Origin of the sequence: Streptococcus caledonicus (assembly GCF_042656225.1) — a bacterium.
GTDB lineage: Bacteria > Bacillota > Bacilli > Lactobacillales > Streptococcaceae > Streptococcus > Streptococcus caledonicus.
Genome location: NZ_JBHSOJ010000032.1, coordinates 1 through 57,671, shown reverse-complemented (window position 1 = coordinate 57,671; position 57,671 = coordinate 1). Strand labels below are relative to the sequence as shown.

Below are 57,671 nucleotides of genomic sequence, written 5' to 3'. Positions count from 1 at the left end.
CCTTGTTCGCTTCATTCCAATTTTCAAGAACTTGCGCATAATTTGAACCAGGGATAACCTCTGTTACTTTACCAGATAGGTCATCTAGACTATCGTATTCTGACCCCTTAGCCGAAACAATCGCATAGTTTGATTTTGAAATAGGGTCAGAGAAAAGATACTTTTCAGCTCGTTGCTCATTGTAATTAAAATCATTGGCGGCAATTTGGTAACGATCCGCATCAAGACCTGCTAAAATAGAATCAAAAGCAGTTGTAACAAATGTAACATCGTACTCCTTAGAATTTTTAAAAATAGCCTTCACAACATCAATATCATAACCCTTAAAATCCTCTCCTTTTTTATAAGTAAATGGAGCGGTATCAGAGTCAGTAGCTACCGTAAGAGCTACTTTAGATGAAGTGTCTTCTCCAGACTTCTGAGTACATCCCACCAGAATAACACCTAACACACCAAGCAAACTTAAAAATATCAATAATTTTTTCAATTTCATAACCTCCCCTTTTCAAAAAAATCTCCTGAGATTGAGAGCATTTCCTACTCTCTTAGTTTACTTTAACATAAACAAAGAAACTTGCCTAATAGGTCTTATCTATCCCTGAGATAGATAATTTGCATCCCAAAAATAAAAGACCGGAAAAACATCCGACCTTTACATTATTAGAATGTCTGTTTTCTAGCTTTACGCTCAGCACGGCCCTTAGCGCGCGCCTCTGCACGACGCTCTTTCTTGCGTTTCTCATCAACCTTCCACTGAATTTTCTTCTTGTAGCCTGGCTTAACCTTTTTCTTTTTCTTCTTCACCAGACCAATCATCTCAGTATCAAGTTTTTTATACATTTTTTCACGGTTGGCACGACGGTCTCGATCATAAGTGTCTTGGAACTCGCCATTTTTTAGCATTTTAGGGACAAATGCTACCCCCATCTTCTCAAGTTCTCTGATATCTGAATCATCACTAGGCTGATAGAGTGTAATCGCTGTACCTGACAAACCATTACGACCTGTACGCCCAACACGGTGCACAAAGAATGATAAGTCCTGAGGAATGGCATCATTGATAACATGACTAACCCCCTCAATATCAATACCACGTGCCGCCAAGTCAGTGGCAACAATGTACTCATAATCTAAGTTTTTAACCTGATTCATGATACGCTTACGTTCACGAGATGGAACTCCTCCATGAATTTTAGCAACTTTCAAACCATTAGATACAAGATAGCTATGCAAGTCATCTGCACGTTCCTTTGTATTAACGAAAATCATCGCCAAATACGGATTCAAAATCTTAGCAAATTCTAAAATCTGAGCATTCTTATCACGACCTTTTGTAGATACTAACCAGTTATCAATTGTATCTGCAATAACAGTTGACGTCTTAATTTTTTCCATAACAGGATTTGTCAGATACTTTTTCAAAAACGGCTGAAGCTTCTGAGGAATAGTTGCAGAAAAGACTAAGATTTGCACTTGTTTAGGTAGCGAACTTGCAATCTTATCAACGGTATCCAAAAAGCCCATATCCATCGTCATATCAGCCTCATCAACAACAAATGTATGTGTCTTATGAATCGCCAAATCACCTGACTTAACTAAATCATAAATGCGCCCTGGCGTACCAATAACAATATGTGGCTGCGTAACTTTCAACTTCTCAATTTGGCGAAGCTTGTCAGTCCCACCAACATAATTAACCACGCGAATCTCTTCCTCAGAATGATCTGCAATCTGTTTAGTTGCTTGATAAATCTGAGTGGCAAGTTCACGCGAAGGTGCTGTGATAACCACCTGAACATCTTTTCCATTTTCATCAATTTTTTCAAAAATTGGTAACAAGAATGTATGTGTTTTACCTGATCCTGTTTTAGATTCTCCGACAAGGTCACGACCAGAGCGTACTACAGGAATGAGTTTTTTTTGAACTTCTGTTGGCTCACTGAAATTAATCTCATCTAGAGCCTTTTGAATATAACTTTTAAAATTAAAATCTTTGAATGACATTTTGTAAATATAAAAGGACCGCCTTGAAAAATATTCAATTAAATGAGTTGTTTCATCTAACATCCCTTTAAATAAAATATTGCTTACTAAACTTGTCTCACGACAATTTCATATCAAGACTGCGTCCATGCTCAATACCAAACCCGGCTTGAGCATCCTTTCTCTATGATAACTTCATTATTATATCAAAAATTAAGTAAAAAAGCTCCTGCTTATGCTACTAGATATTTTCCATCAAAAAATCTAGGTCAAAAGTTACCTAGATTTGTTTACTAATTTGAATCATTTTTATAACAGATAAAGAAGCGCCAGTGTTATAAGACTAGCAACCGCTCCTACCGCCCATAGGAAAGCATCAACCTTCCATTCACTCCACTGCTCTGCTTTTCCAGAAAGCCCACCTAACTCCAAATGATGATGAAATGGTGTCATACGGAAAATGCGACGTCCTTCACCATATTTTTTCTTAGTGTATTTGAAGTAAGTGACCTGAAGCATCACGGAACTCGTTTCAAAAACATAAACAATCCCAATAAAGAGCAAGGTCCATTCTTGGTGAAGGGTAATTGAGAGCGTGGCAAGCATAGCTCCAAGAGCTAGTGACCCCACATCACCCATGAACACTTTAGCTGGTTTTTTATTAAACACGAAAAATCCAAGCAGGGCACCAATCATCGTAACGATAACTAAGAAAATATCTGATTGTCCTTGCACCTGAGCAATAATCGCATAAGCAAGTAAACTAATCACTACTGAAATGGAAGCTAGGCCATCAATACCATCTGTTAAGTTGACAGCATTTGAAAAACCTACAATCCAAAACAGAACAAAAGCAAGATAAAAAATCCCCAAATGAAGTTGATAACCAAAAACATTTAAATTCCCATGTCCAGATTGAACATGAAGAAAGTAGAATAACAGACCACCAATTATTTGCGCAAACATTTTCTGCTTAGAGGTTAATCCCTCATTGATTTGTTTAAAAATCTTTAAAAAATCATCAAGAAAACCAATCGATCCATAAATAATCAAGATTGCTATAATACTTGCTATAGCTGTCCATGACATTGAATCAGCATTTACCATATTAGCAATCACAAAAAAGAGCGAACTGACTATAATCGCAACAACAAGAAATACCGTTCCACCCATTGTTGGTGTCCCTGCTTTTTCAAAGTGCTGCTTCACATCCTCATGCATTTGTTGTCCACCAATTTTTTTGATTTGGAAAAAGCGAATAAAATGTGGCATGGCTATAACAGTTAGCCCAAAGGCTACCAAACCAGCTATAATACTTAATAACATATTACTCTCCTAATGTAATTGTAATTTTATCGAGTTTAGAAATATCCTCACCGACATCAACACTTTGCTTAACAACCTTATTTCCTGAACCTTTATAATTAACTGTCCATCCTTGCCACTCTGCAAAAATATCCACATTTTTCTTGGTCCAGCCGTACAAATCAGGTACTTTTTTCAGTGAATCCGTCAATAGGAGAATTTGTGCATTCTCGGGTACTTTATCCCCTTTTTCTACAGATGTTTTGATGATTTTTTCCCCTTCTCCAACAATGACCGGCTGCACAATATTACGACGTAACATATCTGCGGAGTTTCCAGATGATTTTCCAACTATATTGGGCATTTTATATACCATCTTTTTATCACCAATAGGCTGAATAGGCTGAGTTAACTCACGTTCCATAAGCAGTGCTTCCTCTAAAACAGGATTGAAAATATCACGATACTCTAATCCCGTCCATACCTCTGGTTGCTGAATAGTAACATACATCATGAACATAGGATCATCTGATGGAATCATAGCAATGACAGAGTTGATAGTGTCATTTGAGCCTTGAAGGTAACCTCCACCTTCTTCTGCCGAGGCGGCAATCTGCGCTGTACCTGATTTTACAGCAATACTTTCATTGCCAACTTGAATAACTGGACTCCCAAGTGTCTTTGAGTAGAGCGTTCCCCAAATCGGATCAGTACCAACTGTTACCATATATTGACGCGTTTCAGTAGCCGCCTCCGATGAAATAGGATTTCCAATAATTTCTGGACCAACCGTACGACTCGATTCCGTATTTGGGTCATAAATTTGCCCAATAAAATGCGGTTCTAACATGACACCATTATTACTAATTGATGTGAAGGCACGCAACATTTGAATTTGGGTCACATTAATCCCCTGACCGAAAGCAGATTGAGCGATGGTAACAAGGTTATCCTCTGGAAGATTGCCGACTGCTTCGTCACTCATCCCAAAACGCGTACGCGTTCCAAATCGGAATTTTGATAAGTAATTCATCCACTTATCTGTTCCAATTCCTTGTTGTAAATGCAAGATACCAACGTTACTTGAATAGGCAAATCCTTGAGATAAGGTCAGATAATTTCCATCTGATAGTCCCATATTGACATCCCAGTCCTTGATAACGGCATCTGCAAGCTCATACTTATCACTATAGTAAGTTTGATTTGGATTAAATGTTCCATTATCAATTGAAGAAGCTAGTGTGAAAACTTTCATTGTAGAACCAGGTTCATAATTTCCTTGATAAAGCAAACTATTCCAAGTTCCTATTTTTTTTTCATCCAAGCCTTCGAGAGTATCTGCATTATAGGTCGGACGTTGACTAGTTGCTAAAATTTCACCTGTTTTAGCGTTTACCAAGGTTGCACTGATGTGTTTGGCCAAGGTTTTTTCTGCTAGAAGATCCAACTGTGTCTCTAATGTGACCTGCAAAGGCTGCGACAAGGTAGTATAAATGTCTTTACCATTGATTGCTGCTTTAACTGGAGTCGAGGAGCCTAACAAAACATTGCCATTTTTATCCTTTTGGTAGCTGATAATACCATCTGTTCCAGATAGCTCCTCATTTAGAGCGAACTCCATTCCCATTGTTCCTGTAAAGGATTTACTTCCAGTTTTCTCATCTTCAACTAGTTGTGCTAGTCCTATAAAATGCGATGCAAAAGTGCCATTAGGATACATTCGACCCGGATTGGTGTAAAAATCAATCCCCTTGATACCAGCTTTTTTTACTGCTTCTGCTACAGCAGACATGGTACTGTAATTTAAGTTATTACCTTCAATACCAAAAGCGGTCTGAGAGAGTTTCTCTTGTTCTAATTGGTTAATAACATAGTCCTTCTCCATGCCTAAATACTCATGAAAGATATCTGCTACCTTTTTAAATTGAGACTTCTTGACATAAAGCTTATTGCCATAGACATCAACATAGGATGTGTCCATAACAGCATAAACGGAATAGGTTGTTGAATCCTCTGCAATCACGTTCCCATGACGGTCATAAATGGTACCGCGTTTAGCTTGTTGAGTAACTTGCAGTTGATAAACTTGAGCCGCTCCCTCTGATAGATCTATTCCAAACTTACTATCCGTCCCAATAATGATAGCAAAGTTTATCAAGAAGACGAAAAAAACAAATATACTCAAAATCATAAGATTCTGACCTACTCGCTTCCGATTAATCATAGGTGTTTTTCGCTCTTCGACAGCATAACTCAAAAAAAGTTGTATCAATTTTTTCATAAGCTATTCAACCCTTTGAATATTTTCTGACCGAGGTACCAAACCAGCTTCTTCAGCTACCTTTATAATGCGTTCGCGTTGAAGTAATTCATTAACTTCTTGCTTAGCATTATTGTACTCAGTTTGCTTAAGATTTAATTCTCCATTCAGTTCCGAAATCGTTTGTTGGAGTTGGAGGTTACGACTTTGGATGTAAATGAGGCTAATTGCCATTACAATGGCGGTCAAGATAATTGTCCCATAAAACGCCTTTTCTAATCTTGTGAATTGACGAAAACGTCTTTGGACAGCCTGACTAAGTGCCGTCTGTCTCTTATCTTCTGTCATAATACTATCCTTAATTATGTATTTTTCTAGCTACCCGAAGCTTCGCTGAGTGTGCTCGATTATTGGCAGCAAGTTCTTCTTGACTCGGCAAAATAGGTTTACGCGATACCAGTTCAAACTTGGGTCTAAGCTCATCTGGAATAAATGGTAAACCTTTCGGTACATCAACCGTAGATGATTCTTTGAATAATTGCTTTATCAGACGATCCTCCAAAGAATGGAAAGTAATCACTGAAATGCAACCATCAACAGCCAATAAGTCCATCGCTTCTTGAATTGATTCATTCACAGCACCAAGCTCATCATTAACTTCAATACGAATGGCTTGGAAAATCTGTTTGGCAGGATGACCTTTTTTCTTTAATTCTTTAGCTGGCTTAGCTGATTTAATGAGTTCAGCCAATTCAGCCGTTGTTTCAATTTGCTTAACCTGTCTTGCTTGTTCAATTTTTCGAGCAATCTGTTTTGAAAATTTATCCTCTCCATATTTAAAAAAAATACGAACCAAGTCCCGATAATCATAGGTGTTAACAACCTCGTAGGCCGTTAAATTTGCCTCTTGGTTCATTCGCATGTCAAGCGGAGCATCTTTTTTATAAGAGAATCCACGTTCACGCTCATCAAATTGAGGACTGGAGACTCCTAAATCATAAAGAATCCCATCTATAGAATAGACGCCACGCTGGGCTAAGTTCATTTTAAGATTTCTAAAATTATCCTTAATAAAGGTAACCATACCACGTTCAATATAGTTTTTTAATTTAATTTGAGCATTATCAATAGCTTTTTTATCCTGATCAAAACAATAAAGATGCCCATTATCACTCAATTTCGATAATAAATAAGACGAATGTCCCCCTCCTCCAAGGGTAGCGTCAACATAGACACCATCAGGTTTAATATCAAGCATATCAACGGTTTCGCGTAACAGTACGGTTACATGATGAAATTCTTTAGTCATAACTTTTATTATAGCATAAAAAAGAAGCATCTGTCTAAAAATTGAAAAGCATAAAAACCCGCAGATTTCTACGGGTAGGATGTAAGAATGACTTATTTAATACGTTTTTCTGTTTCCACATCAAAGAAGTGACCTTTAGCAACATTAAATGTTAAGTCTACTTTTTCACCAGGATTGTGGAAATCGCGAGCATCTACACGAGATGCGAATTCGCTATTACCAACTTTAACATAAAGCATCGTTTCACTTCCAAGAAGTTCTGATACCATAACTTCAGCTTTAACCGTAGCATTTGGATAAGTATCTTGAACAATTGGGTTTCCAGAAATATCTTCTGGACGGATACCAAAGATAACTTTTTTACCTTTGTAGCCTGCTGCTTCAAGTTTTTTAGCTTGTCCTTCTGGAAGAGCTAATTCAAGCCCTTCTTCACTGCGAAGAATACCACCATCAAATGTTACTGTGAAGAAGTTCATTGCTGGGCTTCCGATAAATCCTGCGACAAATTTGTTAGCTGGTTCGTTGTAAAGTTCTTGTGGTGTACCAATTTGTTCAACACGACCAATTGTTCCAGAACCTTCTGGGTTTTTAGTTGAACTCATGATAACGATACGGTCAGCAAGTGTCATCGCCTCTGTTTGGTCGTGGGTAACGTAGATGGTAGTTGCACCAATACGACGGTGAATTTTGGCAATTTCAGCACGCATTGATACACGAAGTTTCGCATCCAAGTTTGACAAAGGTTCGTCCATCAAGAACACTTTTGCATCACGGACAATAGCACGTCCCATAGCAACACGTTGACGTTGACCACCAGAAAGGTCAGCTGGCTTACGTGTCAAAAATTCAGTCAAACCAAGGATTTCAGCTGCTTCACGAACACGTTTGTCAATGTCTTCCTTCTTGTATTTACGCAATTTAAGACCAAAAGCCATGTTATCGTAAACAGTCATGTGTGGGTAAAGGGCATAGTTTTGGAAAACCATAGCAATGTCACGATCTTTTGGTGCCTCATCATTCATGAGTTTGTCATCAATGTAAAATTCACCTTCTGTGATATCTTCAAGACCAGCAATCATGCGAAGTGTTGTTGATTTACCACAACCTGAAGGACCTACAAAAACGATAAATTCTTTGTCTTTAATATCAAGGTTGAAGTTTTCAACAGAGTAGTGAGTGCTTTTTGGATATTTTTTGTAAATATTGTTAAGTTTAAGAGTTGTCATACATCTTACTTCCTTGTTTTTATTGTTGAAACAAGTATATCAAAAGCGCTTTCATAGTTCTATGGACAGTTTAGCTAGATTTTTGGGCAAGTTGCACAAAACTAAAAACGTTTTCATTTTACAAAAGAAAAAGAGAGATTACCCTCTCACATTTCCAATAATAACCAGTAGCACAGCGCCAAATCATCTAATTTTTTCAAATTCAAACCTGATAGATTTTGAAATTTTTCTAGCTTGTATTGAAGACTGTTGCGATGTAAATAAAGTTTTTGCGCAGCTTGCACCTGATTACCATGCGTCTCCCACAAGGCTGCTACTATATCTGGAACATCATTTTGCAGGGTTAAATAATAGTTAAGAATTTCTTTAAACACTCCAACTTCCTGCCCATTACTCAAAGCCCAGAGTAACATCTTAGCAAAGCTCTGCATTTTTTGGGAAGAATGGTTAGATAAATAAGCCGTAAATAGCTTTGTTTCTGCTTGAAAAAGCTGTTTCAGATGCTCACCATCTATACGCGCCCAGCTATTTCCCAAAAAAAGACTAAGCGATAAACCAAAGTCGCTTTCAATGGTCACCAAAAGCTCCTTTAAAAGCTCAGTGATATCACTTCCTTGTTCTTGAGTCAATAGCAGAGCTGTCCGGTATGATCCAAGTGAAATGGTTGCCACACGCCCTAAAAGAAGCTGATCCAGTAACTCTAGCAACTCGTCGGTAAAATACTGGGAATGTTCGAGATAGAGAAATTGGTAATTTGGATAAGAAGCTGGCAACTGAGAGCTTCTTCCCATTAAAAATTCTAACCAAGGATCGGTTAATACCTGCCTATCCTCAGCCGTTGTTGAGAATAAGGTGATTAAAAATCGCTCTCTATCAGTCAAATCTTCTTTAGGAATTTGTAACCATTCTTTTTCCAATGGAAGATTTTGAATTCCAGTATCGTCTGACATTTGCTGACTTTTCTGAGCATTAGGAAAATAATCTTGCCAGTTCATCCAAGCTCACTTTCTAATTTTGTTATGCTTCATTTGTTATTCTCTAATCTGTCCTTGACCATTGATATAGAATTTTGTAGATGTCAAAGCCTCTAGTCCCATTGGTCCACGCGCATGCATTTTTTGCGTTGAAATGCCGATTTCAGCTCCAAGGCCAAAGACAAAGCCATCGGTAAAACGAGTTGAGGCATTGACATAAACCGCTGCCGCATCCACTTGGTCTTGGAATTTCTCGGCTGCCACAAGGTCACGAGTCACGATGGCTTCTGAGTGCGATGATGTATAGGTATTAACCCAAGCAATCGCTTCTTCCAAGCTCGAAACCACCTTGACAGACATAATATAGTCTAAAAACTCTGTCGCATAGTCTTCTTCTGTTGCTGGAACGGCTGTTTTTAAAAGGGAGCATGCCTTCTCATCCGCACGAAATTCAATCGCCTGAACCTCGTTTGCCGCGTCTTCCAACATTGGCAAAAACTGCTCTGCTATTTTTTCATGAACCACTAAAGATTCTGCCGCGTTACACACACTTGGACGCTGGATTTTGGCATTAAGGACAATCTTCGTCGCCATTTCTAAATCGGCAAACTCGTCTACGTAAATGTGACAATTCCCAACTCCGGTCTCAATCACTGGCACTTTTGATTTTTCTTTAACTGTTTGAATCAATTTGGCACCACCACGTGGAATCAACAGGTCAACGTAATCAACTGCCTGCATCAAGTCTTCCGCAACCACATGTGAGGTATTTTCAACCAGCTGAACAACATCTGGATTGACACCACCATCTTCCAAAGCTTGACGAATGACCATTACTAAGGCTTTATTTGAGTTAATAGCATCACGCCCACCACGCAAGATAATAGCATTATTAGTTTTAAAGGCGAGCGAAAAGGCATCTACTGACACGTTGGGACGACTTTCAAAAATCATGGCAATAACACCCAGAGGCATTCGTTTCTGAACAATCTTTAAACCATCCAAATTCGTATAACCACGCACCACTTGACCGATTGGATCTTCTAAATCAGCTACCTGACGCACACCTTCTGCAATTCCTTTAATCCGTTCAGGTGTCAAACGAAGACGATCTGTCATAATCTCGGAAATCCCATTTTCTTTAGCTTGGGCCAAATCCTTAGCATTTTCCGTCAAAAGTAGCGCTGTTTCACTGACTAAACGCTTGGTTACCAAGGTTAGGAGAGCATTTTTTTCACTGGTTGAAAGGCTGAGCAAGTCACGCGCTGCCTTTTTAGCTTGTTTTCCTAATGTTTCAATATAAGTCATGTGTTACCTCATTTCTGACTAAACAGGGTTCCAAAATGCTCGCCATCTAGAACACGCAAAATATCACGCGGATTGGCACTATTCATCAATACCATCTGCCCATCATTTTCAAAGACAATCTGTGCAGATTGGATTTTAGAAAGCATACCGCCAGTTCCAAACTTAGAACCGGCGCCACCAGCAGAAGCTAAAATCTCTTCTGTGATTTCAGGAACATGGTTACGCAACTTAGCATCGTCATAAATCGTCGGATTTTTATCGAACAACCCATCAATATCTGACAGCATAATCAATAAGTCTGCCTTCGTGATGCTAGCCACAATGGCAGATAATCGATCATTGTCCCCAAACTTAGTCTGATGGTCCATTTCATCAATCGAAACGGCATCATTTTCATTAACAATAGGGACTATTCCCATGCTAAATAGACTTTCAAAGGCATTAGTAACATTGGCTAAACTCTCAGGAAATTCTACCACATCACGTGTTAACAAAATTTGAGACACATTGGTCTGGTAGTGGGCAAAAATCTGAGAATAAAGGCTCATCATCGCCACCTGCCCCACACTTGATACCGCTTGTTGCTCTGCCATTTCGCTAGGACGCTTAGCAAGTCCTAAAACATCTAAGCCAAATCCCATCGCACCAGATGAAACTAGAACAACTTCCATTCCCTTATTCATCAAGCTAGCAATAACAAAAGCCAACTGATCAATTTTTTCAAGGTTAATCTTGCCTGTTGGTAAGACTAAAGAACTTGTTCCAATCTTAATAACAAGTCTTTTTACGGTTTTAAAATCTCTTCTCATAGTCAACATTATACACTAAAAACCGTGCCAACGCACGGTTTTCTGTCATATTAGTCATTAACGTGTTCTTGACTTTGTTCCAAAACATTACCTGAATCAGCATCAATAGAATAGCTGTATTCTATAGTATCTTTAACAAACTCAATTTCATAGCTATATGGCATGTCATCAAAATCTTGCTCAACTGTCAAATTGATAACTTCCTCTTGCTTTAGGCCAGCTGCTTCAAGAGCTCTTTTCACAGCATCTTCTTGAGAAATTGCTGGAGTATAAGTGCCTGCTTGTCCAGTTGTTTCAGAAACACTCTGTGAAGTCTGTTGAGTGGTACTCTGCTGCACAGCTACCTCATCTTTATCATCATCCAAATCACAAGCAACTAAAGTCAAAATAGCTAAAGCTGTTAAACCAAATAAACTCAATTTTTTCAAAGTCATATTAATACTCCAATCTTAAATTAAATTCATCTTATCATATCAAAACTTTCAAAGTCAAAGAATCTGTTCATGACTAATCTTCGTTTAAGTTTATGAATCTCCTAAAAAATCTTTCTATTTCTCACACCCTACAAGTGGCTTCCGCGCTGTTTTCTGCTCTTATTTTTGCTTATTACCTTCAGAATATCTGGCTCATTCTCATTTTCCTTATTCCTATAGGAATCATTTCGGGTGCTATCAATCCTAAACTAAACACTCTAATTTACACTAGAATCTCTGAGAATAAAATTGCTACTGTGTCTGCTGGCATTTATACCTGGTTTGCCATGGGTATTGTAATCACACGATTACTGATGTCAGGACTTATGTTATTTCTTTCGGTAAAATGGCTGACGCTTCTTCTTTTCTTGCTCAGTCTAGGTCTTTTAGGTTATACTATTAATGACTTTATCAGAAAGACAGTAATATAATGGATATTTTTATCAGTAAACATCAAAGTAAAATCATGGATTTTCTTTGATTACCAAGCATCAGCTACTTCGATCCTAGTCAAATTGATCTGACATTTGAAGAACGTCAAACTTTTCAAGAGGTGTTTAACGATTTTGAAACTCTCAAAAAAATATTAGAGCCCTATACAGCACGTCTTCACAAATTTTATCGCGGAGCAAACCATGGCCATATTATAGATAGTATTTACCGCTATCTATTAGAAGAAGGCCATGACCCTAAAACAATGGAAGAACTTTATCCACTTGTTTTAGCGATTTCAGAAGAAAAAATCCGCTCCCTTTTACTAAATCTTATCGCACCTGAAGGCCAAGTCATCGAAACCGAAGAAGATCTTCTTAACCTTTTAGAGGATGATATGATAAAAGAGAGTACCAAATGGCGCGTCTTTTGGTCATATCATCACCCTAAAGAAACCGTCGAAGGCATGGTTGACCTCTACAAAGAGCTTATCCCTCTCTATCAACCGTTTTATGAAAAATACGAAAAAGAGGTGCTAGAGACAATCAATCGGCTTGACATTATGGAACTTTTTAGCGACTCTATTTTTGATATCAAAAAGTACCTCTCAAAAAGCCAAAAATCTACTCTAAAGGCCTTTGTCACTTCACCGCTACACCTCAATCACATCATTACTACAGATGAGTTAGATTTAGAAAAACCTGTCTACGTCTATACTTACGCCAGAGCAGAAGTTATTCTCAAAGGACGCCAACAAAATAATCTCAGCAAAGACACTTTGGATTTGGCAATCAAGTCTCTAGCTGATCCCGTTCGTTATGACATTTTAAATATCGTATCTCACTCAACATTGAAAAATAAGGAAATTGCTGCACAGCTAGGTATCACTCCCGCTAACGTATCTTTCCACATCCAAAAACTGCTCAATGCTGGACTGCTCAGCTTTGCTATTGATAAAGACGAAGCTCGCTATAGACTTAATAAAGCTTTCATGGCGCAATGTCTTGACAAAATTAAATCTGACTTTGATCTATAACAAGCGTTTTCAAAAAATTTAAAAATGCCCTTGAAATTTTTCCAAAAAGTGGTATCATAATGGTACAGAAAAATTGCTGTGGCATACGAATTCACATCAATGTGTTGACCGACTATTTTTTGTATTTTTCGGGAAACAAAAGTCTTTCTCCAGTATGTAGGCCGTTTCACGCGGAAACAACTAAGGGGAAGCGAGTTGCCCACCTGCTTTATTGCGCGGGTTCAATACAAAACGTGGATCACCGGTGCCAATACAGCTTTCTTGCCTCCTTAGCTCAGTTGGTAGAGCAGTGGACTCTTAATCCATGGGTCACAGGTTCGAGCCCTGTAGGGGGTATGCAATACAATCGTCTAAAGCCTTGATTTATAAGGCTTTTTTCTTTGTCTAATGTTATTTTGTTCTAAATTTGTTCTTGTAATTATTTTCTATCAACTAACTTTATCAGTTAAAAGTAATCTTACCTCTTTGATTTCCGATTCATACTTTTCTTGGAAAAGATGACCGTAAGTTTTAGTTAATTGCTCAATATTCTTATGACCCAAAATTTTAGCAACTACCCAAATATCAACACCCTTTGCTAAAAGATAACTAGCGTATGTGTGCCTGGCACCATAAGCAGTCATGTTCTCATTAAGATTTAACTCTTTTAGATAATGCTCCAATCTCTTATTAATAGCATTATGTGTTGGTATCGCCTGTAAACGAGAATAGAACACGAAACCTTCTTTATTAGAAAGTCCTCGACTATCAAAATAAGCTTTCTGTTCCCTATATAGCAATTTTAAAACAGATATAATCTGCTGATTAATAGGAACTTCACGAATCGAATCATCCGTTTTTGCTTCAGTAAAACGCTCATTAATTTTATCATAACGTCTATATGTTCTGATAAATCCATTCTCAAAATCAATATCTTCCCATGTCATCGCCATACACTCTGCAATACGAAGACCTGTTTTAAAAAGTATGTATAGAAAAAAAGAAGTGATGCTCTTTTTATAATTAAGATCCTGTCTTATTAAGAGTAATAACCTATGATAATCTGTGCTATTATCAATATACTTATCTTCAATTTTCTTTGATTTCTTTTGAGAATTTAATATAACTCCATCAGTAAAATCATTGAGAAACAATCCGTCACGTTGTGCTAATTTTATCGCTTTACGAATATCAGCATTCAGTCTGCTTAACGTATTTTTTATAACTCTTTGACCATAAATATTGATAAACTCCTGATATTCACTATGTTTAATATCAGAAACATCTTTATCAGAAAATTCTTTTTTCAGCACACTAGCTCGTCTAAGATATTTATTTTTGGTAGACTCTAACCGATCACTACTTTCTATTGTCAATTGATACCATCTAAGCCACAAATCATATAAACTTAAACGACTTTTGAAATAATAACCTTGGCTAATTGCTCTTTCTTTTTCAGCGGCTTCTAATTGAGCCTCTTTTTTTGTTCTAAAACCAGAGTTAGAAGCTATCAATTTCCCTTTAGAATCATAAATACGATAATCCCATGTTTTCTTTTTTCCTCGTTGTCTAAATGTTGCCATTTGTCTCCTCTCTATTCTAGCAACAAGGACTTATCCTCTTCATTCTACATTAATTTAAAATATCTGCAAAATGATTTTCAAAATACTTCCTTGTGCGACTTGCTAAAAATCGATATGGACTGCCCTTTCCTTTAGGATATGAAACAAATCCACTAGCATTCTGCTCAATATCAAATTCTGCTTTATATCTAGGATTAAGCAATATATCATTAATCAATTTCGATCTACCTATTCTCAGTAGATCAATAACATCATCAATATCCCACCACTGACCTTCTTCTCTTTGATTCACTAAAGATAAATACTCCTCTTTAGAAATAACGACAAGGTTCTCAGGTACAGGTACAGTAACATTAAAAGTTTGTTGCATACAATCTCCTTTAAATAAATTAATAGTTATCCCAATTACTAAATTTACGAATGTTATTTTGGCTTCTTTTCAAATTTATTTTAATTCTGAATTACAAAAAGCCCTTCCAATGAGATGATGGAAGAACTTCTACGTTTAATTATTATTCAGTAATTCTAAGATTTTCGATTTGGAATAAACTTCCCCAGGGGAAAATCTAATACCATGATATTCATACGGTTGATCATTAACTACTTCATAGTATTCTTCATGAATCGAATGAAGAAATTTACTAATTTCCTCCATGCTATCACCCGTTTCCTCAGCTTTAACACGATAGCTATTTACATCATCAGTACAGAGCCGTAGAACAGGATGAGAACCATAAAATAATTCAGAGAGGGATTCTGTTTTGCTTAACACACTACTAGATAATTTATCCACATTTCCTGATACAACAAATAATCTATTTGATAATTCATTCTGATTTTGAGATAGTTCTTTCTGATTTTGTGATAAAACTCCCAACTCTTTTTTAATAGACTTATTATCTCTCAATATAGTCAAAATAGCACTTGCGCCTCCTAAAACAGTGCCTACAGCCGTTAAAACACCACCTAGAGTAACCAAATCCATAATCGTATAATTTCCTAACATCTTATTTCCTCCATTCTAGCATAAACGATTTATTGCAACAACTACTTCCTAACTGCAAATGTTCTATTGGGAGCTGGTGTTAAAACCCTAAAATGAATACGATCACTAGAACCACTAGCGTCCCAATTACATTCAGATACTACAAATGAGCCATCTTCATTAACATGCTCCACAAACGAAACATGCCCCCACGGATTACTAAAATCTTCTGACATCACTGCTCCTACCTCTGGTTTTGCAACACGCTTCCAGCCTCTAGCAGTCAAACTATTAACCCAATCTTGACCATTACCCAAATAACCATAGCCATCAGAAACATTGGCTAAGCCAACTTCAAAAAGACGATTATAAACATACCAAGTACATTGATACCGTGGATAACCTGAACCAGCTTGTGTTGTTATAGATTTTTGTGTTGGTAAACCATACTTGAATTTCTTCTCATAACCTTTTGGAAAATCCCAAAAATCGCCTAACGTTTGTCCATCACCTACTGCTGAATTTCCTGTTGCTTCAACACCAGATTGTAAAATATCAAACCACTTCTGTGCATCTTGCTCTAATTCTGTTAGTTTTGTTTGTCCATCTGAAAGACTTACCCCTTCATATTTTTCAGACCAAATTCTGGCAGCTTTTTTAGGGTCAGATGCTTTTTGCATTTCCTCTTTAACGTGAGACCAGGAGCCATTCAATTCCTTAGACATCAACTCTAACTCTACATCTGATTCTAACGCACGTCTAGGCGCCAATGCCCAACGATCACCATTAACTTTGTTATCCCAACCAGACCATTGAAAATAACCTGCTACTCCTCCAGATGGATTGACAGCCTTTGGGTCAAATCCTGATTCACGTTCACCATTGGCTAATGAACCTGAAACTCCTGCTACAGTAAATTGCTCCTTACTTAGTTGCCAATTGACAATTTTAATAACATCTTCTGCACGTTCTACACTAATCCCTGCTTTTTCAGCAACCTCTTCTGCAGTTAAGATAAGTTGTCTACCACCTATGGCTTCAGAACTAGATGAATCACTACTACTTCCTCCTAATGCAGAAAGTAGTATCATAAAAATAAAAAAAAGAGGAAGTATCGGCACTAACAGTAATACTATCCCTCGTCTAAAACGTTTCATACTCCCTCCTTTGCTAATTGATTAGGTTTCACCTTTTTCGTAAACGTAAAAACAAACCAGCAAATACTGACATAAAGCCTAATGCGCTAACTGCCATTGTTTCTGAATCACCAGTTTTAGGTAATACGACTAAATCATTTTCTTTTGTCTTCAAGGCTACCGTACCATCTGACTGAACTTCACCACCAACAACATCCGCTGATACAGTAACAACAGTACCATCAGATTCTTGAATCAACACTTGACTATCTTGTGTACCAACAACTTGGTGTCCACCTGCAGTTACAATTGGTTCCGTCACAACTTCTTGTGTAACTGGTTTTGGTGTTTCCGTTTGTTTCGGTAATTCTACATCCTTTTTAGGCTCTGTCGCCTCTTTGACAGGTACTTCCTCAATCGGTTTTACTTCTTCTGTGATAGCTGGTTCGACAGGTTTTGGTACTTCCTCAGTTGCAACAGGAGGCAATTCCTCAATCGGTTTTTCAACTGGCTCTGTCGTATCAATAGGAGCTACTGGAACAGTTTCTTCTACTTCTGTTACAGGAGCAGATGTTTCAGTTTCAACTGGTACCTCAATCGGCGCATCTACTGTTGTCACTGTTTCAGTAGGAATATCAATCGGTGCTTCTACTGTTTCGTCTGCGCTTGCCACCATTGTTGACAAAGTTGTCGCGCTTAGTAAGAGTGTTGCTAGTAACGTTTTTTTGTAAGTTTTTGTTTTCATTTGTTTTTTCCTTTCGTTTTAACGTCAAAGTACGTTGCGGTAATTGTTTCTGAGGATTTTCCAAAGAACGTTGATTTTTCATCTGGTTCATCGAAGTACCCCTCTTATCTTTAGGGAAATACATCGGTTTTCCTGGCACGAATTTACGCTTATTTTTAGGTGCAAGTTGCTTCACACGTTTCAAGTTAAATCCACTTGCTTTTTGTCTGCTCCTAATCTTGCGATTGAGATTGCTAAGCGATTGACGTCGCTGTTCTGTTGGTATTTTAACTGACGGCTTACGTCCAAACTGTTTCATTTTACTTATGTAGTCTTTGGGCTTGTTAAGCAACATCTTCCTCTTATCGTTTTTTTCTTGACGTTTGAGCTTAACTTTCTCAACATCTCTATCTGCTTTCATATTTGCTAGTTCAAAATCATCTCCCCTTCCAGTGTATTTTTTAATTGCTTTTTGTTTCATCCGTTTATCTTTAGCTACCCTAGCTCTTTCAGACGCTAGCCTACGTGTCAAATTTGCGAGAGCCAAACCTCCTAAAACGCCTGTCGCCCCCCACTTAAGAGCTGTTCGCCTTGTTTTGTCGCCATAAGAATTTGCTTTGTTAAGCATGCGACCGACCGTTGACGTGCTATTGGGTTTTAGTGCATTCAGCCACCATTTTCTTGTCAAAAATGCAATTAAGTAGCTGAACCACTTTCCAAAAAATGCTAATAGAAAATTATCATTAGTCAAAGTCATAAAAACATTACTGACGCTAGTGTCAAAGGTCATCACAAAAACGCCACCAACATTGATAAACTGTGACAGTAAGAGGTTATTTCCGATACCTTTCATAGCCCCTACCAGGAAACCGTTAAACATCGGTATAACACCTGCAATGAGTAATACTGGTAAGACATAGAAGATGGCTAATACGATTAGACGTAGTGCCAACGACATTAGACCTACTCCAGCAAGCAACATACCTGTTAAACCCGATTCAAGGATTGCTAAAATAGCATACATGAACTTGTTTCCAAGTCCACCACGAAGTTGCTTGACTTTAGGTTCGTCTTGTTTGCCAATAAAATTATAAATTTTTTCTCCACCAATATTAAACTTATTATCTCCAGATTTATAGCCCAGCAAATCAATGAGTTGTTTTGTGCTAAGATTGCTTTTTAACTTGCCTGACTCATCTTTAACCATATCAGAATTCATCCCAACATAGTTTTGCCAAAGTGCCTTGTCAAAGTAGACAGCCAATGTTTTATCAATGTAAGCAGTGTCACCCTTATCCTTGACGTCCGCAATACCAGCAATGCCACTAGAAGCCTCAGAACTGACTTTAGCAGTGAAAGTAGAGAGCTTACCATAGATAACAGACACTCCTGACTCACCTCCGTAAATAGGACTATAAACACTTCCTACAAAGGCAACTAAAGCCGTCCACTTAAAAAAGGTTATAAAGAAATTCTTATGATGTTTACCTTGAACATATAGCGCATAGCCTACGATAAAAACAATAATTAAAGGAACAAAATTCTGATAGACCGTTGAGAAAATCTTTGAGCTTTCCGTAACAGTTGTTTTAATTAAGTCATCAATCGCACCAGCCCCTCCAGCTGTTATCTTGTAGAGGCTACTGTAGATGTTGTAATTAAACTTCGCAAACCAAAACAACATGTTGACAAAATCGTTATAAATATATTCCAAGGAAAATCCTATCCCTAAAAAATTATTATTTTCAACTAGAATCTTTGATTCTAACTTCTCAAGATTTAAGTCTTTGTTTTCTTTGACTAGCTTAATTGCCTCAGTTGTCACGTTAATCAGCCCATCAAATAGGACTGTTGCTTTTGCCATTAGCTCACCTCCTCCCACGAATAAGTATCTTTCTCTTCTTTAACCTTAACTGTCGCAAAGAGTTTAGACAATTCTGGGAAGAAACCACCGTCAATAGTAATACGTTCTTTACGACCAAAGGTGTCATAGTAGATACACTGTGCCATTGTCATGTTATCAACCCACTTGTACGTTTCCTCCGTGTTTGGCACTTTGATATAGTCTAAAATTTCTGCCACGTGGTTTTCTTCTCTAAAGGCAAACACTGTTCCAAAGCCAGTATTATCACCCTCTGCATTAACATCCACAACAGACTGAGTGATGACAATTAAGAAGTTGTTCTGACTACGACCTAAACGTTTAATATCGTTTAGAATCTTTTTACCAGTGCTTGACGTTTCAAAGAGCCACCCCTCGTCCATAACGGTAATCGTTTCTTCTGCAATATCTGCAGAACCGAACCTTTTACAAAAGTAGCCAATCGCATTGAGTACAACCAAACCGTTACGTTCGCTATCGGTCATTTCAATCTGAGAACTTTCCGAAGGCAGTTCTACGTTTTTGATACCAATAACAGTAACTTTATCTCTCATAGAGATACCTTTATGTTCACCGCGAGAAAAGACAACAGATAGCGTAGAATCATGAGCGTTCCCAAGCAAGGCACTTCCGAAGTGCTGAATACGCTCTTTATCAGAATTTGCTAGTTCTTCAAAAACATCTAGCATGCCACGTTGCTCTCCTGCCTCTTTCTCGTCATAGACCTTATCCAAAGCCGATGATAGAGCTGTGTCTTTTTCATCGTCTTTTTCACTGAGTGTCCATACCAGACTTTTAGCCAGTGCCTTACCTTCTGATTTTGGCAGGAAAACAATAGGGTCAAGCATACCAACGTTTTCCTTTTTTGTTGGATCGAGCGACACAAAGTTAATCGAACGAATATAAGCAACTAGTTCTGGATAGAGTCCTTGCTCTTCGAGTTCTTGAGCTACTGCCAAAAACTGACCTTTAAGCTCATCTTTAGGGTCAATATAAAGCAGTTTACACTTAAGCAACGTGTGTAAGACAACAATCAGTTTAGCAGCAAACGACTTCCCATTTCCTGTATCACCTGTAATAAGGACGTGAGGATTGTTAGTTACTTTACCATTGACTTCTAACTTATTAGCTTGTAACAAATCTGACAACACAAGATTATTAGAGGACTGTAAAGCCGTCCTAAAATCACCAAACCAAGAAGTAACCTCATTATCAACCTTACCAATATACCAACCAACATCCGTACCAACCTTATGAGATACAAAAAAGAGATTCTCGCAGAACCCCTCAACTGTTACTTTTTGGATAAAGTTCTTATCCCAAAATTCAAGCGTTTCACCAAACATATTCTTATAAAAGAGATAAATTTGATCTGCACTTGCTTTAAGAACACCGACATCTTCCAACGTAGCCGTCAACATATCCAATTTTAGTTTAAGCACTTCTATACTTTCTCCAGTTACAATCAATGTGTGCATGTAATGCAACATTTTTTCTTTTGCATTGATTTTATCCTTAAGGTCATTAAGCAAGTAAAAGTCATCTAATTGCTCCTGATTAGCAGAATCACCCGCCTCCATATCTTCCGATACTGCATTTTTAATTTTATCCTGCGCACGTGTCGTTTGCCCTGCAATAGACCAAAAACCTTTAGTACCAACAAACTTTGCTTTAATTTTACTTTCCACTGGAAAATTAAGGTTTTTTAGTCGTTCTACAATATGAATATGACTAATATTTCTTGGTAACGTGCCAATTGGATAATGAGCAATATAAGTCTCATCATCACCATTGGATAATTTCATCACATTGACATTTTCTATTGTGATATTGACATCATCAATATTTTCTATTGATGATTGTACTTGTTTAATTTCTGAATCAACATCAAGTGATAACCCCCTACGATATTGCAGTAGATTTAAAAAAATGGTTTCTTGAATGGTCAACGGTTTATAATGCAATAAACTTAATCGACTTTCCAAGACTTGCCTTTGAGGTAAGTATTTTTCATACCAATTTTCATCAATATCTTCATAGATTCCGAACCCCTCCATAAACGTTTGTTTCGTATCACGATAGGCTTGTTTAACCACACTTTTCAAGTCAACTGAAATATGCAAGGATTTTAAAGGAACAACTAAATAATGTTTGTAACTAAATGGTACTCCTGAAGTTTCATAAATCTCATTCAATGTTTTTTTAAAGATCGTTTCCGCTAAATTTCTATAAACATCTTTAGGATCCAAGCGATCTGACAACTCCTCAAAAATAGCAATCAAATCTCTAGTCATTGGTACATCATTAATTTCAAAATCACCAAACGGATGCAAATCATTAATTACAGAAGCTACGCTTACTTTCAGTTTTTCCTTTTCTAAAAGTGACATTGTGTTCGCCACCATTGACTTAATTTCATAAAAGGCAAATACACTGCTATTTTTCAAGAGAATCATATTCTCATAAAATGCCCAAATCTGATTTTCTTTTAACTTTGTGACTCTCATTTTTCCCCTTTCTTATCGTATCGTCGGTAAATTTTACCTTTATTTATATAAATTTCATTAACCCTATAACCATAAATAAAATAATAGATGAGATAATCCTTAAAAAAGAAAATAAAAGGACGACCATCTATCTTTAAATCTTCTATCGCATAAGCAATAGAAAGACCTATCACAAAACTTAATATCAAACTATAATTCCAGCTTATAAAAGGCAAAAACATTAATAAAATAAAAGTCGGTACAAATACTAAAACAGTATAGACAATCCGTGAAAATTTAAAGGCAGAAGTAAATGTATACAAGCTACCAAAACTTCTTACCCAATTTGGTTGATCTAGTGCTTCTCTGTAACTATACAGCTTCTTATCCTTATCATCTGCCATAGAATATACTCCTAAAAAAGACTAACAATAAAATCAATAATAGCCTTAGCTAATGTTCCAAATGATGACAATACTGTACTGATGTTATGCATAATATAATACGCAACACCACCACCTGCTAAAACACCTAACGCATAAATTGGTTTTTTCTCTTTAAAAAAATAACGCCCTCCAATAAAAATTACTGCTGCTGCCAAAATTGGATTCCCCAAACTTGTTGCTAATTTATTAAACAAATCCATTTATATTATTCCTTCTTTCCATTTTTACTTAATACCATGAATCATTTTTGAAACTAAAATAGATGTACCATCTATTTCTAATTCTAATGTAAAATTTTCACTTCTCGTATTACCTGCAGTCGCAAATGTAACCTGTACATAAGCAATTGTTTTGCCTTTTTTCTTATTGTAAGATGTAAAATCTACTGTTTTCAGTTCGCTATTTGATAACACTTTTATGTTTTCAGATACTAAATCCAAATTTTCTTGACTGGTCGTATAGTTTGTAAAAAATAGTTTCATAAACTCATCAAACCTTTTTGTGTCTTCATCGCTCAATTCATTTACTTTCTCTAGTTTACGACGACTATTATCTGGCAAATCTTTTGCCTGACTATCAACTGCAGGCGTAAAATACGGCAAATCGGAAACTAAATATGCTCCTTTAATCCTTTGATAAGGAATATTAAATTCTGTTACGACAGATTCACCTCCAATTACTACATAACTAACCAAATAGGTAATAACTTTATCAGTTACATTCACTAATTTACTTGTTTTCAACTCTGTCGGTTGTCTCAATTGACCTTGCGACCTAATTTCCATAGGTTCAACATAAAAACTATTTAACTTTTCAATCTGTTTAGACTGTTCTTGTCCATCACTTGAAAAATTAAAATAATAATAAACAAAATTACTTGACCAATTTTGTAACCTATAATCAATCATAGTAACTTCCTGTTTTTTCTGATTAACACTCTCTATCTGTGGCTTAGCATTCAATCTAATAATATTAGTCGCCATTGCACCAGCACTTAATAATACAAATGTTAATGCCCCACCTAAAAAAATTCTATTATAAAGCCTTTGATTATAACGCTTCGGTATAATCTCTTTTTTCTCTTTTTTTGTGGGTCTACGTTTTTTCTTATCCATAACCTTCCTCTCTAAATAAAGAGTGCTAAAAGAAACACATTTAGCACTCTGATACATTTTTATATATTCCTTTTTGAGTCAATAAAACATAGCCGATATCTTCATAGTACCTTAACATATTGGCAGGAGTTTTTTGACTGTACCAAAAATCTACAATTCTTGCAGGTTCTTCATGTTGCAATAAGTCCTTTAAAACTTCTTTTTCATCTTCCATCTTGCCAACAAATGAATAAGCCGAGAAGACAATATCCTTAATCGTTTTATTTTTTCGCAACATTTCAGAAACTACATACTCATCACCATCATAAAGCGCATGAATAACCGTCACTAACTGATAGGCTTCTTTTAACTCTAAAATCCTATCAACTTCCCAATCAGAAATACCACAAATAAAAAAGGATTCATCCCTGAATCCTCTTTCTGCCATCCGATCTCTTACTTGTTCCTCGGAAAATCGCATTAAATCTAGCTTACATAATTCATAGGATGAACCATTTTCACGAACTCGAATAGTTGCTAGCATAACTCTTACCTCAAAATTCAGAAAAGCGTTCTGCCTAATAATTCTTTTGTCATAAATTTCCTCTAGTAAAATTCATTTAACCAAAGTTTTAAAATCTCATTTTTCTCGAAATCATAGTCAACTTCATTTGTTGTTTTAAGATTGTTGTAGCCATCAAAACGTACATATTCATCATTCCAATTAACATTACCAAAAAATGTTGCCCTGGCACTTTCATATGGATCTGTAAAATTCTGACGGAAGAAATCCTCATTAAACTCCAACCATTCAGAACATTCCAAGTCACCTTTTTCACTTAAAGCATCATAAAGTTGTTTTGCAGTTGAGTATTCAAATAAATCTTGTATAACTTGAACAAAAATTTCAACGTCTTCTGAATGTTTCATTAAACAAGAAACATCAAAAGTGTCACAAAAAGTATCAATAACTACTAAACCATCAACATCCAAGTTATTTTCTTCAACCCAACGTTCAAAAATATGATTAATATCTGGAGTACTCCAAAAATTTTTTGTGATATTTCTCTCTCGACTTAAAACAGTAAATTTTATTTCCATTTTACATAACCTCAATCATTTCTAGACTCTATAATCTTGTTTATAGCTTCCAGCTCATATAAAGTATAGTACCCTGGACCAAATAAGTCAGTCCCCTCTACATCTAAAACATGAACCATTTCGCTATAATCACCACTATGTTCGATTGTGTATAACTGACCAAAAAATAAAGGAAAGCCAAACCATGCTGACCTCCCTTTAGATTCATTTTTTATTTTAGCTAATATCATGATTTAATAAGTGAAGCTAACTCACTAAATGATTCACCAATCCTACCTAGTGCATAGCTTCCTGAATTCATTTTCTTATTCTGATAGTAGTAATTTTTCAGCGTCTTAGTCAACATTTCGGATTGCAATGGTGACAACGATACATCATCATCTTTTTGTAACTTTGATAAAGCTCCTGCTGTTTGCCAAGCTCCTTCATAATCTTTGCTGGATAACTGATCACCCAATGTTCCTACTAATTGTTTTAATTCTTTGTTACGGTTTTCCATGTTTTTTTCCTCTTTACTATCTTTAATCTATCACATTAATTAACCCATCTTAAGGAGGTGCTCTTGTTTCCATCTTATCACCTATTAAACGTTCTAAGATGAGGTAACAATTTATAATATCTAATTAAATTATAAAGACAAGCTACCTTCATCTCATCTGTTTCACCTTTCAAAATGCTCACAAACTCTTCTCTATTCTTTAACGCAGTTAAGTCTAATTCCTCATTATATTGTTTCAGTCGCCGTAAATAATTATTTTTAATATAACCATCTTGACGATAAGCAATAGATTGACTTTTACGTCTCATCTCTTCTAAGTCCTGGCGAAAACTCAAAAAATACTCTTGATTAATATCTGGTTTATAAAAAAAAGACGCAGGAACTAAAAAACAGACTTGATTTACTATCAAGTCTAACTGCTCTATATTTTTGATTAAGTACAATTCAATAGCATCTACTTCTGATATCGCTAAGCCCCCTTTCTCAATTCCTCTTCAATAAATTGAATATCACTAACTGATAGTTGTTTCAAAACGTTTTCTGTTTCTTCTGTCAATTCTCCAGCTTCCATTATCAATCTAAGATAGGTAGTGTTCAATATTCTATCGGCTTCTTCGACAAGTTTTAAAGAATTAGATACCTGATAAACAAGCCACTTAATCGTTCGTTCAATAGAGTATGCCTCTGGTGATGTAGATAATTTTACTTTCATCCCATCACCGAAAAGACGTTGCCATTTACTATCGGGTAAATAAGCTCCCCACTCATTATTGCCATCATAAACTTCTAATTTCTGTCTAATAATGCCTTTCGATAAATCATCAATTGGAACACCTCCAACAAAATCTTCTAACCATTTATGTGCCTTACCTTGACTTAAACGTATTTCATACCGATTCCAAATATCAAAAACCTCTAGCGATTCCGTAACAGTCATTTTCTCTTTCTTGGCTAACTCATATCGCTTCTCATAAAAGTTAAAATACATATCACTTTGCCTACTGCCAAAATAAATTGAAATACCATTACTTTCTCCACTCTCAATATCAAGAGAACCACCACCAATGTAATTCCATTTATCCATCCTATCGTATAGTAATTCGCCTTGATAAACTTTTGTAATCAAATCAGATAATTGAAGTTGCTCCGATTCATTATCATATCCTAAATACATTTCATCAAGTGCGATATCTACACGTGTTGTTTTCATGTCAGTTCGCTCAAAATACATTTTTTGTAACGCTTCTTCCCATGTCAGCCCCTCACGCTCTAATATCAACTCATATTGACGACAACCCGCACCACTAAGTTGCAACGTTATCTGATAGTTACCCGTTTGAGACTTATCTGCATAATCAAATATCCAAATATCACCACGTCGCCACAAGTGCGTATACATCATTAATTTTTTATCTGTACTTACAAACTCTGATAGCGGACAATATAAATACGTTTGACAGAAAAAATCTAAGTCCGTTACATCTTTAAAGGTAATACGTAAATAATCAATCATAACTCTTAAGCTACCACTATCTTCACGATAACCCAAGCAGTCTTTAATTTCACGAAACTTATCTGCAGTCAACAATCGTCGCCCCTGCTCGTAACTCCTCAAAGTATCAACTGGCATACCTACAATCTCTGCAAATGACTTTTGATTGACTCTGATTTTATCTCGTCTCAACGAAAGCAAGTGTTTACGATCAATTATTCTATCTTTACTCATTTTTACCCCCTTTTTAGGCTTTTTGTCGTACGCTTTTTTAGCCAAATTAGTACACTTTTGAAATCGTGAAATCCCTTGTCCCACCTACGATTAGGGGACGTTTCTTCGCTAGTTTTTAGCTTTTCTACCCCCCTATTAGAAATAGGGGGTTTATTGTGTGTTGCGATACTGCGAGAAACACGCGACAAACGCCACAAACGGCACAGCAAAGCTGTGCCTGTGGCTGTCGCTATCTCTGCGTACCGCAACACACAAATTTAAAATAAACCTAATATAATAGGCAAAGACTATACACCCTTTCACAAATGCATAGCCATACTACTATTCCTCAGAAAAGTAGTCTTTCAAAAAAGAATCCCAAGTTTTACCACTATCTTCCTTCTGTTCAAATAACTCTTCTAAAAGCATAACGTCATCTTCAGTCAATTTAAACTTGTTATCCTGTAAAACAAAGGTCTTAAAACCTCCATCTTGAATTTTCTTAAGTAACGTATAAATCTGAGATACAGACTTCCCAATAAGTTCAGTAATATCGGATAAATCATATAATCTCATTTCAGAATCATCTTCTATACCTGGTCCAGATAAATCTTTACTAGGCATTTTTTCATCAGATACTAACTCTTCTTTCAAAAGATGTTTATGCTCTCGACGTTCAATTTTTGTAAATTCATTATAAAATGAGAAACCTTTAGTTAATAATGGAGAATAAAACTCACGTGCAACCTCTCCTTTAACTGCAGCATAACCTCGACCATAGACACGCATACCACCAACATACTTCATAAATTTAAAGTCTTTATTACGATTAGGCTCTTCAAAAGCTAACTCATAGCCCATATCATCCAAACGACCAACCGCAACTCTAAAGTTAATATTAGCCTGTAACTTAGAACCTAAATCTTCACGTGACGGTTTCTGCATAGCCAAAATAACATTAACACCTGCTTGACGACCAAGCAAAACAATTTGACCAAGTGTTTTATTAAATTCTTCCACCTGTTTATACGTAAGCATTGACTTAAAAGCATTCAGTTCATCACACACCCAAAAATATGGCTCTAAACCATATTCATAAAACGATTTTAAATCAGTATGACCTAAACGTTTTTGTTCTGATCTCATATACTCAAAACGCTCTTCCATAACCTTCAAAGCATTTTCACAAGATAATATAATTTCTATAACATCATACGCTATACGACCTTCAAATGCCTTTAAATCAGCCATAGTAACAAAATCTGCTCTTTTAGGATCGCAAATATCAACAACACCAATTTTAGATAAACAAAGAATTAAAAAACGCAAAAGAACTGTTTTACCACCACCAGTACCTCCAACAATAAGCATGTGAGGATCTGACGTAAAATCCCAATAGAAATTTTTCATCAATTCAACGCCTTTTCCTTGAACATACTTCATAGCTCCACCCTTAAGTCTATTCAATAAACTAGAATAAGCTAAACGATAAGTCTTAAAACGTTCATCATCTTCCGTTTCCATAAAATCCATTGCAAAAGTTGTCTCTAAATCGCCACCAATTTTTTTAAACTTCTCTTGGAACTTAGACCCTGCCAGTTCAAAAGCAACCTCTAAATTATATTTCTTTTGTTTCACATAAATTCTAGGAAATTTAATCTTACGACGACCCTGTGTCTGTCCCTTTTTCTCATAAACATAATTATGTTCATATAAAAAGCGAGCAAACCTAACTATCCTATCCCAACTAGCAAAAAGTACAGTACGTTCAAAAAGAAACCCCTGTAAATACCAAGACAATAGTAACGAACTGCTCAACATACCAACCAAAATATAGATAGATTGCCTATCTACGATACGTAACTTATCTTGTATTGTATAAGCATAATATCCAATCGGCAACAAAAACAAAAAAAGGAGAATACAAAAAAGTATCTCCTTTAAAAATCGCATATAAGGACGTATCCTCAATCCTCGATTTTGTGGTAATAACCTAAATCCACTCATAACCTAAACCTTAACCGTTATTGTGTTGATTTGGGTTATCTTTCTTTTGTTCTTGTTTAGGTTGGCTCATTGCTTTTTTACGAATACCAGAGGCAAAAATATTATAGTTATCAACACCATCAATACTTGCAATAGAAACTACTGGGTCAATCAATTCAACTTCTTCACGCCATTTCAAACCAAGCTCTTCAAAAGAAGCCTCACTCATATCCGTCAATAAGATAGTATCCATATCTTCATGATCTTTAAAACGTAATTCAACTAAAATACCTAAAATTTCACCAGTATCAACACCATCTTCAAAACGTGTTTGATGTCCTTCAAATCGACTAAATTGTAATTCACCAATAAATTGATCAACATCAATAACATCATTCAAAATACGATGTTTTTTACCTGCAATTTCCAATTTTTCACCAAGTTTTAGTCCTGCCGCCATACTTATTTACCACCTTTCACTACTTCAAGTTTTTTAGCCAACACATTATTTACACGACTTACATCACGTCCATGTAAAGAACCATCTGGATAAAAAAGTGGTTCAACAATCTTCACTTCAACATCAGGTTCAAAAACAGTTGATGACGCTGGTGTAATAACATGTAATTCACCATGCTTTTCAGTCATCAAAATATGACGTTCATATTTCCCCTGTTTCCCATCTACCTGTCTAGGAGCACGTCCCAAACCTACATAAAAGCAAGTACCAATAACTTCTGGTTTAATAACCAATTTTTCACGTTTCACATTTGTTAAACTCATACTATCTTTCCTTTTCTTTCTAAAAAAAAGAGCCATTTTAAAATATAGCTCTTATCCTTAACATCAATTATTAATCATTTTCCTTTTTACGAATACCCAATACACCAAGCCCAGACATCAATACACCACTTAAAACAGTCATTAAACTGTCCGCTTCACCAGTTGATGGTAATTCATCTTCTTTAGGAATTAAACGTACTTTAACTGGATTTACCGTAGTCGCAACATTAACTTCATGAACTGGAACAACTACTGTAATATCATGTGCAGTTACTTCCACAGTCGCTGGTGTAACAGTAACTTCTGCATTTACTTTATGATAATCTGCAACAACCTGCAAACTCATCATTTCTGCTGTCTTTTCTTTCGGTTTTTCTGGTGTTTCCAATGGTGTTAGCACTGTTGGATCAACCGATTTTGGTGTCACTGGTTCCCAATTTTTAACTGTTGTTTCATCTGGAGCTTTTTCAATACTAATTTCTTTGACAATCACTTTAATTTCTTTTTGAGAAGACTGACCAAACAAACCTCCAACAATGGAAGTTGCATCATTATGTCCTGTTGAGTGTTTGAAACTCAATTTAATCTTAGTTGGTTTATCATACGAAATACCCAAACCGTTAGAATCAAGCACTCCTCTAGAACTTTGAGAAACATCTCCTGCGCCTGCAGAGTAAGAATTCCCTGTACCTGAAATATTCTTACCTTTTGTGACAGTACCACCATTCAAGGTTGTAAAATCAAGTGTTTGTAGGTTATCAATGTCATTAAAGGTTGCTTCATAAAAATCAGATTCAACGGTTTCAATATCAATATCAACTGATTTGATCCAACCAACACGTGCCCCTGCTCCTGCTACATAACCGCCTGCTCCTTCGGCTCCACCTTGTGAATAAGCCCCTGTTCCAGCTCCAGTAAACACGCCATAAGCGATACCACCATCACCACTATCCCAAAGAGCTACAAAGTCAGCCGTATGAGCAGAACCAGGAACAACTTGAATGTTACTAAAGGTCAATAGAACATCTCCATGAGACGTATTAGTCACACGAATTGTCGCCTTACCATTTTCAATTTTAAACACATTGTTAAAATCAGCATCCGTATTCTCAGAACGATAGAGTCCTTGAATAGCGTAAGCAGCCAATGGATGAGTTGCTTTCGTCGCATTAGAAACACCTGTATAACCTGTTGATGGAGTTGCAGTTAAACCAGATTCTGATGAACTAGACACCTTCTCACCTGCATTTTCTTTGTTCCACTGATCTACAGTAGCCTTATCTTTATCATAGTTACCAGTATAAGTTAAACCTTTTTCTGCAAAAATAGCACGATTTTTATCATGAATCGCTTTAATTTGAGCATCTAAATCAGCTTTCTTAGCTAGTGCTTTTTCATACTCAGCTTTACGTCTCGCATTTTCTACTTCCGCATCTTTTTTATTCGCTTCCGTACGTTCTTTAGCGTCTGTAGCACTTACAGAATTAAACGTTTTAATAAATGATTCATACGCTGTTAAAGCTTTATCAGCTTGTTTAGAATCACCTTTTAAGGATTCCATCAATTGGCTTTCTTTAGCTTTTACATCTGCATTCCCACTAACCGTTGATGGAACTTTAGCCAGAGCATCTTTTACTTGCTTAGTAATATCTGATACCCATGATTGATAATCATTTTCATACTCAGCACGTAGTTTCAAAACTTCAGCAACGACTTGCTTAATTGCTTCTGACTGTTTGTTAGCTTCAGCAATGGCTTGACCTGCATTAACTTCTTTAATCCCTTTATGAATAACGTTAACCTTATTATCCGTCGCATATTTCTTAGCTTCAGATAAGATGTTATCAACGTTATGTTGAGTATCAGTTGCTTCAACCAATAGTTTTAGCTGAGTAGCCACATCTGCTTCAATTTCTTTTAAGCTACTTGAAATCTGTTCTGGTGATTCAACCACCTTAACACCTGCTTTTTGTGCTTCTTCTACTGCTTTAGCAAGAGCTTTATTACTGTTAGCTTTGACTTCTTCAGCTTTTGCCAATGATTCAATTTGGTATGCCATCGCATTAAACGCTTCTTGCAAATCTTTATACGTCACTTTTTTATCAGCATAAGTCACTTTGATACCAGCTTTATCAGCTTTATCAACGGCAAGAACCAATGCACTGTCAAGCTCTTGTTGTTTTTGACCTGCTTCATCCAACAGTTTAACCTGTTGTGCTAAGTCGTCAAGTGCCATTTTAAGGTCTTCATACTTCTTACCTTCTTCAACAACAACTTTAACACCTGTCTTAGACGCAATTTCAATGGCTTTTGGCAAAGTCTCATTGATTTCCTCTTGAACCTTACGACCTTCTTCCAACGCTTTTACTTGCGCTTCAGCATCCTTCAGAGCGCCTTCGTTATCATCTTTGTAGGTTTTAGCTTCTTCTTCCTTGAGCTCAACACCTGCTTCTGTAGCCAATTTCTGAGATTCTTCAAGCATCTGATCAATTTCTTTTTTCGTCTCAGTTGCTTCTTTTACACGTTTTTCTTGTCCTTCAAAGTTAGCAGTTGCTTCTGCTTCACTATCAACTAAAACTTCCTCAGTTTTCGTCACCTCAACACCAGCAGCAATAGCTTCCTCAACTGCTTTATCCACTTTAGGATTATCAACCGTAACAACTGGTAACTCTTCTTTAACAATTACCTCAGTCGTACTTTCTGATGCCTTGTTAGCAGTACCAGTTACAGTTTGTTCTGCAGGTGCTTGAGCAACTGTTGTTACCTCTGCCGGTGCAGAAGTTGTTTCGTCTGCAAAAACACTATTTCCTGATGCCATAGCAACAGTCAAAGCAGATAACAACACGACTTTACCAATCATTGCCGAATGAGTTCCTGTTTTGAACTTACGAATTGAAAATTTTTCCTTTTGATTTGAGATCATTTTGATACCTCACCTTTCTTTTTCTAGTTTAACGACATCTCGGTCATAAAACATCAAAATAAAAAAGACTAATTAAGTCTTAAAAAACCTTTTTACTCATAAATCTAACTAACCTTAAAAATCAATTTCCTCCTCTTCTCTAGACATCTTACTTGAAATCTTTAAAACACTACAAATAAAAGATAATAAGATGATTGAAAATAAAATTAAAACACTCTTTAACATATCGTCACACCTCTCTCATGCCAATAATTTTTAAAATACCGCTTCTTTTCTGTCGCAAATCCAAATACATGATGACAAAAATTTATCTCGTTACCAGTCTTATAAAACGATATTAAATCTTCAAAGTTCTCTTCAATAAACTCTTCTAAATGACACTTATCATTCTCGCTTAATGCATAAGGATAAATTGGATGAAACGTCCCATTATTATTTGTAACTTTTATTCCATAGAAATCACCTTCAACTACTACATCACCAAACGACGTTAACCGACGTTTTTTTATAATCTCTATTTTTGACACATATTATTCCCTCGTTCTAAATATATTTGAGTTATCAACTCTAATAAGTCCATTTTTTACACATAAAATAGACTAATTAGAATAGATAATATCTATTCTTCTAAACTAATTCTGTCAATAGCTCACTTAAAAGTTCCTTAACGTCTTCTTTATAAACAAACTTAATTTTCTTATCATGACTAACTACTGGTACATTTTCATAAGTACTACGTGATAATACTTCTTTAATTAAACCATGAGCTAAAGAGCCATTGTAGCCTTTATCCGCAAGATCACGATAAGACAAAACTAAATCACGACTAACTAAATTATCATCCGAGTGATCTAATACTAGATCTTCCAATGTACAACCAAAATACTCAGATAATCTCACTAAATTAAATAAGTCAGGAACACGTGTCCCATTTTCCCAGCGACTGTAAGTTCCTTCCGTTATATTAAAAAAAGTGGCTAACTGTTTCTTTTCAGTACCACTATCAATTCTCATACGTTTTAAATTTTCTGCTACATTCAACATAACACTATTCCTCCTCATTGAAGAATTTAATTCTCCACCAATTAACCAAAAAATATATCCCAAAAATTGATAACATAAAAAAATAAGACGCTATCAAACAGACAAAAAAGAAAACAATACACATTATAATCACAAGAATTTTATCCATATAACTAACCTCCTATCTCTTATGATTTTTTTAGTTTAAAGATAGCTACAACTATCCTGTAAATTAATTATAGCCATCTCTAAACTAGCAATGATTAAACAAGGACGAAACCTCTTTCGTTAACCTATTGCTAATTCAATTTTTACAAAATAAAAAAGTCGTCTCATAGAAACGACTTAAAAGAATACATAACATTTTCTTGTGCTTTTAGACGCACTAAAAACACCTATATTTTGCGTGCTCATATCATCGCACACTAACCCTTTATATCATCACGACATTAAAGGTTTCCCTTTCAGTACACTTGTACCTAGCGCCAACTCTCACGAGCTCCGAGCCACCAGCCCAGCGCTTTTCCTTTTTTCGCTCTACACAGGCAAAAGGATATTTTCCCAAACCCTAGCTTGTTATTAAAAACTCTACTTGATTTGTTTTTCAAAGATTATTTTGATACAATCAAATGGATAACTTTATATCGCAACCCCTTAAAGACATATATTTGATTTTTCAAATTAATGCTTATAGCATGAAATTTGACCAACTTTTTATTTAATTTCAAATATATATTAAAAGGAGGTCCTTCTATGCTTTATGAAGCTATTGGTTGGATTCTTTACAGAAGTTTCCAGTTGATGTTCACTATCATTGACATCTACTTGAACCTTTTAAACAAGTATCCAGTCGCTAAAATCATTATTACTGTAACTATTTACAAAAAATGGTTTTAGCAACTAGGCTACTTTGAGTAAACACGGTTTCGTCCGTACTCAAAGTGGCTTTTTCTTGTTTCGAAAAACAAACCAAATGGAGTTTTTAACAACTTATCTCTAAGAAACTTTAATCTACCTATCCCAGATGACGTTGAGGTATCAGCTTAATGCTAATATTCTACTCTTTAGGTGGATAGGCACGTTGAAGTTCCTTAAAGACACAAACTTACTTGCTTTTTCAATCAAAATAACTTACAATAAAATTACCACATTTTATTGGCTGTGTTAAATGGATTGCTTCTGGCATGAAGTTTGACCAGCTTTTTATTTAATTATCAATGTTCACTTAAAACTAATAAACACTATCCGTAAAACTTTGTCCTTTTTCATTATCATTCAATGATCTTTTAACAAAGTATTACTTAATAATATTGGTTTAATAGTTAAAGTCGTAAAGCTAACTGTTACCATCAGCTTTACCAATTTAACCATTAATTTTAGGAGATTTTTATGAATGAATTACAATTTGAAGAAACCATTCTTAAATTAAACGAAGTGGTTTATCAATTAGAACAACACTACAAACGCAAACAAAGTGGTGTTGATGACTTAATCACAGATTTCTACAACCAAGTCAATCCATTTCTAAATAACTTTAATCACCTAGAAATCGTTAAAGAATATACTACTTTTCAAAACAAATCTGTTGAGCAAATCACCGAAGCTATTGAACTCTCAGATTATGAATTTTTCTCATATATCATTAAAAAGATGGTTGGATTGACTCATGAGGTTTTAGAACTGGTCACTAATTAGTCACAATCATAAATAATTTTATGACATAATGATTCAATCTTCTTATTGTAATCACGATAGATTTCTGTTAATTCTTCGTGATACTCTCTAGGAACAACAAAATCAAAATTGACATCCTGTGTATGCTCATTTAAAACAACTAGCCCTGTCAGTTTATCAAACTGACTATATTTAGGTGTCATTTTCTTGATTACAGTAATAAGTTCTGTGGCATCTAACCTTGTTAATTTCTTATTTTCTTCCGTCATCTGTTACCTCTCTTTTTGTTGTAGCAATCGAATGATTGCTTATGTATATAATTATAGCAGTCAATTGATTGCCTGTCAACACTTTTTACAAAAAATAATTAGAAAGTTTTTACAATGTTTACACAACGTCTAAAAGACCTACGAAAACAAGCTGGTTTAACACAACAAGAAATAGCACAAAGCCTCCAAACTAGCAGACAAAACTATGCGCAGTGGGAAAATGGCAAACGAAAACCTAGTCAAGAAACACTTGAAAAATTCGCAAACTATTATAATGTTTCCATTGACTACTTAACAGGTAAAAGCGATATTAAAGACGCTACTGCTATTGACGAGGACAAGTTAGACCAAGCTATTGAGAAATCACTGGGATTTAATGGTAAGCCTGCTACTGAAGCCGAGAAAGCTAGCATGAAGGAAGCCCTCATGATTTACTTAGAAAGCCTCAAAAATAGTGATTGACCTCAATAAGCTCATTAAGGAAACTGAAAAGCTAGGTGTCGTTGTGCTTTGGGCTGATCTACCAGAAAGCAAAGGCAGGCATCTTATTCAAGGGAATGGGAATCACAAGATTATCTTTCTTGATAAGCAACTAGATGACATCGAAGCCTATAACGTCCTTCTACATGAGCGCAGCCACTTTATTAACAATGACTATGACAACGTACTATCTAGTATAGAAACATATCAGCATAGAATCGAGACAGTAGCTGAAAAAGATCGCATTGTAGATTTCTTAAACCTCATCAATAACGAATTTCCTATAGATGAAGAGTTCAATTATCTCAAATATATGGAACTATCTAGTATTGACCCAAAATATGAAAGCTTTGTCATTAAGACAGCTAAATCTTTATTTTTAGAAAACAAGGAGAACTTTTATGATTAACGATATTTTGTCAAAATTCGTACAAACCAATGACAACAAACTTAAAACTGATGACCTTACGATTGACGGTCATGCTATCATTACCCAGAATCATTCTATCCAAATCAAGAACATCTCAATGATTGAAAGAAATGAATTCAAGTCTCCAGTCACTCTACTAGATATTATTGTTTTAATAATCCTATTTAGCTTGATTTTTATATTCCCGCCAATTGGATTTATCGGAACTCCTCTTTATGGTCTCTATGTTTTCGGAAAATACCAGGAACACCTCAAAACAAAATTCTTTATTGTATTCAACCTTGGTTCTAGTAAAAATTACTATATTGCCTTTGATAAAGCAGAATTCAGAGATAAGGTATTTAACATTATCACCAAATCTTATAACCAAAACGCCCTGCCAGTTTATATTGACATTAAAAATCAGACAATTACTAACCAACATAACTATGAAAAAGAAGTTACTCAGCACAATATTGACAAACAGACTAACATTGCTGGTAATGATAATATTATTGCTGGTAACTTTGGTAATAACGCCATTGTTGGTGGAAAAAACGTTGCAACAGGTAATTCTATTCTTGTTCAAGATTCTAGTCTTGATAACTCTAATATTAACACTTCCGCAACCTCAGACGATATTAATTGGGCAGAGATCGTCAAAGAATTAGAAAACTATATTTCAAGCAATCAATTAGTTCTAAACGAGACTACTATCAGTGTATTAAAAGATCTTCTTGAACATGCGAAGGCAGAAAATACCCAAAGCTTTAACAACACTGTTACAAACAACTCAGCTATTCTGGAGATGATTCAAGGTACAATCACCGGTACACTTGCAGGTGTTATTTCTGGATTACTAATCAAATAAAAAATAAGGACTAGATTTCACTCTAGCCCTTTTATTTATTCTCACGTTTCACTCTAATACTTTAGCTTCTTTCAACAATTCCTTATATTTTGGAGAGTCCTTCTTAACAAAAGTCATATCTTCCGCATTACCAAAGTAAATAGAACCTGTTCCTTTTATTGTTAATACGCCATCCTCATATGAGTAGGGTACTTCAAAACGACCTGAATCAATCATTTCCTTCTCAGTATCAATCTTGTAACTTTCATCATCAACAGAAATATCTTTCCCTTGAATAACAATTTTTTCTTCTTTATCTAAATATAACTCACCAGTATTACTGAATTTCCCAAATTCGTAATACGTTCCATCTAAACTTTCAGATGAGCAACCAATCAGCAAGAATAAACTTGCTACTAATGTTAAAATTCCTAAAATTTTCTTTTTCATTTATATTCCCTTCTTGCATAATCAATTTTTGTTAACCATAAGATACCATCTACTCTTAAGACCTCTAATCAGGAACCGTATAATAAAAAATACTATACCTAAACAGAATCCCATAATCAAGCAAATAATAAATAACATCAACTTTAAAATTAGTCTAGAAATATCAAAAATAACTTCCATAATAAATTTTTTCCTAAAAATCAATATTAGATAAAAACTCTCTTAGTCTTTCCGCATCCCTGGCTGTCAAGCTACCAATTAGCTTTATTTTAGCCATGTTTTCTGAAATATCATAATAACTGATAGTATCTATCCATGACTGCTTTTTTAAGCCTGATTGATACCAATCAATAATCTCAAAATACCTAGCCTTAATCTCATCTGATTTATTCTCGTATTTTGAGGTAATTCTAAAAGTTCTAATCGTTTCTCCATCTAGCTTAACAATAACTACTGGTCTAACCTTAGAACCTGCTCCATCTGAATAGACCACTTTAGTGATTAAGATATCATGCTCTTCATACTTAGTCATTAAACATGTCCTCGTACTCTGAAAAATCTTCATCTTCAAAAAATTGTTTCACACTTTCAGGATTCTTTGGATCAACTGTAACAGTTGGGATAATTCCTTTATCCGCAAAGTCAGAAATCCATTTCTTCGTGTCTAACTGTCTTTCTCTAGTAATCAGTACCCCGTTTTCGTCAAACATGGTTTCATCCACCTCTGGAACTTTAATCTCAAAAGGGATACGACGCAAATTAACCGATTGAGTCATAAAAAGGCGTAACGCACTTGACATATCAAGCCCCATACGACTATATAATTCAGATGCTTCTTGTTTTAACTTTTCATCTACATTAAATGTAATTGTAGCCATAATATATCCTCATTTCATTTTAGATACTAATATTATAACATTATATTAGTATCTAGTCAAAAATATACATGATAAAAACCATCTATATTGATAACCTTTATTCTATATATTTTTCTCTAATTGTTCTAAATTTGTTCTTGAAATAAAAATTAATAAAATTATTGTTAAAAACAAAAAAATGATAAACCCTTGTTGTAGTAAAGTTTTTAACGTTTAATAATTTTCTTTGAACCCCTCAAAAAGGTTGTAGGGGGTAGATAAAACGAAAAAGCTTACTATCTTGTAAGGCTTTTTTCGTATTATGAGGGAAATATTAGCATGAAAATCATTGAATACCAAGAATCTTATCGAGACGACCTTATCTTTATGATATTAGAAGCTAAAGATGCTTTAGATAGAATTCCAAGTATCAACCCTGATTTGCTAACGATTCAAAGCTATTATTTAGATAAGGGAGATAACTTTTGGTTGGGGATTGACGCACAAAACAGGGTCATCGGATCCATAGCCTATTCATCTGTTTCGAATTCTTCAGAAGTTTTTCTGCACCGTCTTTTTGTTAAACCTCGTTTGAAAAATCAAGGCTTAGGGAGTCAATTACTTTGCTTCGCAGAAAAATACTTAATTGCAAAAGGTAAAACAGCTATTCATGTCCACCTTGGTCAACCTAAAGAAGACTGGATAGCCTCTTATTCCTTTTACCCCAAGCATGGCTATATCTTTTACGATGATACTCATCTGATTAAAATTCTGTAAATAGAAACTCCTAGAATCTTGTTCATTAAAACGAGTAATCTAGGAGTTTTTATATTAAAACAGCAAGTTTTACACCCTTTAGTCCAAATGTAATTTTGGTTTCAGATATTGTCCTGTATAGCTTTCACGGACTTGTGCAACTTCTTCTGGTGTTCCAGTTGCAACAATTGTTCCGCCACCGATACCCCCCTCTGGACCAAGGTCAATGATATGATCTGCCGTCTTAATCACATCAAGGTTATGTTCAATGACAAGAACGGTATTTCCCTCATCAACAAAACGTTCTAACACTTTAATTAGACGGGCAATGTCATCCGTATGAAGTCCTGTCGTTGGCTCATCCAAAATATAGAAGGATTTCCCTGTTGAGCGCTTGTGAAGCTCACTAGCCAATTTCATGCGCTGTGCTTCTCCCCCTGAAAGAGTGGTAGCTGGTTGTCCCAAAGTAACATACCCCAGTCCGACATCCTTAATGGTTTGGACCTTACGAGCAATTTTAGGAATAGCCGCAAAGAATTCCACCGCATCATCAACAGTCATATCAAGAATTTCCGCAATATTTTTATCCTTGTAACGTACTTCTAAAGTTTCTGAATTATAACGTGTGCCATGGCAAACCTCACAAGGGACGTAAACATCTGGAAGAAAGTGCATTTCTATCTTGATAATCCCGTCACCTGAACAAGCTTCACAGCGTCCACCTTTGACATTGAAAGAAAAACGTCCTTTTTTATAACCACGAATTTTGGCTTCATTAGTTTGAGCAAAAAGGTCACGAATATCATCAAAGACACCTGTATAAGTCGCAGGGTTTGAACGTGGTGTCCGTCCAATTGGGCTTTGGTCAATATCAATCAAGCGCTCAATATGCTCAATTCCTTCAACAGACTTATATTTACCTGGTTTTTCAGAATTACGATTGATTTTCTGAGCAATCACCTTTTTCAAAATACCATTGACTAGTGTTGATTTTCCTGAACCAGAAACACCTGTAACAGCAACGAATTTCCCAAGTGGAAACTTGACATCAACATTTTTTAAGTTGTTCTCAGAAGCACCTTTGAGCTGAATAAATCGTCCATTCCCAGCACGGCGTTCTAACGGTACTGGAATTTCTTTAGCTCCAGATAGGTACTGACCTGTGATGGATTTTTTATTTTTAGCCACTTGTTCTGGCGTACCAGAAGCAATGACCTCACCTCCAAATTGTCCTGCTCCTGGCCCAATATCAATCAACCAGTCAGCCTGCATCATAGTATCTTCGTCATGCTCAACGACAATCAAGGTATTACCTAAATCACGCATTTTTTTGAGGCTTGAAATGAGACGGTCATTGTCTCTTTGATGAAGTCCGATAGATGGCTCATCTAAGACATAAAGAACTCCACTAAGATTTGACCCAATCTGCGTTGCCAAGCGAATCCGTTGACTTTCGCCACCAGATAAGGTTCCAGCAGTTCGTGATAGGGTCAAATAGTTCAAACCGACATTATTAAGGAAAGTTAATCGATCAGTCACTTCTTTTAAAATAGGCGCTGCGATTTGCTTGTCGTTACCCGTTAATTCTAATTTTCTAACCAAGGCCAAATGATCCTCAATAGATAAATCTGAAATTTCAGAGATATTTAATCCAGCTTCACCCCCAACACGGACTGAGAGCGCCGCTTCGTTGAGGCGATAACCGTTGCAAGTCTGACACTTGAGCTCATTCATGTAGGCGCGCATGACATTACGCGTATAATCACTATTGGTCTCGTGGTAACGACGGTTGATATTTGGGACAACCCCCTCAAAAACAAGATCAATATCTCTGACACCACCAAAATCATTTTCATAATGGAAATGAAACTCACGCTCACCTGAACCGTAAAGGACAAGATTCTTATCATCCTCTGATAAACTTTCCCATGGTACATCCATATCCACACCAAATTGAGTCATAGCCTGCTCTAACATTGCTGGGTAGTAATTTGAGGAAATAGGATTCCAGGGCTCAATAACACCTTCGCGAAGCGTTTTTTCAGGATAAGGTATCACCAAATCAAGGTCAACTTCTAGCTTCATCCCAAGACCATCACAGGTAGGACAAGAACCAAAAGGCGCATTGAACGAAAAGAGACGAGGCTCTAGTTCTGGTACAGTAAAACCACAGACTGGGCAAGAATAGTGCTCTGAGTAGAGAAGTTCATTGCCATCCATCGTGTCAATAATCAGATAGCCGTCTGCGAGACGAAGTGCTGCCTCCACAGAATCAAAGAGACGTGAGCGAATGCCATCCTTATTGACCAAGCGGTCCACCACAACCTCGATATTATGCATCTGACTCTTAGACAGTTCGGGCACTTCTGTCACATCGTAAATCTCACCATCAACACGGACACGGACATAGCCATCCTTTTGAACTTTTTCAAAAATGGTCTTATGTTGCCCTTTTTTACGTCTTACAATCGGAGCTAAAATTTGCATACGCGTACGCTCTGGCAACCCCAACACTTCATCAACAATTTGCTCCACAGAAGATGCTGCAATTGCCCCGTGGCCGTTAACACAGTACGGTACACCTACACGCGCATAAAGCAAGCGAAGATAGTCATTAATTTCTGTTGCCGTTCCTACCGTCGAACGGGGATTTTTACTGGTTGTTTTTTGATCAATAGAAATGGCAGGGCTGAGACCATCAATTGAATCCACATCTGGTTTTTCCATATTTCCCAAAAACTGACGAGCATAAGCTGACAAGCTCTCAACATAACGACGTTGTCCCTCAGCGTATATCGTATCAAAAGCCAGTGACGATTTCCCAGAACCTGACAAACCAGTCACCACAACCAATTTATCACGCGGAATCTCAACATCAATGTTTTTCAAATTATGGGCTCTAGCCCCATGAATTACTAATTTCTCTTGCATTCTAAAACCTAAAAAGAGATAACCAATAACGATTTTTTCATCATCTTAAACTAGCTAATAAGTATTTCAGTTAATTGTTGCCCTAAAAAAGCATCCGTCTCCTACAAATTCTGCTGACTTTAAAACCAATGCTAATGCGACCGTATTTTGTTTCTCTTATTTGATTCCTTTCCTTTATTGAGTTTGTCACTCAACTTTATACCCTTCATTATAACAAAAATTTCCAAAAGACTTCCCACAAAAGATTCATTTTATAGTATAATAGACTGTATGCCTATAAGGCAAATTCAATCTGAGGGAGGGCTTGATGAAACAAATATTTTTATCAACTGCTAAAGAATTCAAAGAAATTGACACATTCGAGCCAGGGGCTTGGATCAATTTGGTAAACCCTTCCCAGGAAGATTCCGTTCGAATTGCTGAGCAATTTAATATTGATATTACCGATTTACGGGCACCGCTTGATGCGGAAGAAAGTTCACGTATTTCCGTCGAAGAAGAATACACTCTCATTATCGTAGACGTTCCCATGCAAGAGGAGCGTAATAACAAGAGCTATTATGTGACAATTCCCTTAGGTATTATTGTTGCACCAAACACTGTTATTACCACTTGCTTGGAAGAAGTTCCACTTTTTGATTATTTTAAAAATGGCAGAGTCAGAAACTTCTATACTTTTATGAAAACTCGTTTTGTCTTTCAGCTTCTCTATCGAAATGCTGAGCTTTTCCTAACAGCCCTTCGTTCCATCGACAGACAGTCTGATAAAATCGAAGCAGAACTTGAAAAAGCCACTAAAAACGAAGAACTTATCGATATGATGGAATTGGAGAAGTCCATCATTTACTTGAAAGCTTCTCTTAAAATCAATGAACGTATCGTTAAAAAATTAACAGGAAATGCGTCCAGCTTGAAAAAATACGCTGAAGATGAAGATTTGCTTGAAGACACCTTGATTGAAACCCAACAGGCGATTGAGATGGCAAGCATTTATGAAAATGTCTTAAATGTCATGACAGAAACCTCTGCTTCTATCATCAATAATAATCAGAATACTATTATGAAAACCTTAGCTCTTATGACTATGGCTCTGGATATCCCAACCGTTATCTTCTCAGCTTACGGGATGAACTTTCAAGATAACTGGTTACCCCTAAACGATATCCCAGGAGGTTTTTGGATTATTACCCTAATGGCAGCTTTAGGCTCACTCAGTGTGGTTATCTATTTCTTCACGAAGAAATGGTTTTAATAACCCAATCGTCAGTTTGGTCATTGCTCTTGACATCATCCATTATAGCTGCAGGAATAACCGACTTATATTAAAGAATTATGCATTATATTAGAAAGACGTTATTATGAAATTGGAAAATTTGACTAAAAAAAATCAAGAATTTATTAAAATCGCAACTCATCAACTGATTCAAGATGGAAAATCTGATGCAGAGATAAAAACTATCTTAGAAGATGTGTTACCCCAAATTGAAGAAAATCAAAAAAAAGGGATCCCTGCACGTACCTTCTTAGGAGCTCCAACTGTTTGGGCGGGTTCATTCACCCCAAAAGCAGGCTCAAGCTCTGCTGTAAAAGTTGAAAAAAATACCAATCCTTGGCTCATGTGGTTAGACACAACTCTTCTTTTCCTTGGTGCTTTCTCGCTCCTTAATGCAGTTCTACAATCGTTCAATAAAGAAGCAACTAGTTATGGTATTTTAACTCTCCTTATTTTGACAATGACTGGTGGTGCTGCTATGTATGCTATTTACTACTTTGTTTATCGTCATATTAATAGTGGCAATCGCCCCCACTGGGCAAAAAGCACGGGGATCCTCTTTGCTGTCACATCACTATGGTTAATCATTTTTACCCTTGCAAGTGTCTTTATCCCAGCAAGTATCAATCCCATCTTGCCACCACTTGCACTCGCTATCATCGGAACCCTTGCCTTCGGTGCCCGTTATTTCCTCCAAAAGAAATACAATGTTGCTAACGCCCTTAGCGTTGAAAGATAAGCATTGTAACATAAACAAAAATCCTCTGAAAATCATTTCAAAGGATTTTTAATATTCTCTAATCAAAAAGTTTATAAATCTGTCAGTTAACAGATAACAGTGGCGTAAAACTCTCTTAATATTTCCTCTAACTTGCCCTACTAGACTTTTGTAATGTTACCCCTATTTCACTAAAGCACAAAATCAAAGCCCTCTAACCCCTTGATTTCAAAGGGTTTTTAGATTACACAAAAAAGAGCACACAACTGACATCGCTTAGGGCTGCTGGATTCCTCCCCTGACCCGCTTCACGCACAGCTGTTGCTCCACAGATAATTATAGCATAATTTAAAAGTTTTGCAAACTAAATTCTCAAACCGCTCCACGCCAAACGCATGAGGAAAATTTTGTTTTCAGAAAGCTAGATTCATAATGACAACATCACTCAAAGTAGTACACTATAGATGAGGTACCTACGATGATTGATTTTATTATTTCTATTGATGATTGCGCAGGTGAATTGGAGAGTCGCCAGCCTTGGAAAATTCGCTATCCCTTGTCAACCATTCTATTTCTTGTCTCTGTTTGTCAGTTAGCCGGCGTTGAAACCTGGAATTTTATTGAAATGAATGAACCATTGTTTGCGACCTACGTTGATTTGAGTAATGGTTGTCCATCTCATGATATCTTAGAGCGTGTGGTTAGTCTTGTAAATCCAGATTGTTTACAAGAGCTTAAAGTTCAATTTGAACAATCATTGACAAGTTTAGATGCGGTTTATCAACTGATATCAGTGGATAGCAAAACGATTCGAGGTCATCGTGGTCGAGACCAGAATCCAGTTTATATTGTCACGGCTTATGATGGAGGTCATCATCTTAGTTTGGGACAGGTGGCAGTTGAGGAGAAAAGTAATGAAATTGTTGCCATTCCTCAATTATTGCGGACGATTGATATCCGTAAAAGCATAGTAACGATAGACGCAATGGGTACGCAGACGGATATCGTTGATACGATTATTAAAGGTAAAGCAGACTATTGCTTAGCCGTCAAAGGAAATCAAGAGACACTTTATGATGATATTTCTCTTTATTTTAGTGATGTCAATTTGTTGGAAGAGCTACAAGAAAAGGGAGAGTATTATCAGACTGTTGAAAAAAGCTAGGGGACAGATTGAGGTTAGAGAATACTGGGTATCTTTCGATATCAAATGGTTGTGTCAAAATCACCCTAAATGGCATAAATTACGTGGTATTGGGATGACTCGTAATACGATTGATAAGGATGGTCAGCTGAGTCAAGAGAATCGTTATTTTATCTTTAACTTTAAGCCAGATGTCACTACATTTGCCAATAGTGTACGGGGTCATTGGTCTGTAGAAAGTATGCACTGGTTATTGGACGTTGTTTATCGTGAAGATCATCATCAGACATTGGATAAAAGAACAGCATTTAACCTAAATCTTATCCGAAAAAATGTGCTTATATTTTTTAAAAGTGATGGTATTTCCTAAAAAAGACCTCAGCTATCGTCGCAAACAACGGTATATTTCTGTCCATTTGGAAGATTATTTAGTCCAATTATTTGGAGAAAGAGGCTAAGCAGATGATTGATTTAAAAAGCTATCTTTTCAAAATTGATATCAGGGCACAAATAGATGTAGAGAAAATTTTCATGCGTACGGCGTGCAAACCGCTCTACATACACACATGTTATTCACGAATATTAAATCTAAATCATGCTCGTAGTTAGACCAAGGTTGGACATTGTAAAAACAACTTCCTAGCCTTCACTATACCATCCGTCTATGACTTATCAGACGAAGACTTCCTAGAATATGAGGATAGCCATGAATCCATTTAGCCCTTTTTCTGTTGCTCTTGCAACAGTTGTTTTCATGATAAAAGTGGAGCTAAACGGAGACTGTTCTATTACTGAAATCCCAAGATAACTTTATCTTTGCTTTTAAAATTACAAGCCAATACGCTAACAAATCAAAGTATATCAGAGCAAGATATTTTGAGATTATTGATTGGCTAGAAGTTGATCTGAAAAAACATCGCGGATTGATACCATTACACGTATCAGCCTAAATTATCAGTTTGAAAATGTTGGTGTAAATACAATAATTGTCAACGAAAAATATTCTGTAACCAATACCGAGGGACCTGAAGTTCATATATATGGATATCCCTATTCTACTCCAAATTATTTTTTTGATAAAAGAGGACACTTCCTAAAAATACAAATTTTTGATGAGAAAATAGATAATTTTAAGTATGTTATTTCATCTAAAAGTAAAAAAGAAGCTGAAAATTATATTGTACGTGCTATTAGGCCTATTCTAGATATCCAACCCGACCCCAAACTTAATCTCCAATGGCTTTTTAATCTAATTTATCAAGGGAAGTTTGATTAAAAAGATAAGATAGATGCTGGCAAAAAAATTTCTAAGGACAAAAATTGTGTTGAAAAACTCTTAAAGGAAAACGCAAATGAAAAAACTACTAACCATACTTATTCTAATGGTTTCCTGCCTCATCCTTTTTTTGGGGGGAAACTTTACATTGCCTATAATCTATCTCACTATGCTGGATATTATGTACAACAGTTACCCCGAAAAGAGGGAACTAATCCTGAATTGGTAATAATTTTAACTCATCTAGATAGTATCGAGAGACCTATCACAGATAAATTATCCTATGACCTTGATGGAAATGGTGCTATTCTTGTAGATAATCAACTAATTCTTTCTTATATGACAGATATGTTTAATTTATATCCAGCAAAAGTTAGTGAAAATTATATATTAGATGTTAAGGATGGCTCGTTTCTCTATCATATCAAAAATCTTAACTTTCAAGAAAAGAATAATAGTAAATCCAAAGAGTTAGAAGCCCAAAAACTCCTTGATAAGATACTCCCTCCTATCCTAGAAGCTCAACCAAAGCCCAAAATTAACCTTCAAAAGTTATTTAATGATAAATATTTTAAGCAGTTTAATTAAAAATTATCATACTGATACCAATTAAATTTTAGAAAATGACTCATATCACCCTCAAAATTTTTCTAAGGGGTCTGGGGATTCTCCCCAAAATAAAATAGAACCATCAGTCAAAAAGTGTCCGTCTGACCTTTGCTGATGATTATATTTTTACGATAGTGTGTATACACTATCTGAGCTCGCAAAGACCTTTTAACATTTTAAGGACATGACCGTACTTGATACGGTACCGTACATTGTCCGTACAAGGATTTTTAACGACGACATGATAAAAACGCTGACCACCATCAGCGTTTTTGTTGTTTGCTTTAAAAACTATTCTATCAAAATGCCTGGAAGACTATCACTTCTTAGCTATTCGTTGCTTGTCTTCCTTCACTTGTTTCTCTACCAATTCTACAAGTTCCTCCATCAACTGACCTAATTCCATCAAATCATGTTGGGAAATTTTTCCAAACTGTGTTGCGCTTTTAGCGATGCTATTAATTGCTCTACCAACAAATAATAATCTTTCTGTCAGAGACAAATATTCTGGAAAGCTCACTGTCCAGACTTCAAAATCAGATTTTAATAACTGCTTTCTAGCAAAACGAGAAAAGTTTGAAAAGCCATCTTGCTTCATTCGCTTTAACAGTTTTTGATTTTCTTCTTCAGACAAAAAGACTTGTTTAACAACATTTCTAATTCTATTTTTATCCATTAAGCTCCCTTAGATAATAATTTACGTTTCTTTTTCTTGTGATAACGAATTAACTCCTTTTCATAATGTGAAACTAACCTTCTGCTATAGTCCATAGCTCTGTAGGCTTGACTATCTTGAGACTGCTCTGCAATTTTAGATAATTGCCTTAAATTATTTTGAATACGCCTTAAAGAATAAATCAATTCCTCAAACTGAGAGTCATCAAATTGAATAAAGAGTGACGTTTCCTTAAAAAGCATCCGACGAGCATAATTAGAGAATGTTTGTAAGCCTGTATCATTTACTAGCTGATGAAGTATTTCATTCTGCAATTCCGTCACATAAAACTTCTTTAAAATAGTTCTGACACGTTCAGACTTGACGGACCATCCCTAAATACCGGTCTGCCTGCTTAGAAGCTATGTTAATTCTATCTTTGATTGGGCTGAAGAACTGGAATATATCGAAACCAACCGCATTTCTAAGACTATTAAACGTATCAAAGCTACTAAAAAAATTAAGCTACAAGAAGCTAAAAAAGATGAAGATTTGTATCTTTCACAAACTGAACTTCAAGCATGGTTCACAGCATTTGAAGAAGATTTAGAAAACGATAAACTCCTATTCAAGGACTATGTACTATTCTATACAACCTTTTTCTTGGGAGATAGGAAATCAGAAAGTTATGCCTTACAATGGAAGCATATCAACACCAAGAATCAAGAAATTAAATTAGTTCAAGCCTTGGATAAGTACAAAAATGCAAAATCAACTAAAGGAAACAAAAAGACAACTTTCCACATTCCTAATGAATTAGCAGAATTGCTTAAAGCATGGAAAAAACAGCAAAAAGTTGAATTAGCAAAATTTGGCATTATCCAATCTGATGAACAATACGTATTTACCTATATTGATATGAAAGGCAATGTGAATAGTCCTTTACATGCCGATTACCTTAATAATAAGATGAAGTCAGTTAAACGTCGTCACAAGGAACTCGCACACGCTACACCGCATAAGTTACGCCACACAGGAGCAGCTTTAGCTAAACAAGCAGGAACATCACTAGAAGCCATTTCAGAGGCTCTGACACATAGTGACACCCTTACTACCAAAACCTATGTTAATACTTCAAATGTCGTTCCAATGGCCGTTGGAGAAATTGCTTATCGCAATCTTAAAAAATAATGGTGTGAATTTGGTGTGAAAAGTGGTGTGAATTTTACTAAAAAATCATCAAAAAACACCCCATGGTGTGAACCATGAAGTGTTGTAAATGCTGTATTGTAGCGGGTTCTTAACGTTTAGAGAACTGGCTAGCTTTACGAGCTTTCTTAAGACCTGGTTTTTTACGTTCAACCATACGTGCGTCACGTGTAAGAAGGCCAGCGCGTTTCAATGAATCGCGGAAGTCTGGGTCTACTTGAAGAAGCGCACGAGCGATACCATGACGGATAGCTCCTGATTGACCTGCGTAACCACCACCTACAACATTAACGAAAACGTCGTATGAACCTTCAGTTGAAGTAACTGCGAATGGTTGGTTGATGACAAGACGAAGGTCTGCGTGTGGGATGTACTCTTCTACATCTTTTTTGTTAACAGTGATTTTACCAGTACCTGGAACCAAACGAACGCGTGCAACAGCGTTTTTACGACGGCCAGTACCTGCATATTGTGCTTGTGCCATTATTTAGATGCTCCTTTCCTCTTAGATAAGTCCTGAGATATCAAGTACTTCTGGTTGTTGTGCTGTGTGAGTGTGCTCACCACCAACGAAGACTTTCAATTTCATACCTTGTGCACGTCCAAGAGTGTTGTGTGGAAGCATGCCTTTAACTGATTTTTCAATCAAGCGAACAGCGTTTTTAGAACGCAATTCACCAGCTGTGATTGATTTCAAACCACCTGGGTGAAGTGAGTGAGTGTAGTAAACTTTATCAGTTGCTTTTTTGCCAGTTAATTTAACTTTTTCAGCGTTGATAACGATTACGAAGTCACCTGTATCAGTATGTGGTGTGAAAGTTGGTTTGTTTTTTCCGCGAAGTACGCTAGCAACTACTGCAGAAAGACGTCCAAGTGGTACATCAGTAGCGTCTACTACATACCATTTACGTTCAACTTGGCCTGGTTTAGCCATAAAAGTTGTTTTATTCATGATTTCTCCTATATATAGTTCGATTATTTGTTTACGGGTGGTGGTGTTCCATCCCACCAAAGATATTTGAAGGTTCCGGGGCCTTTCAAATGGGGTAAACAATACCGTTTAATATCATAACAAAAAAACAAGTTCAAAGCAAGTACTTTGAACGTATTTTTACTATTATTAATCAAAAATATTTCCGACTTCAACAGTGACTTTATTGTTTTTAACATCAATTTCAGAAACGCTAAGAAGTGACTTATAAGCGAAGCTCTCACGCTTTTCTTGCGTATTATCTGCAAAAACCGCAACACCAACAAGGGTTGAATCAAACTCATTCAAAAGACTTGTCATACCTGTGATGGTACCTCCACCTTTTAAGAAGTCATCGACGATAAGAACACGACTATTTGGTTTCAAACTACGCTTAGATAGAAACATTTTTTCAATACGATCACTGGAACCTGAGGCGTAATTGACCGAAACGGTTGATCCTTCCGTAATTTTAAGGTCACGACGAACAATCACAAAGGGAACATTTAAGACGTTTGCGACAGCATTTGCCAAAGGAACCCCTTTGGTCGCAACAGTCATAACAGCATCAATCTTCTCTCCACGAAAGGCATTAGCAATAATGCGTCCAACGTTTTGTAAAATAGATGGTGTACTAAGAAGATCCGATAAATAGATGTATCCTCCTGGAAGAATACGATCGCTTTCAGAAAGGCTCTCACAAAGCTCTTCTACGATGGCACGCGCTTCACTTTCAGCAATACCAGGTGTGAAAATTACACCACCACTGGCTCCTGTAACAGTATCAATCTGTCCAATCCCTGCTTCTTCAAAAGCTTTTTTAATGATAGAAATATCTTCAGAAATAGATGATTTCGCTGCCTCGTATTTTTCAGCAAAGGTATTAAGGCTTGTCAAAATGTATGGGTTATTAATAAGATAGTTAGAAATAACTACCATGCGTTCGCTACGACGTAATTTCATAAACTCCTCTTTCTTGTCTACTTTCTCGTTATTATACCACAAAATATTTAAAAAGCGAACATTTCATATAAGAAAGGCTTGCTTTTTCGTATATTTTAATATTTAGGTTTATAAAAAGAGCGATTATCCATGGCAAAAATCTTACTTGTCATCTCTCCTTCAGAGACTCGACTGAGCGCTGTCGTCATCATCATCATATTAGCATCAATATTATCAATCATGTGAATGATTTCTGCTTCCATCACACGTGGTCTGACAGGACTACCATACTCTAATTGCCCATGATGACTAAGGATAACATGGCGTAGAATCGTGACTTCTTCTTTTGTGTCAGGGATTTCCAACTCTGCGATTACCTTAGTAATTTCTTCATTAATCAATGCAATGTGACCAATCAAATTACCTCGCACGGTGTATTCCGTATTATCGGGACCAGATAACTCAATGACTTTAGCTAAATCATGGAGCATAATCCCAGCAAAGAGCAAACTCTTATTAAGGTCAGGGTAGATATCTCCAATAGCATCCGCCAAACGTACCATGGTCGCTGTATGGTAGGCAAGCCCTGTCTCAAAAGCGTGGTGATTAGTTTTGGCTGCTGGGAAACGGTAGAACTTCTTATCGTATTTTCGATAGAGATTTCTAACGATGCGTTGCCAAGTGGCATTTTCTATACGAAACATTACTTGTTCTAAATACTCTTTCACATCGCTGACTTTTACCGGTGGTTTTTCTTTGTAAGCCGAAGGATCTGAAGGTTCTCCATCCCTAGTGTTACGAAGAGTGATTTGATTGACTTGAGGCGTACCGTTATAAACCTCTCGACGCCCTTTCATAAAAACAACTTTACCAGCGACAAATTCTTCAACATTATAAGGTTGAGCATCCCAGAGATTTCCTGAGATTTCGCCACTATCATCTTGGAAGGTAAAAGCAATATAGTCTTTACCAGCACGGGTTTTTCTAACTTCAGCTGATTTGATGAGATAAAATCCCTCAAAAAGCTGGTCTTGTTTCATTTGATTAATTTTCATGACTAAGTATCTTTCTAATCGATGTTAACGACTGACCTATTTAAAAAGCTATTGCTACATCCTAGGTCAGCTTTCATATTTACAGAGCTAAATCATCCTCTTCTTCTGAAATAGGTAAATTTAGGAGACTTTGTGTTGCACTATCTTGATAGGTTTCAACAGTATTTAATGCTCTGATAATGGCATTAGTTCGTGTCGTCAAGAGACTATCAACTGTTTTTGAGGCTGTATTGAGTTGTCGCTGTGCTTTGACCAACAGTCCAGCAAACTTGCCAAATTCAGATTTCACATTTCCTAAAATCTTGCTGATATCATCTGCATTTTTCTGAATGTTGAGTGTTTTAAAACCAACAGATAAGGAATTCAACAAGGCTGATAAGGTTGAGGGACCCGCAACAACAATATTTTCCTCACGTCTAAGTTTATCAAAGAAATCTGCATTTCTAACCACTTCCGAATATAGGCCTTCAGTCGGTAAAAACATGATACCAAAATTAGTCGTTTCAGGTGGATTGAGGTATTTGTTTTGAATATCCTTGGCAAAGCGTTTGATTGAAGCAAGCAAGGCCTTGCGATATAATTCAACCTGCTCTTTATCACCAAACTCATAAGCCTCTTCTAAATGGTAATAGTCTTCCAAAGGAAACTTCGAATCAATCGGCAGATAGACGTAATCTCCCTGACTAGTCCCTGGTAGTTTAACTGCGTATTCCACACGTTCTGTAGATCCTGACACTGTCACAAATTCTCTCTCATACTGACTTTCCGTCAAAATATCTTCGATAATTTGTCCCAGCTGAAGCTCGCCTAAAATCCCCCTCGTCTTGGTATTTGAGAGGACTTTATTAAGGGTTCCAACATCTTGGGCAACTGTCTTCATCTCACCCAAGCCTTGATTAACAGACTCCAATTGTTTAGAAACGGTCTCAAAGGAAGCTTGTAGACGAGTTTGCAAGGTCTTTTCTAGCTTTTCTTCTACCGTTTGACGCATTTGTTCCAAACGTTCTTCATTAGAAACCTGTAAATCCTTGACAGACTGAGTAAGATTCTGATTGATTAAAGCCAAGCGCTGGTCAGAACGATTACGACTTTCTGTTAAGTTTTCATGTAGAACATCTCGTAATTCTGTCAATTGATGATAAAGGTTTGCCTGTAGATGATTGACCTGCTGGGCTACTGCTAACTCTTGTTCCTTAGATAAAGCAGACAACTGGTAGGAGATTTGCTCGGATAAATTATCCGCATTTTCATCTAATTGTCTAGCCGTACTCGATTTCAGATCTGCTATTTTAAACCATAAAACCAGCGATAACAAGAAGCTAGCGATGGTTATAATAAGTAAAAAAAGTGTCATGCTAACTCCTGTCACGCGTATAGAGGACTATTAAGTAACCTGATGGTACCGTCACCTCTATAGGATTATTCGTAAACTCATTGCTACTATAGATTTTTTTAGGGAAAAAGTTACTAGCGCTCAATTCATACTTAGCCCCAGTAATCACCAATTCTCCCTGACCTTCGAGCATAAAAGAGACATATTTATAGGCGTTTTTTGGAAAAATACGGTGCTTCCCAGCTGGCAAATAACTCATTTGATTTTGAACATCCAGTAGATGAATCTGCTTCATAAATCGAGCCAAAGCTGGTTCTGATGGTAAAAAAATATTAGACAGAAAATGGTCAATACGCCCACCAAAGGCACCAAAAATGGTCACATCTGCATTAGGATATTTCTCAAAAACGACTTTAAGAGCTAATTCGGTGTCCGTATCGTCTTTTTCAGCGGGCGACTGATGGATTTTCCCTGCGGCAGCCTTGATTTTTTCAAATTCGGTATCCGTTACTGAATCAAAATCCCCAACTGCCCAGTCCAGCGGTAGCTCATTTTCCAAAAGAAAGAGACAACCCCTGTCAACACCCACGTAAAGGTCAAAGTTAGGTTGAGATGTAAGGCGAGATAAGTCTCCTCCTGCAAATAATGCAATATTAGGCATCTAAAGCATCCCTCAAGGTTTGTACTTGGGCTGGAAGGTCACTAGCTTTGAAGAGGTAAGACCCCGCTACGAAGATATTGGCACCAGCTTCTGCACAGGCTTTAATCGTTTTGTTGTCCACACCGCCGTCAACTTCAATGTCAAAGATCAACCCTTTTTCCTGACGTAGTTTCGCAACCGCAGCAACCTTATCTAGGCACTCTGGAATAAAAGCTTGACCACCGAAACCTGGATTGACTGTCATAATAAGAACTTGATCCACCAAGTCAAGTACTGGAATAAGGGCTTCGACAGGCGTACCTGGATTGATAACAACACCAGTCTTCATTCCTGCTGCTTTTATTTTTTGAAGGGCACCGTGAATATGAATTGTTGATTCTGTATGTATGGTCATGATATCGACCCCAGCATGAGCATAAGCATCCACATAGCGTTCAGGGTTAACCACCATCAAGTGCACATCAAAAACAAGTTTGCTGTGCTTGCGCATACTAGCCACAACATCTGCACCAAAGCTGATATTTGGGACAAATTGACCATCCATGATATCAATATGAACATATTCGGCGCTAGTTTCTTCGATACGGCGCAATTCACTCGCAAAATTAGCATAGTCTGCGGCAAGAATAGATGGGGCAATTTTATAAGTTGACATGACAATCCTACTTTCTTTTGATGACTTTTTTATAAACTTCACGGCGGTTTTCAATTTCACTTAGGAATTGAAGATAGTTATCATAACGCACTTGCCATAACTGACCAGCCTCAAGAGCTTCTTTTACGGCACAAGAGGGTTCATGGGTATGCGTGCAGGTGCGAAATTTACAGCTTTGGCTGATGTCTTTTAGTTCTGGAAAGGCTCTATTCAATTCTTCTGCTGTTGAGACTTCGTAGTCTAAGGATGAAAAGCCTGGGGTATCTGCAACTTTACCACCATAAACATTGTACAAACTGACAACACGTGTGGTGTGGCGCCCACGCCCTAGACTATCTGAAATCTCACCCGTTTCAAGAGCTAATTCTGGCGCAATTTTGTTGAGCAAAGTTGACTTTCCAACACCTGTTTGTCCCATAAAGACTGTAACCTTATCTGTTAGGTGTGGCAGCAATTCTTCCTGTGAATAACAAAACTCATAGCCAATCACTTCATAATGAGCACGAATAGCATCCATCTCTGCTCTGCTATGTAGCAAATCCAACTTAGAGATGTAAACAATAGGACGAATCTTTTTATGTTCTAAAAGCACCAAGAAACGGTCTAGTAGATTGCTGTTGAAATCTGGTTCCTTAGCACTCATGATGACAACCGCCTGATCAATGTTGACAATGGGAGGTCTCACCAAACTATTTTTACGCTCAGCAATTGATAGAACATAACCTTCTGAATTTTCCTCAGCCGAAAATTCAATAAAATCTCCGACATAGGGAGTCTGTCCTTTTTTACGAAAATTTCCCCGTGCTCGGGTCTGATAAACCTGTCCGTCCGCCTCAACATAGTAAAAACCTGCCAAGGACTTGATAATTCTTCCTTGCAAATGAACTCCTTATAGGGTTTGATACTTCTATTTTACCAAAAATACAGACTTTTTCCAAAGGTTATCTAAGAAATGTCTCCCCCTTCTCTACTACATGATAGAAAATGAAATATTTAGCAACGTTTAAATCAATCCTATGCTAGCAAGAAATGACTTTTACTGAACACCCACTTTCTTTTTTCAAAAAATAGCAACAACAATCTTGATCATTAAATAATTGAAACTAAAAAATTCTAGTGTAAAACTAAGATTTTTCATTGCTTGTGGTAATAATAACATTCCTAAAATCACACTTATGACACCTAAAATAAGAAAGGCAGCTGCAATTTTTGGACTAATAAAAAAAGGCTTGCAGTGAAAAGACTGCGCCCCACCTCCTAAATTATAACTTAGCAAGACAATTGTTATTACTGTGCTGAGTTGACTTATAGGGAAATTTTATTGATTAAACTCTTGAGATATCTACTATCATAGCTTGATAAGGAGAGAGGTTTCCTTCCTCGGTATATTTAACATTAGATAAAACCATGTTATTTCCTACCAATAATTCCCTAATTTGTTCTGGCAAATTTATAATTTTTTCACTCATATTTGCTAATATTAACCAACTTTGACCTTTATAGCTCCTTGTATAAGCAAATATATTCTCATCATCTTCTAAAACCATTTGGACATCACCTTCTACCATAATTTCATGTTCATGGCGCAATTTAATCAATTGTTGGTAGTAAGAATAAATAGACTTTTCACTGGATAAATCTGCTTCAGCATTAATCTCTTGATATCTTGGATTAACTGTAAACCAAGGTATACTCTTAGTAAAGCCAGCATTGGTGCTATCATTCCATTGCATTGGAGTCCTAGCATTGTCTCTACCGATTTGATATACTGCCTTCATAAAATCTTCATGGGATATGGTTTTATTCTTTTGAACCAGTTCACGATAGTTGTTCTGAATCTCAACATCATCATATTTTTTTAACTCTAATTTGATATTTGTCATACCAATTTCTTCCCCCTGATAAACAAAGGGGGTGCCTTTTAATCCATGCAATACAGTTGCAAATGCTGTGGCACTTTCATAACGATACTCCTTATCATTTCCCCATCTTGATACAATTCTCGGGCGATCATGATTTTCAAAATATAAAGTATTCCATCCTTCATTTTCTAGTTTGCTCTGCCAATCTTTAAATACTTGTTTTAAGGCAGATAATCGAAACTCTTGCAATTGCCATTTCCGATTTGGAGTATTTGGAAAAACATCTACGTCCATATGCTCAAATGTAAATATCATATCAAGTTCCTTTCGACTCGATGCTATCAATGATTTTGCAAATTCTGCATTGGAATTTTGTGCTTCTCCAACTGTCATAAGTTGATAAGGCTCAAGTACTGTATCATACATTTCTCGCAAATATTCATGTAATCTAGGACCATTACTATGCATGAATCCTATCACTGGAAGATGGTTAGTGGTCTCATAATCTGGAAAATCTGTGTATTTTGAAATTTCTGTAATAACATCCATTCTCCAACCATCTACACCCTTTTCTGCCCAGAAAATCATCGCATTATAAATTTCTTGTCTAACTTTAGGATTTTCCCAATTTAAGTCTGGTTGTTCTTTTGAATAGTAATGTAGATAATATTGACCTCGTTCTTCACAAAATTCCCAAGCACTACCACCGAAATGTGATCCCCAGTTATTAGGTGCAGAACCATCAGGTTTAGGATCTTTCCAAATATAATAGTCTGAGTAGGGATTATCAATAGATTTTTTACTTTGTTGGAACCACTTATGTTGATCTGATGTGTGATTGGCAACCAAATCCATAATAATTTTCAAGCCCTTATCATGAGCTACCTCAATTAAATTGTACATATCTTGATTGTCACCAAAAATAGGATCAATTCGATAATAATCTGATATATCATATCCATTATCTTTCATTGGAGAACAAAACATCGGACTCAGCCAAATAGCATCAACTCCAAGTGAACTTATATAATCCAATTTAAAAATAATCCCACGAATATCCCCTATTCCATCTCCATTACTATCCCCAATTTGTAAAATTAAGCTAGACAGAAAAAGCCATCTATGTTAGTCTCAGATAAACTACCACATTTGTCTGAAAGGGACTAACATAAATGACCTACAC

At 36.3% G+C, this 57,671-nt stretch carries 59 protein-coding genes, 1 tRNA gene, 2 other RNA genes and 2 pseudogenes (1 of these 64 running past the window's edge); 15 read left to right on the top strand and 49 right to left on the bottom strand.

Annotated elements, in window-relative coordinates; all coding sequences use genetic code 11:
- From ACFPQ3_RS11040 to ACFPQ3_RS10990, 11 genes are all read right to left on the bottom strand, one after another.
- Positions 1-493, bottom strand: the 5' portion of a protein-coding gene (locus ACFPQ3_RS11040) for a transporter substrate-binding domain-containing protein (RefSeq protein WP_156806302.1). 341 nt of this gene lie to the left of the window's left edge; 493 of the gene's 834 nt are visible here — the first part of the coding sequence; it begins with the start codon at positions 491-493; the stop codon falls past the left edge of the window.
- 167 nt (positions 494-660) lie between these two features.
- Positions 661-2,004 (bottom strand): DEAD/DEAH box helicase, encoded by a 1,344-nt coding sequence (locus tag ACFPQ3_RS11035; protein ID WP_156806303.1) that lies wholly within the window; start codon positions 2,002-2,004, stop codon positions 661-663.
- 288 nt (positions 2,005-2,292) lie between these two features.
- Positions 2,293-3,309 (bottom strand): phospho-N-acetylmuramoyl-pentapeptide-transferase, encoded by a 1,017-nt coding sequence (mraY, locus tag ACFPQ3_RS11030; RefSeq protein WP_156806304.1) that lies wholly within the window; start codon positions 3,307-3,309, stop codon positions 2,293-2,295.
- A gap of 1 nt (position 3,310) precedes the next feature.
- Positions 3,311-5,569 carry a penicillin-binding protein PBP2X gene (pbp2x, locus tag ACFPQ3_RS11025; RefSeq protein ID WP_156806305.1) on the bottom strand — a complete coding sequence of 753 codons (2,259 nt, stop codon included), beginning with the start codon at positions 5,567-5,569 and terminating at the stop codon, positions 3,311-3,313.
- 3 nt (positions 5,570-5,572) lie between these two features.
- Positions 5,573-5,896: a cell division protein FtsL gene (ftsL, locus tag ACFPQ3_RS11020; protein WP_156806306.1), complete on the bottom strand. Its 324-nt coding sequence runs from the start codon at positions 5,894-5,896 to the stop codon at positions 5,573-5,575.
- Between the two features lie 10 nt (positions 5,897-5,906).
- Positions 5,907-6,857 carry a 16S rRNA (cytosine(1402)-N(4))-methyltransferase RsmH gene (rsmH, locus tag ACFPQ3_RS11015; RefSeq protein ID WP_156806307.1) on the bottom strand — a complete coding sequence of 317 codons (951 nt, stop codon included), beginning with the start codon at positions 6,855-6,857 and terminating at the stop codon, positions 5,907-5,909.
- Between the two features lie 92 nt (positions 6,858-6,949).
- Positions 6,950-8,083 (bottom strand): ABC transporter ATP-binding protein, encoded by a 1,134-nt coding sequence (locus tag ACFPQ3_RS11010; protein WP_156806308.1) that lies wholly within the window; start codon positions 8,081-8,083, stop codon positions 6,950-6,952.
- Between the two features lie 146 nt (positions 8,084-8,229).
- Positions 8,230-9,078, bottom strand: coding sequence for a helix-turn-helix domain-containing protein (locus tag ACFPQ3_RS11005; protein WP_156806309.1), 849 nt, complete (start codon positions 9,076-9,078; stop codon positions 8,230-8,232).
- Positions 9,079-9,114: 36 nt separating this feature from the next.
- Positions 9,115-10,365 carry a glutamate-5-semialdehyde dehydrogenase gene (locus tag ACFPQ3_RS11000; RefSeq protein WP_156806310.1) on the bottom strand — a complete coding sequence of 417 codons (1,251 nt, stop codon included), beginning with the start codon at positions 10,363-10,365 and terminating at the stop codon, positions 9,115-9,117.
- 8 nt (positions 10,366-10,373) lie between these two features.
- Positions 10,374-11,174 carry a glutamate 5-kinase gene (gene proB / locus ACFPQ3_RS10995; protein ID WP_232323222.1) on the bottom strand — a complete coding sequence of 267 codons (801 nt, stop codon included), beginning with the start codon at positions 11,172-11,174 and terminating at the stop codon, positions 10,374-10,376.
- Between the two features lie 50 nt (positions 11,175-11,224).
- Positions 11,225-11,608, bottom strand: coding sequence for a PepSY domain-containing protein (locus tag ACFPQ3_RS10990; protein WP_156806312.1), 384 nt, complete (start codon positions 11,606-11,608; stop codon positions 11,225-11,227).
- Positions 11,609-11,700: 92 nt separating this feature from the next.
- Here ACFPQ3_RS10990 and ACFPQ3_RS10985 point away from each other — a divergent pair, with 92 nt between their 5' ends.
- The 4 genes from ACFPQ3_RS10985 to ACFPQ3_RS10970 all read left to right on the top strand — a co-directional run bounded on the left by ACFPQ3_RS10985 (position 11,701) and on the right by ACFPQ3_RS10970 (position 13,451).
- Positions 11,701-12,078, top strand: a complete 378-nt coding sequence (locus tag ACFPQ3_RS10985; RefSeq protein WP_156806313.1) for a hypothetical protein — start codon at positions 11,701-11,703, stop codon at positions 12,076-12,078.
- Positions 12,079-12,200: 122 nt separating this feature from the next.
- Complete coding sequence (locus tag ACFPQ3_RS10980) at positions 12,201-13,115, top strand: ArsR/SmtB family transcription factor (RefSeq protein ID WP_156806314.1); 915 nt, start codon at positions 12,201-12,203, stop codon at positions 13,113-13,115.
- A 70-nt stretch (positions 13,116-13,185) separates the two neighbouring features.
- A non-coding RNA gene (ssrS, locus tag ACFPQ3_RS10975) (6S RNA) lies at positions 13,186-13,378 on the top strand.
- Positions 13,379-13,451: transfer RNA gene (locus ACFPQ3_RS10970), tRNA-Lys, on the top strand.
- 92 nt (positions 13,452-13,543) lie between these two features.
- Here ACFPQ3_RS10970 and ACFPQ3_RS10965 read toward each other — a convergent pair.
- The 21 genes from ACFPQ3_RS10965 to ACFPQ3_RS10865 all read right to left on the bottom strand — a co-directional run bounded on the left by ACFPQ3_RS10965 (position 13,544) and on the right by ACFPQ3_RS10865 (position 33,471).
- Complete coding sequence (locus ACFPQ3_RS10965) at positions 13,544-14,677, bottom strand: tyrosine-type recombinase/integrase (RefSeq protein WP_156806315.1); 1,134 nt, start codon at positions 14,675-14,677, stop codon at positions 13,544-13,546.
- 49 nt (positions 14,678-14,726) lie between these two features.
- Entirely contained in the window at positions 14,727-15,047 is a 321-nt protein-coding gene (locus ACFPQ3_RS10960) for a DUF771 domain-containing protein (protein ID WP_156806316.1), read from the bottom strand.
- A 135-nt stretch (positions 15,048-15,182) separates the two neighbouring features.
- Positions 15,183-15,683: a hypothetical protein gene (locus tag ACFPQ3_RS10955; protein WP_232323223.1), complete on the bottom strand. Its 501-nt coding sequence runs from the start codon at positions 15,681-15,683 to the stop codon at positions 15,183-15,185.
- Between the two features lie 41 nt (positions 15,684-15,724).
- Positions 15,725-16,819, bottom strand: coding sequence for a phage tail tip lysozyme (locus ACFPQ3_RS10950; RefSeq protein ID WP_156806317.1), 1,095 nt, complete (start codon positions 16,817-16,819; stop codon positions 15,725-15,727).
- A 28-nt stretch (positions 16,820-16,847) separates the two neighbouring features.
- Positions 16,848-17,543 (bottom strand): LPXTG cell wall anchor domain-containing protein, encoded by a 696-nt coding sequence (locus ACFPQ3_RS10945; RefSeq protein ID WP_156806318.1) that lies wholly within the window; start codon positions 17,541-17,543, stop codon positions 16,848-16,850.
- On the bottom strand, positions 17,434-19,386 hold the full coding sequence (locus ACFPQ3_RS10940) for a hypothetical protein (protein ID WP_156806319.1): 1,953 nt from the start codon (positions 19,384-19,386) through the stop codon (positions 17,434-17,436). Before ACFPQ3_RS10940 ends, ACFPQ3_RS10945 begins: the two co-directional genes overlap by 110 nt.
- On the bottom strand, positions 19,386-21,911 hold the full coding sequence (locus ACFPQ3_RS10935) for an ATP-binding protein (RefSeq protein WP_156806320.1): 2,526 nt from the start codon (positions 21,909-21,911) through the stop codon (positions 19,386-19,388). The genes ACFPQ3_RS10940 and ACFPQ3_RS10935 overlap by 1 nt, the downstream gene beginning before the upstream one ends.
- On the bottom strand, positions 21,908-22,294 hold the full coding sequence (locus ACFPQ3_RS10930) for a TcpE family conjugal transfer membrane protein (protein WP_156806321.1): 387 nt from the start codon (positions 22,292-22,294) through the stop codon (positions 21,908-21,910). The genes ACFPQ3_RS10935 and ACFPQ3_RS10930 overlap by 4 nt, the downstream gene beginning before the upstream one ends.
- Positions 22,295-22,305: 11 nt before the next feature.
- Positions 22,306-22,536, bottom strand: coding sequence for a hypothetical protein (locus ACFPQ3_RS10925; RefSeq protein ID WP_156806322.1), 231 nt, complete (start codon positions 22,534-22,536; stop codon positions 22,306-22,308).
- A gap of 24 nt (positions 22,537-22,560) precedes the next feature.
- On the bottom strand, positions 22,561-23,451 hold the full coding sequence (locus tag ACFPQ3_RS10920; RefSeq protein WP_198039906.1) for a conjugal transfer protein: 891 nt from the start codon (positions 23,449-23,451) through the stop codon (positions 22,561-22,563).
- Positions 23,452-23,491: 40 nt separating this feature from the next.
- Entirely contained in the window at positions 23,492-23,974 is a 483-nt protein-coding gene (locus ACFPQ3_RS10915) for a hypothetical protein (protein ID WP_156806324.1), read from the bottom strand.
- Positions 23,975-24,036: 62 nt separating this feature from the next.
- Positions 24,037-24,531 carry a hypothetical protein gene (locus tag ACFPQ3_RS10910; protein ID WP_156806325.1) on the bottom strand — a complete coding sequence of 165 codons (495 nt, stop codon included), beginning with the start codon at positions 24,529-24,531 and terminating at the stop codon, positions 24,037-24,039.
- Positions 24,532-24,757: 226 nt separating this feature from the next.
- Complete coding sequence (locus ACFPQ3_RS10905; RefSeq protein WP_156806326.1) at positions 24,758-25,030, bottom strand: hypothetical protein; 273 nt, start codon at positions 25,028-25,030, stop codon at positions 24,758-24,760.
- A gap of 77 nt (positions 25,031-25,107) precedes the next feature.
- Positions 25,108-25,440 carry a hypothetical protein gene (locus ACFPQ3_RS10900; protein WP_156806327.1) on the bottom strand — a complete coding sequence of 111 codons (333 nt, stop codon included), beginning with the start codon at positions 25,438-25,440 and terminating at the stop codon, positions 25,108-25,110.
- 59 nt (positions 25,441-25,499) lie between these two features.
- Entirely contained in the window at positions 25,500-26,756 is a 1,257-nt protein-coding gene (locus ACFPQ3_RS10895; protein WP_156806328.1) for a replication initiation factor domain-containing protein, read from the bottom strand.
- Positions 26,757-27,077: 321 nt separating this feature from the next.
- Positions 27,078-28,688, bottom strand: a complete 1,611-nt coding sequence (locus tag ACFPQ3_RS10890) for an FtsK/SpoIIIE domain-containing protein (protein WP_380434496.1) — start codon at positions 28,686-28,688, stop codon at positions 27,078-27,080.
- A gap of 64 nt (positions 28,689-28,752) precedes the next feature.
- Positions 28,753-29,181: a conjugal transfer protein gene (locus ACFPQ3_RS10885; protein WP_156806330.1), complete on the bottom strand. Its 429-nt coding sequence runs from the start codon at positions 29,179-29,181 to the stop codon at positions 28,753-28,755.
- 2 nt (positions 29,182-29,183) lie between these two features.
- Entirely contained in the window at positions 29,184-29,504 is a 321-nt protein-coding gene (locus ACFPQ3_RS10880; protein WP_380434494.1) for a cytoplasmic protein, read from the bottom strand.
- Between the two features lie 70 nt (positions 29,505-29,574).
- Positions 29,575-32,427, bottom strand: coding sequence for a YSIRK-type signal peptide-containing protein (locus ACFPQ3_RS10875; RefSeq protein WP_156806349.1), 2,853 nt, complete (start codon positions 32,425-32,427; stop codon positions 29,575-29,577).
- Between the two features lie 218 nt (positions 32,428-32,645).
- Positions 32,646-32,954: a hypothetical protein gene (locus ACFPQ3_RS10870; protein ID WP_156806331.1), complete on the bottom strand. Its 309-nt coding sequence runs from the start codon at positions 32,952-32,954 to the stop codon at positions 32,646-32,648.
- Positions 32,955-33,054: 100 nt separating this feature from the next.
- The gene (locus tag ACFPQ3_RS10865) at positions 33,055-33,471 is read right to left on the bottom strand and encodes a helix-turn-helix domain-containing protein (RefSeq protein ID WP_198039907.1); all 417 of its coding nucleotides are present in this window, start codon (positions 33,469-33,471) and stop codon (positions 33,055-33,057) included.
- A gap of 732 nt (positions 33,472-34,203) precedes the next feature.
- Between ACFPQ3_RS10865 and ACFPQ3_RS10860 the strand changes: the two genes are divergently transcribed.
- Together ACFPQ3_RS10860 and ACFPQ3_RS10855 are read left to right on the top strand one after the other, a co-directional pair.
- Positions 34,204-34,347, top strand: a complete 144-nt coding sequence (locus tag ACFPQ3_RS10860; RefSeq protein ID WP_156806333.1) for a hypothetical protein — start codon at positions 34,204-34,206, stop codon at positions 34,345-34,347.
- 492 nt (positions 34,348-34,839) lie between these two features.
- Positions 34,840-35,145: a hypothetical protein gene (locus ACFPQ3_RS10855; protein WP_156806334.1), complete on the top strand. Its 306-nt coding sequence runs from the start codon at positions 34,840-34,842 to the stop codon at positions 35,143-35,145.
- On the opposite strand, the gene ACFPQ3_RS10850 is transcribed toward ACFPQ3_RS10855, so the two are convergent.
- Positions 35,142-35,393, bottom strand: coding sequence for a hypothetical protein (locus ACFPQ3_RS10850; protein WP_156806335.1), 252 nt, complete (start codon positions 35,391-35,393; stop codon positions 35,142-35,144). The genes ACFPQ3_RS10855 and ACFPQ3_RS10850 overlap by 4 nt on opposite strands.
- Before the next feature lie 114 nt (positions 35,394-35,507).
- Between ACFPQ3_RS10850 and ACFPQ3_RS10845 the strand changes: the two genes are divergently transcribed.
- From ACFPQ3_RS10845 to ACFPQ3_RS10835, 3 genes are read left to right on the top strand one after another with little or no spacing between them, the layout of a single operon-like run.
- Positions 35,508-35,855: a helix-turn-helix domain-containing protein gene (locus ACFPQ3_RS10845; protein WP_156806336.1), complete on the top strand. Its 348-nt coding sequence runs from the start codon at positions 35,508-35,510 to the stop codon at positions 35,853-35,855.
- Positions 35,848-36,282, top strand: a complete 435-nt coding sequence (locus tag ACFPQ3_RS10840; RefSeq protein ID WP_232323225.1) for an ImmA/IrrE family metallo-endopeptidase — start codon at positions 35,848-35,850, stop codon at positions 36,280-36,282. The genes ACFPQ3_RS10845 and ACFPQ3_RS10840 overlap by 8 nt, the downstream gene beginning before the upstream one ends.
- The gene (locus ACFPQ3_RS10835; RefSeq protein ID WP_156806337.1) at positions 36,275-37,153 is read left to right on the top strand and encodes a hypothetical protein; all 879 of its coding nucleotides are present in this window, start codon (positions 36,275-36,277) and stop codon (positions 37,151-37,153) included. The genes ACFPQ3_RS10840 and ACFPQ3_RS10835 overlap by 8 nt, the downstream gene beginning before the upstream one ends.
- A gap of 48 nt (positions 37,154-37,201) precedes the next feature.
- On the opposite strand, the gene ACFPQ3_RS10830 is transcribed toward ACFPQ3_RS10835, so the two are convergent.
- The 3 genes from ACFPQ3_RS10830 to ACFPQ3_RS10820 all read right to left on the bottom strand — a co-directional run bounded on the left by ACFPQ3_RS10830 (position 37,202) and on the right by ACFPQ3_RS10820 (position 38,460).
- Positions 37,202-37,582, bottom strand: a complete 381-nt coding sequence (locus ACFPQ3_RS10830; protein WP_156806338.1) for a hypothetical protein — start codon at positions 37,580-37,582, stop codon at positions 37,202-37,204.
- Positions 37,583-37,775: 193 nt separating this feature from the next.
- On the bottom strand, positions 37,776-38,114 hold the full coding sequence (locus ACFPQ3_RS10825; RefSeq protein ID WP_156806339.1) for a hypothetical protein: 339 nt from the start codon (positions 38,112-38,114) through the stop codon (positions 37,776-37,778).
- Entirely contained in the window at positions 38,107-38,460 is a 354-nt protein-coding gene (locus ACFPQ3_RS10820; RefSeq protein ID WP_156806340.1) for a type II toxin-antitoxin system RelB/DinJ family antitoxin, read from the bottom strand. The genes ACFPQ3_RS10825 and ACFPQ3_RS10820 overlap by 8 nt, the downstream gene beginning before the upstream one ends.
- 318 nt (positions 38,461-38,778) lie before the next feature.
- On the opposite strand from ACFPQ3_RS10820, the gene ACFPQ3_RS10815 reads away from it, so the two are divergent.
- Positions 38,779-39,216 (top strand): GNAT family N-acetyltransferase, encoded by a 438-nt coding sequence (locus tag ACFPQ3_RS10815; RefSeq protein WP_156806341.1) that lies wholly within the window; start codon positions 38,779-38,781, stop codon positions 39,214-39,216.
- A 78-nt stretch (positions 39,217-39,294) separates the two neighbouring features.
- Here ACFPQ3_RS10815 and uvrA read toward each other — a convergent pair whose 3' ends face one another.
- Complete coding sequence (uvrA, locus tag ACFPQ3_RS10810) at positions 39,295-42,126, bottom strand: excinuclease ABC subunit UvrA (protein ID WP_156806342.1); 2,832 nt, start codon at positions 42,124-42,126, stop codon at positions 39,295-39,297.
- Between the two features lie 307 nt (positions 42,127-42,433).
- Here uvrA and ACFPQ3_RS10805 point away from each other — a divergent pair, with 307 nt between their 5' ends.
- Together ACFPQ3_RS10805 and ACFPQ3_RS10800 are read left to right on the top strand one after the other, a co-directional pair.
- Positions 42,434-43,378 (top strand): magnesium transporter CorA family protein, encoded by a 945-nt coding sequence (locus tag ACFPQ3_RS10805; protein WP_156806343.1) that lies wholly within the window; start codon positions 42,434-42,436, stop codon positions 43,376-43,378.
- A 106-nt stretch (positions 43,379-43,484) separates the two neighbouring features.
- Positions 43,485-44,138: a DUF1129 domain-containing protein gene (locus tag ACFPQ3_RS10800; RefSeq protein ID WP_156806344.1), complete on the top strand. Its 654-nt coding sequence runs from the start codon at positions 43,485-43,487 to the stop codon at positions 44,136-44,138.
- 218 nt (positions 44,139-44,356) lie between these two features.
- On the opposite strand, the gene ffs is transcribed toward ACFPQ3_RS10800, so the two are convergent.
- Positions 44,357-44,455, bottom strand: an RNA gene (gene ffs, locus ACFPQ3_RS10795) — signal recognition particle sRNA small type.
- A 140-nt stretch (positions 44,456-44,595) separates the two neighbouring features.
- Here ffs and ACFPQ3_RS10790 point away from each other — a divergent pair.
- Together ACFPQ3_RS10790 and ACFPQ3_RS10785 are read left to right on the top strand one after the other, a co-directional pair.
- Positions 44,596-45,719, top strand: a pseudogene (locus ACFPQ3_RS10790) (ISAs1 family transposase).
- A 1,040-nt stretch (positions 45,720-46,759) separates the two neighbouring features.
- On the top strand, positions 46,760-47,125 hold the full coding sequence (locus ACFPQ3_RS10785) for a hypothetical protein (RefSeq protein WP_156807213.1): 366 nt from the start codon (positions 46,760-46,762) through the stop codon (positions 47,123-47,125).
- A 340-nt stretch (positions 47,126-47,465) separates the two neighbouring features.
- Here the strand turns inward: ACFPQ3_RS10785 and ACFPQ3_RS10780 are convergent, their stop codons facing one another.
- Complete coding sequence (locus ACFPQ3_RS10780; protein WP_156807214.1) at positions 47,466-47,822, bottom strand: transposase; 357 nt, start codon at positions 47,820-47,822, stop codon at positions 47,466-47,468.
- Complete coding sequence (locus tag ACFPQ3_RS10775; RefSeq protein ID WP_156807215.1) at positions 47,822-48,163, bottom strand: plasmid mobilization protein; 342 nt, start codon at positions 48,161-48,163, stop codon at positions 47,822-47,824. The genes ACFPQ3_RS10780 and ACFPQ3_RS10775 overlap by 1 nt, the downstream gene beginning before the upstream one ends.
- A 49-nt stretch (positions 48,164-48,212) precedes the next feature.
- Between ACFPQ3_RS10775 and ACFPQ3_RS10770 the strand changes: the two are divergent.
- A pseudogene (locus tag ACFPQ3_RS10770) lies at positions 48,213-48,992 on the top strand (tyrosine-type recombinase/integrase); the annotation flags it as partial.
- A 109-nt stretch (positions 48,993-49,101) separates the two neighbouring features.
- Here the strand turns inward: ACFPQ3_RS10770 and rpsI are convergent.
- The 9 genes from rpsI to ACFPQ3_RS10725 all read right to left on the bottom strand — a co-directional run bounded on the left by rpsI (position 49,102) and on the right by ACFPQ3_RS10725 (position 57,577).
- Positions 49,102-49,494, bottom strand: a complete 393-nt coding sequence (gene rpsI, locus ACFPQ3_RS10765; protein ID WP_012516324.1) for a 30S ribosomal protein S9 — start codon at positions 49,492-49,494, stop codon at positions 49,102-49,104.
- A 21-nt stretch (positions 49,495-49,515) separates the two neighbouring features.
- On the bottom strand, positions 49,516-49,962 hold the full coding sequence (gene rplM, locus ACFPQ3_RS10760) for a 50S ribosomal protein L13 (protein WP_156807217.1): 447 nt from the start codon (positions 49,960-49,962) through the stop codon (positions 49,516-49,518).
- Between the two features lie 168 nt (positions 49,963-50,130).
- Positions 50,131-50,943 carry a pur operon repressor gene (purR, locus tag ACFPQ3_RS10755; protein ID WP_156807218.1) on the bottom strand — a complete coding sequence of 271 codons (813 nt, stop codon included), beginning with the start codon at positions 50,941-50,943 and terminating at the stop codon, positions 50,131-50,133.
- A 95-nt stretch (positions 50,944-51,038) separates the two neighbouring features.
- Positions 51,039-51,977: a 3'-5' exoribonuclease YhaM family protein gene (locus tag ACFPQ3_RS10750; RefSeq protein WP_156807219.1), complete on the bottom strand. Its 939-nt coding sequence runs from the start codon at positions 51,975-51,977 to the stop codon at positions 51,039-51,041.
- A gap of 79 nt (positions 51,978-52,056) precedes the next feature.
- Positions 52,057-53,331, bottom strand: coding sequence for a DNA recombination protein RmuC (locus tag ACFPQ3_RS10745; RefSeq protein ID WP_156807220.1), 1,275 nt, complete (start codon positions 53,329-53,331; stop codon positions 52,057-52,059).
- Between the two features lies 1 nt (position 53,332).
- Positions 53,333-53,971: a thiamine diphosphokinase gene (locus ACFPQ3_RS10740; RefSeq protein WP_156807221.1), complete on the bottom strand. Its 639-nt coding sequence runs from the start codon at positions 53,969-53,971 to the stop codon at positions 53,333-53,335.
- Complete coding sequence (gene rpe, locus ACFPQ3_RS10735; RefSeq protein ID WP_156807222.1) at positions 53,964-54,626, bottom strand: ribulose-phosphate 3-epimerase; 663 nt, start codon at positions 54,624-54,626, stop codon at positions 53,964-53,966. Before rpe ends, ACFPQ3_RS10740 begins: the two co-directional genes overlap by 8 nt.
- 7 nt (positions 54,627-54,633) lie before the next feature.
- Entirely contained in the window at positions 54,634-55,506 is an 873-nt protein-coding gene (gene rsgA, locus ACFPQ3_RS10730; RefSeq protein WP_156807223.1) for a ribosome small subunit-dependent GTPase A, read from the bottom strand.
- 445 nt (positions 55,507-55,951) lie between these two features.
- The gene (locus tag ACFPQ3_RS10725) at positions 55,952-57,577 is read right to left on the bottom strand and encodes a glycoside hydrolase family 13 protein (protein ID WP_269747764.1); all 1,626 of its coding nucleotides are present in this window, start codon (positions 57,575-57,577) and stop codon (positions 55,952-55,954) included.
- Between the last annotated feature and the right edge of the window lie 94 nt (positions 57,578-57,671).

Coding starts and splice junctions, on each gene's coding strand:
- ACFPQ3_RS11035 (WP_156806303.1), bottom strand. CDS start 2,004: ATGTCATTCAAAGATTTTAATTTTAAAAGTTATATTCAAAAGGCTCTA.
- mraY (WP_156806304.1), bottom strand. CDS start 3,309: ATGTTATTAAGTATTATAGCTGGTTTGGTAGCCTTTGGGCTAACTGTT.
- pbp2x (WP_156806305.1), bottom strand. CDS start 5,569: ATGAAAAAATTGATACAACTTTTTTTGAGTTATGCTGTCGAAGAGCGA.
- ftsL (WP_156806306.1), bottom strand. CDS start 5,896: ATGACAGAAGATAAGAGACAGACGGCACTTAGTCAGGCTGTCCAAAGA.
- rsmH (WP_156806307.1), bottom strand. CDS start 6,857: ATGACTAAAGAATTTCATCATGTAACCGTACTGTTACGCGAAACCGTT.
- ACFPQ3_RS11010 (WP_156806308.1), bottom strand. CDS start 8,083: ATGACAACTCTTAAACTTAACAATATTTACAAAAAATATCCAAAAAGC.
- ACFPQ3_RS11005 (WP_156806309.1), bottom strand. CDS start 9,078: ATGAACTGGCAAGATTATTTTCCTAATGCTCAGAAAAGTCAGCAAATG.
- ACFPQ3_RS11000 (WP_156806310.1), bottom strand. CDS start 10,365: ATGACTTATATTGAAACATTAGGAAAACAAGCTAAAAAGGCAGCGCGT.
- proB (WP_232323222.1), bottom strand. CDS start 11,174: ATGAGAAGAGATTTTAAAACCGTAAAAAGACTTGTTATTAAGATTGGA.
- ACFPQ3_RS10990 (WP_156806312.1), bottom strand. CDS start 11,608: ATGACTTTGAAAAAATTGAGTTTATTTGGTTTAACAGCTTTAGCTATT.
- ACFPQ3_RS10985 (WP_156806313.1), top strand. CDS start 11,701: ATGAATCTCCTAAAAAATCTTTCTATTTCTCACACCCTACAAGTGGCT.
- ACFPQ3_RS10965 (WP_156806315.1), bottom strand. CDS start 14,677: ATGGCAACATTTAGACAACGAGGAAAAAAGAAAACATGGGATTATCGT.
- ACFPQ3_RS10960 (WP_156806316.1), bottom strand. CDS start 15,047: ATGCAACAAACTTTTAATGTTACTGTACCTGTACCTGAGAACCTTGTC.
- ACFPQ3_RS10955 (WP_232323223.1), bottom strand. CDS start 15,683: ATGTTAGGAAATTATACGATTATGGATTTGGTTACTCTAGGTGGTGTT.
- ACFPQ3_RS10950 (WP_156806317.1), bottom strand. CDS start 16,819: ATGAAACGTTTTAGACGAGGGATAGTATTACTGTTAGTGCCGATACTT.
- ACFPQ3_RS10945 (WP_156806318.1), bottom strand. CDS start 17,543: ATGAAAACAAAAACTTACAAAAAAACGTTACTAGCAACACTCTTACTA.
- ACFPQ3_RS10940 (WP_156806319.1), bottom strand. CDS start 19,386: ATGGCAAAAGCAACAGTCCTATTTGATGGGCTGATTAACGTGACAACT.
- ACFPQ3_RS10935 (WP_156806320.1), bottom strand. CDS start 21,911: ATGAGAGTCACAAAGTTAAAAGAAAATCAGATTTGGGCATTTTATGAG.
- ACFPQ3_RS10930 (WP_156806321.1), bottom strand. CDS start 22,294: ATGGCAGATGATAAGGATAAGAAGCTGTATAGTTACAGAGAAGCACTA.
- ACFPQ3_RS10925 (WP_156806322.1), bottom strand. CDS start 22,536: ATGGATTTGTTTAATAAATTAGCAACAAGTTTGGGGAATCCAATTTTG.
- ACFPQ3_RS10920 (WP_198039906.1), bottom strand. CDS start 23,451: ATGGATAAGAAAAAACGTAGACCCACAAAAAAAGAGAAAAAAGAGATT.
- ACFPQ3_RS10915 (WP_156806324.1), bottom strand. CDS start 23,974: ATGCTAGCAACTATTCGAGTTCGTGAAAATGGTTCATCCTATGAATTA.
- ACFPQ3_RS10910 (WP_156806325.1), bottom strand. CDS start 24,531: ATGGAAATAAAATTTACTGTTTTAAGTCGAGAGAGAAATATCACAAAA.
- ACFPQ3_RS10905 (WP_156806326.1), bottom strand. CDS start 25,030: ATGGAAAACCGTAACAAAGAATTAAAACAATTAGTAGGAACATTGGGT.
- ACFPQ3_RS10895 (WP_156806328.1), bottom strand. CDS start 26,756: ATGAGTAAAGATAGAATAATTGATCGTAAACACTTGCTTTCGTTGAGA.
- ACFPQ3_RS10890 (WP_380434496.1), bottom strand. CDS start 28,688: ATGCGATTTTTAAAGGAGATACTTTTTTGTATTCTCCTTTTTTTGTTT.
- ACFPQ3_RS10885 (WP_156806330.1), bottom strand. CDS start 29,181: ATGGCGGCAGGACTAAAACTTGGTGAAAAATTGGAAATTGCAGGTAAA.
- ACFPQ3_RS10880 (WP_380434494.1), bottom strand. CDS start 29,504: ATGAGTTTAACAAATGTGAAACGTGAAAAATTGGTTATTAAACCAGAA.
- ACFPQ3_RS10875 (WP_156806349.1), bottom strand. CDS start 32,427: ATGATCTCAAATCAAAAGGAAAAATTTTCAATTCGTAAGTTCAAAACA.
- ACFPQ3_RS10865 (WP_198039907.1), bottom strand. CDS start 33,471: ATGTTGAATGTAGCAGAAAATTTAAAACGTATGAGAATTGATAGTGGT.
- ACFPQ3_RS10860 (WP_156806333.1), top strand. CDS start 34,204: ATGCTTTATGAAGCTATTGGTTGGATTCTTTACAGAAGTTTCCAGTTG.
- ACFPQ3_RS10855 (WP_156806334.1), top strand. CDS start 34,840: ATGAATGAATTACAATTTGAAGAAACCATTCTTAAATTAAACGAAGTG.
- ACFPQ3_RS10850 (WP_156806335.1), bottom strand. CDS start 35,393: ATGACGGAAGAAAATAAGAAATTAACAAGGTTAGATGCCACAGAACTT.
- ACFPQ3_RS10845 (WP_156806336.1), top strand. CDS start 35,508: ATGTTTACACAACGTCTAAAAGACCTACGAAAACAAGCTGGTTTAACA.
- ACFPQ3_RS10835 (WP_156806337.1), top strand. CDS start 36,275: ATGATTAACGATATTTTGTCAAAATTCGTACAAACCAATGACAACAAA.
- ACFPQ3_RS10830 (WP_156806338.1), bottom strand. CDS start 37,582: ATGAAAAAGAAAATTTTAGGAATTTTAACATTAGTAGCAAGTTTATTC.
- ACFPQ3_RS10825 (WP_156806339.1), bottom strand. CDS start 38,114: ATGACTAAGTATGAAGAGCATGATATCTTAATCACTAAAGTGGTCTAT.
- ACFPQ3_RS10820 (WP_156806340.1), bottom strand. CDS start 38,460: ATGGCTACAATTACATTTAATGTAGATGAAAAGTTAAAACAAGAAGCA.
- ACFPQ3_RS10815 (WP_156806341.1), top strand. CDS start 38,779: ATGAAAATCATTGAATACCAAGAATCTTATCGAGACGACCTTATCTTT.
- uvrA (WP_156806342.1), bottom strand. CDS start 42,126: ATGCAAGAGAAATTAGTAATTCATGGGGCTAGAGCCCATAATTTGAAA.
- ACFPQ3_RS10805 (WP_156806343.1), top strand. CDS start 42,434: ATGAAACAAATATTTTTATCAACTGCTAAAGAATTCAAAGAAATTGAC.
- ACFPQ3_RS10800 (WP_156806344.1), top strand. CDS start 43,485: ATGAAATTGGAAAATTTGACTAAAAAAAATCAAGAATTTATTAAAATC.
- ACFPQ3_RS10780 (WP_156807214.1), bottom strand. CDS start 47,822: ATGGATAAAAATAGAATTAGAAATGTTGTTAAACAAGTCTTTTTGTCT.
- rpsI (WP_012516324.1), bottom strand. CDS start 49,494: ATGGCACAAGCACAATATGCAGGTACTGGCCGTCGTAAAAACGCTGTT.
- rplM (WP_156807217.1), bottom strand. CDS start 49,962: ATGAATAAAACAACTTTTATGGCTAAACCAGGCCAAGTTGAACGTAAA.
- purR (WP_156807218.1), bottom strand. CDS start 50,943: ATGAAATTACGTCGTAGCGAACGCATGGTAGTTATTTCTAACTATCTT.
- ACFPQ3_RS10750 (WP_156807219.1), bottom strand. CDS start 51,977: ATGAAAATTAATCAAATGAAACAAGACCAGCTTTTTGAGGGATTTTAT.
- ACFPQ3_RS10745 (WP_156807220.1), bottom strand. CDS start 53,331: ATGACACTTTTTTTACTTATTATAACCATCGCTAGCTTCTTGTTATCG.
- ACFPQ3_RS10740 (WP_156807221.1), bottom strand. CDS start 53,971: ATGCCTAATATTGCATTATTTGCAGGAGGAGACTTATCTCGCCTTACA.
- rpe (WP_156807222.1), bottom strand. CDS start 54,626: ATGTCAACTTATAAAATTGCCCCATCTATTCTTGCCGCAGACTATGCT.